At 71.7% G+C, this 57671-nt stretch carries 48 protein-coding genes and 6 pseudogenes; 41 read left to right on the forward strand and 13 right to left on the reverse strand.

The window, feature by feature from the left end:
• The first annotated feature begins 169 nt into the window (after positions 1-169).
• The gene (locus ABD901_RS50355) at positions 170-688 is read left to right on the forward strand and encodes a transposase (protein ID WP_345140631.1); all 519 of its coding nucleotides are present in this window, start codon (positions 170-172) and stop codon (positions 686-688) included.
• A gap of 592 nt (positions 689-1280) precedes the next feature.
• Here ABD901_RS50355 and ABD901_RS50360 read toward each other — a convergent pair.
• A pseudogene (locus ABD901_RS50360) lies at positions 1281-1412 on the reverse strand (FAD-dependent oxidoreductase); the annotation flags it as partial.
• A 223-nt stretch (positions 1413-1635) separates the two neighbouring features.
• Between ABD901_RS50360 and ABD901_RS50365 the strand changes: the two are divergent.
• A complete protein-coding gene (locus ABD901_RS50365) occupies positions 1636-2514 on the forward strand; it encodes an alpha/beta fold hydrolase (RefSeq protein ID WP_345140634.1) in 879 nt (292 codons plus the stop codon).
• A 43-nt stretch (positions 2515-2557) separates the two neighbouring features.
• On the opposite strand, the gene ABD901_RS50370 is transcribed toward ABD901_RS50365, so the two are convergent.
• The 4 genes from ABD901_RS50370 to ABD901_RS50385 all read right to left on the reverse strand — a co-directional run bounded on the left by ABD901_RS50370 (position 2558) and on the right by ABD901_RS50385 (position 6257).
• On the reverse strand, positions 2558-3433 hold the full coding sequence (locus ABD901_RS50370) for a hypothetical protein (RefSeq protein ID WP_345140637.1): 876 nt from the start codon (positions 3431-3433) through the stop codon (positions 2558-2560).
• A gap of 1447 nt (positions 3434-4880) precedes the next feature.
• Positions 4881-5096 (reverse strand): hypothetical protein, encoded by a 216-nt coding sequence (locus ABD901_RS50375; protein ID WP_345140640.1) that lies wholly within the window; start codon positions 5094-5096, stop codon positions 4881-4883.
• Complete coding sequence (gene istB, locus ABD901_RS50380) at positions 5093-5848, reverse strand: IS21-like element helper ATPase IstB (RefSeq protein ID WP_345140643.1); 756 nt, start codon at positions 5846-5848, stop codon at positions 5093-5095. Before istB ends, ABD901_RS50375 begins: the two co-directional genes overlap by 4 nt.
• 70 nt (positions 5849-5918) lie before the next feature.
• Positions 5919-6257, reverse strand: a complete 339-nt coding sequence (locus tag ABD901_RS50385) for a hypothetical protein (protein ID WP_345140646.1) — start codon at positions 6255-6257, stop codon at positions 5919-5921.
• 595 nt (positions 6258-6852) lie between these two features.
• Between ABD901_RS50385 and ABD901_RS50390 the strand changes: the two genes are divergently transcribed.
• The 34 genes and pseudogenes from ABD901_RS50390 to ABD901_RS50555 all read left to right on the forward strand — a co-directional run.
• The gene (locus ABD901_RS50390) at positions 6853-7746 is read left to right on the forward strand and encodes a hypothetical protein (protein WP_345140649.1); all 894 of its coding nucleotides are present in this window, start codon (positions 6853-6855) and stop codon (positions 7744-7746) included.
• Entirely contained in the window at positions 7743-8312 is a 570-nt protein-coding gene (locus ABD901_RS50395; RefSeq protein WP_345140652.1) for a hypothetical protein, read from the forward strand. Before ABD901_RS50390 ends, ABD901_RS50395 begins: the two co-directional genes overlap by 4 nt.
• Positions 8313-8839: 527 nt before the next feature.
• A complete protein-coding gene (locus ABD901_RS50400) occupies positions 8840-9196 on the forward strand; it encodes a pilin (RefSeq protein WP_345140656.1) in 357 nt (118 codons plus the stop codon).
• A gap of 37 nt (positions 9197-9233) precedes the next feature.
• Positions 9234-10421 carry a conjugal transfer protein TrbL family protein gene (locus tag ABD901_RS50405; protein WP_345140660.1) on the forward strand — a complete coding sequence of 396 codons (1188 nt, stop codon included), beginning with the start codon at positions 9234-9236 and terminating at the stop codon, positions 10419-10421.
• A 248-nt stretch (positions 10422-10669) separates the two neighbouring features.
• Positions 10670-11617, forward strand: a complete 948-nt coding sequence (locus ABD901_RS50410; protein WP_345140663.1) for a PrgI family protein — start codon at positions 10670-10672, stop codon at positions 11615-11617.
• Entirely contained in the window at positions 11614-13443 is a 1830-nt protein-coding gene (locus ABD901_RS50415) for a VirB4 family type IV secretion system protein (RefSeq protein WP_345140665.1), read from the forward strand. Before ABD901_RS50410 ends, ABD901_RS50415 begins: the two co-directional genes overlap by 4 nt.
• Before the next feature lie 61 nt (positions 13444-13504).
• The gene (locus tag ABD901_RS50420; RefSeq protein WP_380138325.1) at positions 13505-16006 is read left to right on the forward strand and encodes a type IV secretory system conjugative DNA transfer family protein; all 2502 of its coding nucleotides are present in this window, start codon (positions 13505-13507) and stop codon (positions 16004-16006) included.
• Between the two features lie 232 nt (positions 16007-16238).
• On the forward strand, positions 16239-17198 hold the full coding sequence (locus ABD901_RS50425) for a replication-relaxation family protein (RefSeq protein ID WP_345140671.1): 960 nt from the start codon (positions 16239-16241) through the stop codon (positions 17196-17198).
• 853 nt (positions 17199-18051) lie between these two features.
• Positions 18052-18765, forward strand: coding sequence for a hypothetical protein (locus ABD901_RS50430; protein WP_345140674.1), 714 nt, complete (start codon positions 18052-18054; stop codon positions 18763-18765).
• A gap of 168 nt (positions 18766-18933) precedes the next feature.
• A complete protein-coding gene (locus tag ABD901_RS50435) occupies positions 18934-19119 on the forward strand; it encodes a hypothetical protein (RefSeq protein ID WP_345140677.1) in 186 nt (61 codons plus the stop codon).
• 187 nt (positions 19120-19306) lie between these two features.
• On the forward strand, positions 19307-20527 hold the full coding sequence (locus ABD901_RS50440; RefSeq protein WP_345140684.1) for an FAD-dependent monooxygenase: 1221 nt from the start codon (positions 19307-19309) through the stop codon (positions 20525-20527).
• A gap of 196 nt (positions 20528-20723) precedes the next feature.
• Entirely contained in the window at positions 20724-21107 is a 384-nt protein-coding gene (locus ABD901_RS50445; RefSeq protein ID WP_345140687.1) for a hypothetical protein, read from the forward strand.
• 306 nt (positions 21108-21413) lie between these two features.
• Positions 21414-22592 (forward strand): GGDEF domain-containing protein, encoded by a 1179-nt coding sequence (locus ABD901_RS50450; protein WP_345140788.1) that lies wholly within the window; start codon positions 21414-21416, stop codon positions 22590-22592.
• The gene (locus tag ABD901_RS50455; RefSeq protein ID WP_345140690.1) at positions 22589-23209 is read left to right on the forward strand and encodes a hypothetical protein; all 621 of its coding nucleotides are present in this window, start codon (positions 22589-22591) and stop codon (positions 23207-23209) included. The genes ABD901_RS50450 and ABD901_RS50455 overlap by 4 nt, the downstream gene beginning before the upstream one ends.
• A 171-nt stretch (positions 23210-23380) precedes the next feature.
• Positions 23381-23779: a hypothetical protein gene (locus ABD901_RS50460; protein ID WP_345140693.1), complete on the forward strand. Its 399-nt coding sequence runs from the start codon at positions 23381-23383 to the stop codon at positions 23777-23779.
• Between the two features lie 106 nt (positions 23780-23885).
• Positions 23886-24545 (forward strand): hypothetical protein, encoded by a 660-nt coding sequence (locus tag ABD901_RS50465; protein WP_345140696.1) that lies wholly within the window; start codon positions 23886-23888, stop codon positions 24543-24545.
• Positions 24542-25225 carry a hypothetical protein gene (locus tag ABD901_RS50470; protein WP_345140699.1) on the forward strand — a complete coding sequence of 228 codons (684 nt, stop codon included), beginning with the start codon at positions 24542-24544 and terminating at the stop codon, positions 25223-25225. The genes ABD901_RS50465 and ABD901_RS50470 overlap by 4 nt, the downstream gene beginning before the upstream one ends.
• Before the next feature lie 155 nt (positions 25226-25380).
• Positions 25381-25695 (forward strand): hypothetical protein, encoded by a 315-nt coding sequence (locus tag ABD901_RS50475; protein ID WP_345140702.1) that lies wholly within the window; start codon positions 25381-25383, stop codon positions 25693-25695.
• The gene (locus ABD901_RS50480; protein ID WP_345140706.1) at positions 25689-27014 is read left to right on the forward strand and encodes a hypothetical protein; all 1326 of its coding nucleotides are present in this window, start codon (positions 25689-25691) and stop codon (positions 27012-27014) included. The genes ABD901_RS50475 and ABD901_RS50480 overlap by 7 nt, the downstream gene beginning before the upstream one ends.
• A gap of 282 nt (positions 27015-27296) precedes the next feature.
• Positions 27297-27434, forward strand: a complete 138-nt coding sequence (locus ABD901_RS50485; RefSeq protein ID WP_345140709.1) for a hypothetical protein — start codon at positions 27297-27299, stop codon at positions 27432-27434.
• Positions 27435-27836: 402 nt separating this feature from the next.
• Positions 27837-29054, forward strand: coding sequence for a DUF932 domain-containing protein (locus ABD901_RS50490; RefSeq protein WP_345140712.1), 1218 nt, complete (start codon positions 27837-27839; stop codon positions 29052-29054).
• Positions 29055-29379: 325 nt separating this feature from the next.
• Positions 29380-29952 carry a hypothetical protein gene (locus tag ABD901_RS50495; RefSeq protein WP_345140714.1) on the forward strand — a complete coding sequence of 191 codons (573 nt, stop codon included), beginning with the start codon at positions 29380-29382 and terminating at the stop codon, positions 29950-29952.
• A 243-nt stretch (positions 29953-30195) separates the two neighbouring features.
• The gene (locus ABD901_RS50500) at positions 30196-31248 is read left to right on the forward strand and encodes a DUF4192 domain-containing protein (protein WP_345140717.1); all 1053 of its coding nucleotides are present in this window, start codon (positions 30196-30198) and stop codon (positions 31246-31248) included.
• Between the two features lie 2 nt (positions 31249-31250).
• The gene (locus ABD901_RS50505; RefSeq protein WP_345140720.1) at positions 31251-31991 is read left to right on the forward strand and encodes a hypothetical protein; all 741 of its coding nucleotides are present in this window, start codon (positions 31251-31253) and stop codon (positions 31989-31991) included.
• A gap of 186 nt (positions 31992-32177) precedes the next feature.
• Positions 32178-33056: a hypothetical protein gene (locus ABD901_RS50510; protein ID WP_345140722.1), complete on the forward strand. Its 879-nt coding sequence runs from the start codon at positions 32178-32180 to the stop codon at positions 33054-33056.
• A 596-nt stretch (positions 33057-33652) separates the two neighbouring features.
• A complete protein-coding gene (locus ABD901_RS50515; RefSeq protein WP_345140726.1) occupies positions 33653-34732 on the forward strand; it encodes a C40 family peptidase in 1080 nt (359 codons plus the stop codon).
• 335 nt (positions 34733-35067) lie between these two features.
• Positions 35068-35268, forward strand: coding sequence for a hypothetical protein (locus tag ABD901_RS50520; RefSeq protein WP_345140729.1), 201 nt, complete (start codon positions 35068-35070; stop codon positions 35266-35268).
• 106 nt (positions 35269-35374) lie between these two features.
• Positions 35375-35590 carry a hypothetical protein gene (locus ABD901_RS50525; RefSeq protein WP_345140733.1) on the forward strand — a complete coding sequence of 72 codons (216 nt, stop codon included), beginning with the start codon at positions 35375-35377 and terminating at the stop codon, positions 35588-35590.
• A gap of 695 nt (positions 35591-36285) precedes the next feature.
• Positions 36286-37056, forward strand: coding sequence for a sensor histidine kinase (locus tag ABD901_RS50530; RefSeq protein ID WP_345140735.1), 771 nt, complete (start codon positions 36286-36288; stop codon positions 37054-37056).
• Positions 37053-37775, forward strand: a complete 723-nt coding sequence (locus tag ABD901_RS50535) for a response regulator transcription factor (RefSeq protein WP_345140737.1) — start codon at positions 37053-37055, stop codon at positions 37773-37775. Before ABD901_RS50530 ends, ABD901_RS50535 begins: the two co-directional genes overlap by 4 nt.
• A 128-nt stretch (positions 37776-37903) precedes the next feature.
• Positions 37904-39013: an ABC transporter substrate-binding protein gene (locus ABD901_RS50540; protein WP_345140740.1), complete on the forward strand. Its 1110-nt coding sequence runs from the start codon at positions 37904-37906 to the stop codon at positions 39011-39013.
• Between the two features lie 56 nt (positions 39014-39069).
• Positions 39070-40827, forward strand: a complete 1758-nt coding sequence (locus ABD901_RS50545; RefSeq protein WP_345140745.1) for an ABC transporter permease — start codon at positions 39070-39072, stop codon at positions 40825-40827.
• Positions 40824-41960 carry an ABC transporter ATP-binding protein gene (locus ABD901_RS50550; protein WP_345140748.1) on the forward strand — a complete coding sequence of 379 codons (1137 nt, stop codon included), beginning with the start codon at positions 40824-40826 and terminating at the stop codon, positions 41958-41960. Before ABD901_RS50545 ends, ABD901_RS50550 begins: the two co-directional genes overlap by 4 nt.
• Positions 41961-42437: 477 nt before the next feature.
• Positions 42438-42869 (forward strand): annotated as a pseudogene (locus tag ABD901_RS50555) (IS5 family transposase); the annotation flags it as partial.
• A 478-nt stretch (positions 42870-43347) separates the two neighbouring features.
• Here ABD901_RS50555 and ABD901_RS59335 read toward each other — a convergent pair.
• Positions 43348-43582: pseudogene (locus ABD901_RS59335) on the reverse strand (IS110 family transposase); the annotation flags it as partial.
• A gap of 256 nt (positions 43583-43838) precedes the next feature.
• Here ABD901_RS59335 and ABD901_RS59340 point away from each other — a divergent pair.
• Positions 43839-44136: pseudogene (locus ABD901_RS59340) on the forward strand (3-keto-5-aminohexanoate cleavage protein); the annotation flags it as partial.
• A gap of 52 nt (positions 44137-44188) precedes the next feature.
• Here ABD901_RS59340 and ABD901_RS59345 read toward each other — a convergent pair.
• Positions 44189-44356 (reverse strand): annotated as a pseudogene (locus tag ABD901_RS59345) (3-keto-5-aminohexanoate cleavage protein); the annotation flags it as partial.
• Between ABD901_RS59345 and ABD901_RS50575 the strand changes: the two are divergent.
• From ABD901_RS50575 to ABD901_RS50590, 4 genes and pseudogenes are all read left to right on the forward strand, one after another.
• Positions 44322-44672 (forward strand): annotated as a pseudogene (locus ABD901_RS50575) (3-keto-5-aminohexanoate cleavage protein); the annotation flags it as partial. The pseudogenes ABD901_RS59345 and ABD901_RS50575 overlap by 35 nt on opposite strands.
• Positions 44665-45618 (forward strand): asparaginase, encoded by a 954-nt coding sequence (locus tag ABD901_RS50580; protein ID WP_345140757.1) that lies wholly within the window; start codon positions 44665-44667, stop codon positions 45616-45618. The pseudogene ABD901_RS50575 and the gene ABD901_RS50580, both read left to right, overlap by 8 nt.
• 88 nt (positions 45619-45706) lie before the next feature.
• On the forward strand, positions 45707-46060 hold the full coding sequence (locus ABD901_RS50585) for a hypothetical protein (RefSeq protein ID WP_345140760.1): 354 nt from the start codon (positions 45707-45709) through the stop codon (positions 46058-46060).
• A gap of 52 nt (positions 46061-46112) precedes the next feature.
• On the forward strand, positions 46113-47021 hold the full coding sequence (locus ABD901_RS50590; protein WP_345140763.1) for an enoyl-CoA hydratase/isomerase family protein: 909 nt from the start codon (positions 46113-46115) through the stop codon (positions 47019-47021).
• Between the two features lie 70 nt (positions 47022-47091).
• On the opposite strand, the gene ABD901_RS50595 is transcribed toward ABD901_RS50590, so the two are convergent.
• From ABD901_RS50595 to ABD901_RS50620, 6 genes are all read right to left on the reverse strand, one after another.
• Positions 47092-47262 carry a hypothetical protein gene (locus ABD901_RS50595; protein WP_345140766.1) on the reverse strand — a complete coding sequence of 57 codons (171 nt, stop codon included), beginning with the start codon at positions 47260-47262 and terminating at the stop codon, positions 47092-47094.
• A 58-nt stretch (positions 47263-47320) separates the two neighbouring features.
• Positions 47321-48541: a hypothetical protein gene (locus tag ABD901_RS50600; protein WP_345140769.1), complete on the reverse strand. Its 1221-nt coding sequence runs from the start codon at positions 48539-48541 to the stop codon at positions 47321-47323.
• A 210-nt stretch (positions 48542-48751) separates the two neighbouring features.
• Positions 48752-51763, reverse strand: coding sequence for an AfsR/SARP family transcriptional regulator (locus tag ABD901_RS50605; protein ID WP_345140771.1), 3012 nt, complete (start codon positions 51761-51763; stop codon positions 48752-48754).
• A 192-nt stretch (positions 51764-51955) separates the two neighbouring features.
• Positions 51956-53221 (reverse strand): hypothetical protein, encoded by a 1266-nt coding sequence (locus ABD901_RS50610; RefSeq protein ID WP_345140773.1) that lies wholly within the window; start codon positions 53219-53221, stop codon positions 51956-51958.
• Positions 53218-55419, reverse strand: a complete 2202-nt coding sequence (locus ABD901_RS50615) for an AfsR/SARP family transcriptional regulator (RefSeq protein WP_345140775.1) — start codon at positions 55417-55419, stop codon at positions 53218-53220. Before ABD901_RS50615 ends, ABD901_RS50610 begins: the two co-directional genes overlap by 4 nt.
• Positions 55416-57227 carry a hypothetical protein gene (locus ABD901_RS50620; protein WP_345140778.1) on the reverse strand — a complete coding sequence of 604 codons (1812 nt, stop codon included), beginning with the start codon at positions 57225-57227 and terminating at the stop codon, positions 55416-55418. The genes ABD901_RS50615 and ABD901_RS50620 overlap by 4 nt, the downstream gene beginning before the upstream one ends.
• Positions 57228-57671: the final 444 nt, after the last annotated feature.

Genomic DNA, 57671 nt, shown 5'->3' on the forward strand with positions numbered 1-57671 from the left:
GGCCGCACCGACACCACCACAACACCCATGCCTTCGTCGAAGACGACACGCTCAACGACCGCCTTCTCGACTCCCACCAGCCGAGCCCATAACCTTGCCCTACGCACGCCGTTCTCCCGCCCACACAGTTCTGACCTTCGACAAGCCAGAACCTAGGCAGGACAACGGCGTGCGCTATCCACGACGCGCCGCACCACCCACGGAAGCGTCAGGAGAGCCCCAAAAAGGGGCTCGACGACGCGGCGCCTGGGTCTGCTTCGCCGACGAAAGCGGATTCTCGCTCCTGCCGGCGGTGAGGGGCACCTGGGCACCGCGCGGCCAGACACCGGTACTGCGGCACCGATTCTCCTGGACCCGCATGTCCATGGCCGGCGTCCTCGCGTACCGGCCCGACCGCAGCCGGGCCAAGCTGGTATTCCAGACCAAACCCGGCAGCTACAACACCGAAAGCCTCATCGCGTTCCTCACCGAACTGCGCCGGCACCTGCGCGGACCGGTCACCCTGATCTGGGACGGGCTGTCGGCGCACCGATCCAAGGACATGCAGCAGTGGCTGGCCACCCAACAACACTGGCTGGTGGTAGAAGCAGCTGCCCGGCTACGCCCACGACCTCAACCCCATCGAACTGCTCTGGGGCAACCTCAAAGCCACCGAACTGGCCAACCTCTGCCCCGAACACATCGATGAAGCCGACACCGCCGCACACACCGGACTGCACCGCATCGGCAGTAACTACGACCTCTGCTTCAACTTTCTGGCCCATACCGGCCGACGCCTCTAATGCCATCACTCAAATCCCGAAAGATCTTTAATTGCACCCGGCCGTTGTTGCTGCCTCGTCGTGCGAGGGAGCGGTCCGAAGATCCTGTGCTAACCCTGCCCGATGCCATCGCGCGACGCGCGAACTGCGGCTACCAGATCAGCGCGCCTGGCTGCGTGTCGTGATTCGGCGCGTGACGGTGGACGAGGGCGCTGCGATTCGCGGTGCTCGGCCAGGTCCGGCCGAGCACTCGCCGAGGCGTTGTGGAGCGGCCTGCATTGGCTCGTGACCCTCGCCCTCGGCAAGCAGCTTCCCACGAGCATCGTCGCGAGCGGCTGGCGCTGCGGATCAGCCGGTTCTCGCGTTGAGCGGATCGGTCCCGCCCGGCGTACCGTCATCCGACACGCGCGCTCGTTCCCGGCCCACCGTGGCGGGCTGGCTTGCTTCGCCGGTCGGGGCGGGCACGCGCTTGCCGAGGTCGACGAAGAGCAGGACCAGGCCGACGGTCAGGGCCACATGGGTCATCAGCGCGCCGCCGGACTGGACGCCCTCGATGAGCAGCGGGCTGAGGTTGGCCCGCGCGGCGTACAGGGCCGCGGTGTATCCGGCAGGCCCGGAGCCGACGATGATCAGGTTGCGGACCAGGCTCACGGCGTGACCGCCGCGATCCGCCCGGCGCGCACCGTTCCTGCGCCAGGTTCACGCTGACCTGCCCCCGGAAGAGCGCCGTCCGGGCACGCGGTCGCCGGTCGAGCAGCCCACCGACCCAACCCCCCACGGACACGCCCAGCAGCCACCCGCCGGGGGACCAGCCCAGCCAACTCGGTAGGCCGCGGTCGGACCAGTCACCATACTGCCGGCCCTGAATCCGGCTGTGTCCAGCGATGACGGCTGCCGGCTGTGGACGGACCAGATCGGGCACGGACCTGCGCTGGTGCTCTGCCACGGCGGCCCAGGTCTGTGGGACTATCTCGACGACGTGGCCGGCCTGCTCGCCGCCGCCGCCCGCACCATCCGATGGGACCAACGCGGCTGCGGGCGATCGCAACGGCATGGGCCGTATACCGTCGGCCGCTTCGTCGCGGACCTCGACGCGGTGCGAGACCGGGCGGCCGGGCCGCGAATGGCCATGCTGGGCCACTCGTGGGGTGCGCACCTTGCGTTGCAGTACGCGATCGAACACCCTGATCGGGTCAGCCGCCTGGTCTACGTCTCCGGAACCGGCATCGATCCCGAACGCGGCTGGCACCCGGACTACAAGCGAAATCTGCGGCTGAGGCTCGGGAATCACCTGGAGCTGTGGGAGGCACTCAGCAACCGCGCCCGCACACCGGCGGAGGACCGCGAATGGGCGGTACTGCAATGGTCGGCCGACTTCGCCGACCACAGCACCGCGCTGCGGTACGCCCAACGCATGGCCACGCCATGGCTGGGCATCAACTACGACTGCAACCGGGCCATCACCACTGAGGTCAATCAGAAGCTCAGCACGAACGACTTCGTGACGCGGTGTCAGAGCCTCGACGTTCCCGTACTCATCGTCGACGGCACTGAGGACATCCGTCCCCGCTGGGCGGTCGACTCGCTGGAACAGGCGCTGCCCAACGTGCAACGGGCCACCCTCGCCGGAGCTGGCCACCTGCCCTGGGTCGAGGACCCCGACGGCTTCCGCCAGGCAGTAGTGGGCTTCCTGACGGCGGACGACGGCGCCACGCCTGATCGGGTTCACCGGGAACTCCCGGATCCGCGATAGCGTGACGGTGCTGACGAACCCTTAGGTTCCCGCCGAGAACCCGTCAGTTGTCCGAACTCGCGGAGGACTCGCGCATCACGAACACGAACAGGTCCAGGTGGACCGTGAGGTGGGCGGCGGCGCGCAGCATCGCCGGATCGGTCGGCTGGGCCTGCCAGGTGATGTGCTGCCCGACGATCGGGGCGGTGATCGCGATGATGTGCTGCAGCCAGTCCAGGCCGGCTTGCTGCGCCGCTGGGATCAGCGTGCTGCTGTGCTGGACGAAGGTCTGCTGCGGTGGCAGCCCGGCCAGGGCGATGATGGTGCAGCCGCCCGGGCTCATGAGCCGCCGGCAGGCACTCAACATGGTGATCAGGCCGTCGCGGTGCATCCCGTTCGGCCGGTTGGCGGGGGGCCAGGGCAGCACGATCAACGCGACGGTGCCGGCGGCGTGGTCGAGGTCGGCGAGCTGGTCCGGGTGCGGCACGCTGCGATAGATGCGTCCGCCGGCGCCGGCGGCGCCGGCCAGCGCCGGGTCGTCGCCGATCGACACGATCGTGTCACCGGGACGGGTGCGGACGCCGACGAGCAGGGCGGCCAGCCGCGGGCTCAGCGCGTCGGCGTGGTGGCCCCAGCCCGCGTCGACGTCCGCGACGCGCCACACTGTGATCGGCACCGGCGGGTCGCCGGGGACGACGTCGATGTCCGCGCTCGCGATCAGTTCGGACAAGGCGAGGGGGTCATCTGCACCGCCCGGGTCGTGCGGGTCAGCGTCGTGCGGGTCAGCGTCGTGCGGGTCAGCGTCGTGCGGGTCAGGGTTGGGCGGCGTGGCGGGGCGGGGCGGAGTGTTGGGGGCAGGACCTTCGGGGTCGTGGTCGGCGTGGTCGTGGACGTCGGTGATGGGCGGGTGCGGTTCCCGCGCCGGGCGGCTCGTGTTCACGCCCACCCATGGCCCAACTGGACCCCTGCCCGCAGCCCTCGGCCGGCAAGCCCGCCCAACCGGTACCCAACTGGCGCTTCGGGGTGCCCAACTGCGTTGGGTTGTACCACCCAACCAGGCTGGCGGCCGGACACCACGGACCCAACCATCCGGCGCGCCGCAGACCTCCCCAACTGGCGTCGGTCCAGTTGGGTCGCCGTGCTCGTGGTGACGTGACCCGTCAGGGACTGGGTCAACGGCGCGGGCCGCCTTGCACGCGGCGGACGTCGACCCTGCCCGGCAGCCGGCTCCGTGACGGGCGTCTTGAGCGCAGCGTGGTATCGGGGCGGGCACATGAGGAGCGGTGCGAACGCAGACCCGGTACCGGGCGGTGCGGGCCGGTGCCGGTACGGCGCGCCGGTGGCGTCGATCTCCGATGCCAGCGCCCGGACCGGTACCGGTCGCGTGCCCGGTCGCCGGTCACAGCGCCCGGACCGGTGCGAGCGATCACCACCCGGTACGGTGCCCGGTACCGGGTGCCGCCCGGTGACCGGGCATGCCGCCCGTACCGGTGCCGGGCGTCGGCCCGTTCGCGTCAGCCGGTACTGAACCGGTTGGCGATTGAACGGGCGGCCCGATGGAGGCCGCCCCAGCAGGAGGGGACCACTTCAGTAACCGGCAACTGGTCCAGCACCTGCCGCTGGCCCGGTGGGCTGCCACCTGACCCGCCGCAGCGAGCGGGTCGGTCACGGCGCTGCCATGGGGATCCGTGCCCCGCATTGAAAAGGGCAGACGTTGCGCCCCGCGCCGGTGGGTCCGCTCTCGGCATCGACGTGCTGCCCGGCGTCGGTCACTGCTTGTCGCGGCCCAGCGGCCGTTGCTGCTGCCGGTCGGGCCGCGCGCGTGGGGGTTTGCGGCGCGGTCGGCCGGGGACCGGTACGCGCCGGCCGGATCGGTGACCGCTGCGGGCCGGGTACCGGTGCCACCGGGCCCGGTGGTGCCCGCCGTACCGCACCGGTTGCTGGGCCACCGGGCACCGGTGAGCGGGCACCACCGGTACTGTCCGGTTGCGCCAGCCCGCTGCGCCGGTACGGGCCCCGGATTACCCGGTGACCGGGCGCTGCACCTCACGCTGTACCGCGGTGACCGGTGGCCGCGCCGTCGCGCCGGGATGCAGTGCCGCTGGCTCTTGCTGCCCGGCGTGATTTCGTTCGCGAGTAAGTGGATCCTGCTGGCCAATTGTTGGGTTCATGCGGCTTGGGCGAGTCGGGCGAGGTGGCTGGTGCGGGTCCGTTCGAGGGGTTGTCGTTCCAGTAGGCGCTCAGCCGTATCAGGTTGATCGCGACAGCGCTGAAGACGTTTGCAGGTGGGTTTTGTGCAGGCCTCGGTAGCGGGCGTGGCGTGTGCCGGTGACGTTGACGGCTTGGCTGATGGGTGTGGACGCTCACCGAATTGACCCGGGGTCGGCTCACGGTATTGGTCCGGTCTCCTGGTCATGTTTCGGGGTGTGGCGCTGTGGGTTGGCGGTGAAGGGTTGCCATTCGTCGATGTCGTCGGGCCAGGGTGCGGGGCGGCCGTTGTCGTCCCAGAAGCCGGTTTCGGCGCTGGTGGCGCGCAGTGCGGCGTTGCGTGTCTCTCGGTTGGCGCGGGTGGGGATGTCGGGGCGCGTTGCCGGGTCGGTCATTTGGTCGGTGCTTTGGGTCGCTTGTTCGGCCGGTAGGAGGGTCCGTTCATGAAGACCTGGTGGCTGGTGTTGATGAGCCGGTCGAGCAGTGATTCGGCGACGACGGGGTTCGGGAACAGCGGATACCAGTCCTGGGGCGCCCGGTTGGCGGTGATCGCGTTGGAGCGGCCTTCGGCGATGCGTTGGGAGATCAGTTCGTAGAGGTCGTCGGCTTGGCCGGGGGTGAACTCGCGCATGGCGAAGTCGTCGAGGATGAGCAGGTCGGCTTTGACGTGTGCGGCGAGGCGTTTGTCGAAGGTGCGGTCGGCGTGGCCGCCGGCGAGGTCGGCGAGGATGCGGCTGGTTTTGTGGAAACGGACCTCGGCGCCGGCGCGGATGGCGAGGTGTCCCATGGCCTGGGCGACGTGGGTTTTGCCGACGCCGACAGCGCCGTAGAGGATGATCGATTCTCCGGCTTGCAGCCAGCGCAGCGCGGCGAGGTCGCGGATCTGGGCGGCGGGGAGTTTCGTGTTGGCGGCGAAGTCGAAGCCTTCGAGGGTGGTCTCCGTGTCGAAACGGGCGCGGCGCAGCCGGCGGCCCATGGCGGTCTGTTCGCGGCGGGTGATCTCGTCGTCGCAGAGGATCTGCAGGAACTCCAGATAGCCGAGGTCGCCGCCTTGTGCCTGGGCGAGACGGGCGTCGAGGGTCTCGAGCATCCCGGACAGTTTCAGAGCGCGGAGGCTGTCGGCGAGCGCGGGGCGCAGGATTGTCATCGTGTCGTCTCGGCCTTCATCGGTTCGGCGTTCGTCGTCTCGGTGTCCGTCGGAGCGGGCGGGGTGCGGGTCATGATGCGGCGTCACGCTCGTCGTCACCGGCGTGGTGACGACGGTCGGATGCCGTCGCGCTCGTCGTGTCGGCCGTCGTCGCGGCGGCCGCGGCCGTGGGGAACGGGATGACGTCGGCGAACAGGCCGGCGGGGCCGTGCAGGAACGCGGGCGCGCCGGCGTCGCCGGTGGGCCGGTCGGCATCGATGTCCTCGAGGCCGGCGGCCAGGATGTTGCGGATGGTGCGGTAGGACGGGTCACCGGCCGTGGATGCCTTGCGGCAGGCCGCCTCGAGGCGGGCGTCGGAGTACTTGCCCGCCAGGGCGAGGATCGCCTGCGCCGAGCGCAGCCGGTGCAACGCCGACCCGTCGAGGAGTTCGGCGATGACCGCAGCGGTCGCGGGCCCTGTCTGCTCAGCCCGTTCACGGCACCACTGCGGGGTGCGCAGGTGGAAGGCGATCTTCTCCGGTGGGTAGTCCGCGACGTCCGTGGCCCGATGTCCGAGGCGCGGACCCGAGGCGAGGCTGAGCGTCGCCGAGGACTGTTGCCGATCGTGACGATGACGATGCGGCGGTGCCGATGTCCCTGCTGCCCCGTCGCTGGAGGCATCACGAGCGGCGTCCGCCGCGCGGGGTTGACCCAGTTGTGTTGGGGCTGCCCAACGGACCCAACATGCCCCCGCTGGGCTGCGTGAACGTCAAACACTGAGCACTCGGGGCGGGCGCTGGTCCGAGTGCCAACCGGGCGGCGGCGATCGGCTTGGGAAACCAGGCGCTGAGCTGGGCCCAACCGCCCAACTGGTGGCCGGAGAGGCCCGCATCGTCATGATCCGGTTGGGTGTTCGCCGGTTGGCCAACGCGTTGGGTTGACGTGCGCCCATGGACGGCGTCCCGCGCCCGACACGGCCGTTGCCCGGCCGGGGCGGGCGTCTCGCCTGACACGGGAGCATCCGAATGCCCACGCACACGTCCCGGCCGCGGTCTCGTCCGAGCCGTCGGCCGCAGCGCCGGTCCTGGCCGAACACGCCTCTCGACGCCGCGCAGCGCGCGTTCGACCTGCTGGTCTGCCCGCCCGCGCCGCTCGCCTTCGACGGGCGGGGCTTCACGGGTCTACCCGACAGAATCCTGCCGCTGGATGCGTTGAAGAAGCTGCTCATCGACGATGCGACCCCCCGCTCGGTACGCGACGCGGTGTGGCGGGAACTGGTCGTGCGAGCCCGCCGCGACGGCCCGGCATGGGTGATCGCCGCGGTCGGCATCGCCATGCCCGGGCTGCGCCGCACGGCCGGTAGGCTCGGCAGGGGCTGGCCCGGGGACTCCAGCGACCGCGACAGCGAGCTGCTGACCGGGTTCGTGGACCGGTTGCGCAGCATCGACCTGCGCGACACCCGCATCGTCGGGAAGCTTCTCGACGCCGGCGCCCGGGCGGTCAAGGCCGCCCGGGAACGGGAAGCGGCGTCCGACGCGATCCGGGTGCGGAGCATCTGGTCGATGCCCCCGCAACAGCCGTGGGACCACCCGGACTGGGTGCTGACCCGGGCGGTGGCCCAGGCGGTCATCGACCCGGACGAGTACCTGCTGATCGCCGCCACTCGCCTGGATCAGGTCGCCCTCGCCACAGTGGCGGACAAACTCGGCATCAGCGTCGCCCTGGCCGCGGCGTGGCGGCGCAAGGCCGAACGCCGCCTGGCCGCCGCGATCCGGGCCGGGGAGCTTGACTGGGTGCCGCTGGTGCCGTTGATGCAGGGCAGTCCGGACCCGCACGCCTTCGACGGCCTGCCCGTGGACCACGCGCGCGACGGCAGTGCTCCGGTCGTCGCCGAGCCGGTGCACGGGGGTGGGTCATGACCTCGACGTCCGCCGAGCCGGCTGTCCCGGCCACGCCCGGTGGCGGGGCGTCGCGGTCCGGGCAGCCAGGGCCGTTCCCGGTCGTCGTCGTGCGGGCGGCCGCGGTCACCTTGCCCAGCTACCTGCGTCGGCAGCGGGGTCGCCAACGCGGCGCCAACGAGCTGGCCGCCGCGCTGACCGACCGGTCCCGCGCTGCCTGCGTGCCCGGGCACGCCCTCGACCAGGGCTTCTGGATCAACCTCGACGACCCGCACGACTACCTGCTCTACCTCCCCGACCGGCAGGTGGTGGACGACCTCATCCGGCAGGCCCGCGTGTTGGCCGCCGCACCGCCGCCGGGTGCCGTGCGGATCGGCCGGGACCGGCGGGGCCGCCCGGTCGTGGTGGTGCTGCACGGCCCGTGCTGGAGTCTGGTCGTGTGCCGCGCGCATCCGGACCTGGCGGCGTGGGCGTTCCTCGACGCCAACCAGTACAGCTTCCGGTTCCACGGCGTGCGCGAGCTCAGCGTCGACTGGGACGAGATGATCGCCGACGTGTACCGCACCCTGACTGGCGGCACCGGCTGACGCCGACCACCGGCGCCGTTGCTGCGGTCGCGCACGTGCCGCGGGGCGATGACTCCTCCACGAGTCGTCGCCCCGTTGGTGGTTCCGGCCCCGGGCTGGGCACGCGGACCGGCCGATGGTGCCACCGCCACGGCCTGCCGCGCATCGGCAGCACCCCGGCATCACTGTTGGTCGGCGCTGAGCGGGCGCCGCGCACCGGCTGGTGAAGGTTCGGTTGGGCCGGTTGGGTGCCGGTTGGGTGTCCCCGCCGGGGCGGGTGCTGCGTTGGGTACCCAATCGCAGCCCTTGGTGGCAAGGAATCGCCACCGACCCTCGATCAGCTTCGACCGGGTCCGGCGGTTTCCGGCGCCACCACAGGGCGCGCGCGGGGCTGGCCGGCCGGGACGGTCGTGTTCACTACCGGTTCCGGTCACGCCCGTGCAGGAGCGAGGCTCCCACGGTCCGTCCCCTGCCGCTGCTGCGGTGACGCCTCCCATCCGCTCGTCGTGAACGCCCCAGACAGCTGGGGCGGGAGGTGTGAGGCACCCATGTTCGGCAAACCCAACGCCCGCAACACCATCCGGCGCGCCGCGACCATCGCCGCGGCCACCATCCCGGCGCTCGCGGTCGCGGCCACCCCCGCGTGGGCCGCCGACAGCATCCCCCTTGCGGTCTACGACCTGCCCACGGTGATCGGCAACCTGACCTCCTGGATCACCGGCATCATCGCCGCGGTCGCCACCCTGTTCCTGACCATCGGCGGCGCGCAGTATCTGATGGCGGGTGGCGACCCCGCCCAGGTCGAGCGGGCCAAGGGCGCACTCAAGAGCGCGGGGATCGGCTACGCGCTGGCTGTGCTGGCTCCGATCATCCTGGCCGTGCTGCAGAAGATCCTGGGCGGCTGACATGGCCGCCTGGTGGATCAACGGAGGGATCGCCTGGATGGCCGAGGCGGTCCAGGCGATCCTCAAGACGTTGTGGGGGCTGCTGGCCAGCACTGCGTTCACCACGCCGGACGTCAGCACGCTGCCGCAGGTCACCGCCATCACCGCCAAGTCGATGATGGTCGTCAACGCCTGCTTCATCCTGGCGATCATCACCGCCGGGATCGTGGTGATGACTCACGGCACCGTGCAGTCCCGCTACGGCGTCGGGGAACTGCTGCCCCGGCTGGTGGTCGGCTGGATCGCGGCGAACTTCGCCATCCCGATCTGCCGGAACCTCGTGCAGGGTGCCAACGCGCTGACCGTGGCGCTCACGGGCGACGGCGTGACCTCCCAGGGCTCGCTGGCCCGGCTGCAGCAGGTCATCTTCGACTCGCTGAACAACCCGTCCAGCGCGTTCCTCGCCGTCATCATCGGCCTGATCATCGCGGTGCTGACCGGGATGCTGCTGATCACCTGGATCGTGCGCCTGGGCGTGCTGATCGTCCTGGTCGGCGTCAGCCCAATCGCTCTGGCCTGCCACGCCACCCCGTTCACCGACGGCGCCGCGAAGCTGTGGTGGCGCTCGATCCTGGCCACCGTCGCCACGGTCGTGCTGCAGGCCCTCGCGCTGCACACCGCGTTGTCGGTGTTCCTCAACCCGGACGCCAACGCGCCGCAGGTGGGCCTGCCGCGCGACCCGACGGGCACCACCAACCTGTTCATCGTCATGTGTCTGCTGTGGGCCGTCGTCAAGATCCCCGGCCTGATGCGCCGGTTCGTGACCGGGGGCAGCGGCCGGAACGCGGCCGGGATGATCTTGCGGATGGTGCTGATCCAGCAGCTGACCAGTGTGCTGCGGCTGCCGCTGCGCCGCACCGGCGGCGGACGGGCCGCAGCCGGCGCCGGGGGTGGCGGCCGACCCGGCGGTGGCTTCGGCCGTGGCAGGCCCCGCGGTGGCGGCGGGCCCCGCGGTGGCGGCGGCGGCCGGACGCGGATGCCCTTCACCCTCGGCGGTGGCGGGGCACCGTCCGGCGGCGGCGCTAGTAGCGGCGGCGCTGGTAGCCGTTCGTTGCCACCGTCGGCGGGCGCGGCGCCGGGCCGCGTGGGTGCGGCGTGGCCGACCGGCCGGGCGGGCCCGACACCACGCAGGAAGTCGCCTCCGGCGTCGATGCGCCCCCGCCCCCGGTGGGCCCGCGGCCGGTGATCCCGTGCGGCCGCGGCCGGTGATCCCGGCCAGGGCAACCCGGCCACGGCGATGCTGCAGACGCAGCCGGTGCGTCAGCCGGTCCGGCCGGTGCCCTACCGCCGGGTCCGTAGCCAGTGGCACCGCCCAACCCGCATCTCACCGCCGGCCGCAACCCCGGTGGGCACCGGCCGGACGCCGGTGTCCACCGGGGCGAGCCAGCCGCCACGAGCGGCGCCAACCACATCCTCTACCACTAGGAGTCCACTATGGACACTGATGAAGTCCATGCCCGAATCCCGGCTGACATCGAGGCACCCGATCGGATCGTCTGGGGTCTGACCGCCCGGCAGGTCGCCATCATCGGCGCCGCCGCGGCGCTGGGCTACCTGATCCTGCGCACCGTCGGCCGCTTCCTGCCCCCGCCCGCGGTGGCGATCATGCTCATCCCCCTCGCCGGTGTCGCGGTCGCGGTCGCGTTGGGCCGCCGCGACGGCCTGCCCCTCGATGCGTGGCTGTGGGCCGCCATCCTCAACCGGCGCACGCCCCGCCGAGCCGCGCCGGCCCCCGAAGGCGCGGCCCAGGTCCCGGCATGGGCACCGGCCGTGGCGCCGGACGAGGCTCCGCCGGCGGTGCTGCGGCTGCCTGCGCACGGCATCCGCGACGACGGGGTCATCGACCTCGGCGACGGCACAGCGGCCGTGCTGGTCGCCGCGACCACCGTCAACGTGGGCCTGCGCACCGGAGCCGAGCAGGCCGCGCTGGTCGCCTCCTATGCCCGCTGGCTCAACGCCCTGACCGGGCCGGTGCAGGTGGTGGTCTCCGCCCAACGCGTCGACCTGACCAGCCACGCGGTGCGGGTCGCCGACGCCGCCGAGACGCTACCCCACCCCGCGTTGGCCGACGCCGCACTGGACTACAGCGACTTCCTGCTCGACGTGGCCGCCCGGCGGGACCCGCTGTGGCGCACCGTCACCATCGCGCACACCGCCACCGGTGAGCGTGGCGCCGCCACCGAGGCGATGCGCCGCGCCGAGCACACCGCCGCCACCCTGGCCACCCTCGGCGCCCAGACCCGGGTCCTGGACGGCGGCACCGCCACGGCGGTGCTGACCGCCGCGGTCGACCCCTACCAGGACACCGACGCGTCCTGGCCGCGCACACCCGCCCACACCGCCGTCACCGCCCCCGGCCTCGACGAGGAGCTCCGCGCATGAAACGCCAACAACACATCAGATCCGCCACCTCGAACGGCGCCCCCGGAAGGGGGCGCCGTGCTTCGTTGCCCGGCGACGACGCCGCCGTCCTGGCCGCGACCATCGGCCCGGCCGCGTTGGAGTCCACCCCACGGTGGCTGCGGGTCGGCGACGGCTACACCGCCGTCCTGATCATCACCGGGTATCCGCCCGAGGTCGGCCTGGCCTGGCTGGACGCCCTCCTGGCCTGGCCGGGCCGGATCGACGTGGTCCAGCACATCGAACCCATCCCGGCCGCCACCGCTGCGACGCGGTTGCGGCGGCAGCGGGCCCGGCTGGAGTCCAACCGGCGCCTCGACTTCGACAACGGCAGGCTGGGTGACCCGGTCACCGACGCTGCCGCCGAGGACGCCGCCGACCTCGCCGACCGCCTCGCGCGCGGCGCCGCCCGGCTGTTCCGGGTCGGGCACTACCTGTGCGTCCACGCCCCCACCGAAGCAGACCTGGTGGAGGCGGTCGCTGAAGTCCGCGCCGCCGCTGCCTCGGTGTTGCTGGACACGCAGCCGGCGACCTGGCGGCAGCTGCAAGGCTGGACCAGCACCCTGCCGCTCGGCGTGGACTCGCTGCGGATGCGGCGGGTGTTCGACACCGACGCCCTCGCCGCGGCCTTCCCCCTGGCCAGCGCGGACCTGCCCGCCCCGCTGCCGGGGGAGCAGACCCCCTCCGGAGGAGTGCTGTACGGGCTCAACAGCGCCTCCAACGGCGTCGTGTGGTGGGACCGCTGGTCCTGCGACAACCACAACTCGGTCGTCCTCGCCCGCTCCGGTGCGGGCAAGTCCTACCTGGTGAAACTGGAGACCCTGCGCTCGCTCTACGACGGCGTCCAGGTCGCCATCATCGACCCGGAGGACGAGTACCTGCGGCTGTGCGACGCCGTGGGCGGGACCGCCATCCAGCTCGGCGCCCCGGGCATCCGCGTCAACCCGCTCGACATCCCAGCCGCAGACCGCCGCCCGGACGCGCTCACCCGGCGGGCGCTGTTCCTGCACACGCTCGTCGCCGTGCTGCTGAACCAGCAGCCGCCACCGCAGGAACGGGCAGCCCTCGACAAGGCCATCACGGCAACCTACGCGCAGGCTGGGATCAGCAACGACCCGAATACCTGGACCCGTCCGGCGCCACTGCTGCGCGACCTGGCCACCACCCTGCAGGCCGCCGATGTCCCGGGAGCGCAGACCCTCGCCGCCCGGCTCTCACCGTGGACCGAGGGCAGCTTCAAAGCGCTGTTCGACGGCCCGACAACCTTCCACCCGCGCGGCCACCTCGTCGTCTGGTCAACCCGGCAGCTCGCCGACGAACTCCGCGCCCCCGGCATGCTCCTCGCCCTGGACGCGATCTGGCGCGACGTCGACGTCCCCACCTCGAGCCGCACCGACGGGCTCGGCTCCCGCCGCCTCGTCGTCGTCGACGAAGCCTGGACCCTGCTGCGCGACGGTGAAGGCGCGAAGTTCCTGTACCGCCTCGCAAAGGCGGCCCGCAAGCGCCGGGCCGGGGTCGCGGTCGTCACCCAGGACGCCGCCGACCTCCTCGGCAGCGACCTGGGACAGGCGGTCATCGCCAACGCCGCCACCCAGATTCTGATGCGCCAAGCCCCGCAGGCAATCGACCTGATCGCCGAGACGTTCGCGTTGACCGGCGGCGAGGCCCGCATGCTCCTCGCGGCCGGCCGCGGCGAGGCCCTGCTGCTGGCGGGCTCGCACCGGGTCGCGTTCCAGACCGTCGCCTCCGCCCGCGAACACCAGCTGTGCGCCGGGCTGGCCGACCTGATCGACGACCCCGACCTGTAGCCGCTCCCGCCGCTACCTGATCCACGTATGTCCACATTGGATCTCTCCCTTGGAGTGGTGTATGCCTCCCACACCCGCACCATCACCGTCGCGGCCGGTGGACCCCACCTTGGTCCCTGCCGCGCCGCACTCCCACCTCCTCGACCTCATCCAGGGCGCCGCCGGGTGGGCCGCGCACCGGCCGTGGCTGGCTGTCGTGGCCGCCGTCCTCGTCGTGGCCGCCACCATCACCACCGCGCGGGTGCGTACCCTGCGGCACCGGCGGCTCACCCGCCACGGGCAGCAAGTGCTGATCACCCCGCCGCCCGAGGTCGACCCGGCCGGCGCCACCGCCTGGTGGGCCAATCTGTACGGACTGCTGGCCCGCTCCGGGTGGCGGCGTCTGCTGTACGGCTCGCCGCACATGGCGATGGAGTACCGGTGGGCCGGCCGGGCCCTGACCATCCACGTGTGGCTGCCAGGCACCGTCCCGGCCGGGCCGGTCGCCGCCGCGGTCCGCGGCGCCTGGCCCGGCGCGTCGGCCACCATCGCCGACGCCACCGACCCGGTCCCCGTACCCACGAGCGACAACCGAGTCCTCGACGTGGGCGGCGCCCTCGCGCCGGCGCTGCCGACCTGGTACCCCCTCGAGACCGACCACGACACCGACCCCACCCGGGCCCTCGTCGCAGCCGGCGCGGGCCTTGCCGGCGGGGAACGAGCCTGCGTGCAGATCCTGGCCCGCCCCGCCGCACCCCGACGCGTCCAGCAGGCCCGCCGGTCCGCCGCCGCACTGCGCACCGGCCGGCCACCCAGCGGCGTCCTGGACCCGGCCACGTGGCTGCGCGGCGGACTGCACCTGCTCACCGAACTCACCACGTCGACCCGCGGCCCACGCACCGGCGGGTACGGGCGGGCGGTACCTGCGGACCCGATCCGTGACCGCGACGCCCGCCCAGCCCTCGACAAGACCCTCGCCCCGCAGTGGGAGGTCGCCATCCGCTACGCGGTCGCCGTCCAACCCGGCCGCGACACCCACCCTGACACCAACGCGCAGGCGGCGGCGATCCGCCGCCGGCTGGGCACCGTCGCCCACGCCATCGCAGCCGCGTACGGGATCTACGCCGGCCGCAACCGGCTGCGGCGGCGCAAGCTGGCCCACCCGGCCGCGACCCTGGCGCAGCGGCGCTTCACCCGCGGCTTTCTGCTGTCCGCCGACGAGCTCGCCGTCCTCGCCGCGCTGCCGATCGACGTCGCTGTCGCCGGGCTGGACCGGGCGCGCGCCAAGGCCGTCCCCGCCCCGGTCGCGGTGCCCGCCGGCGGGCGGGGCACGAAAGTGCTCGGCCGGGCCGAGGTCGGCGGGCACTCGGTGGCGCTGCGTGTGGCCGACGCGCGGGAACACATCCACATGCTCGGCGCCACCGGCTCCGGCAAGTCCACGGAGATGACCCACATGGTCATCGACGACGTCAAAGCCCGCCGCGGCGTCGTCGTCATCGACCCCAAAGGCGACCTCGCCCTCGACATCCTGGACCGGCTGCCCGCCTCGGTCGCCGACCGGCTCGTGCTCATTGACCCGGACCAGGAACGCGGCGCGACACTCAACCCGCTGGCCGGGCTGGACGACGACCTGGTCGTCGACAACATCGTGTCGATCTTCTCCAAGATCTTCCAGCGGCATTGGGGCCCGAGGATCGACGACGTGCTGCGCGTGGCATGCCTGACGCTGATGCGCAAAGCCAACGCCACCCTGACCCTGGTGCCGCCGCTGCTCAACGACAAGCAGTTCCGGGCCGCGTTCACCGTCGACCTCGACGATCCCGAAGGCTTGAAGGGCTTCTGGGAGTGGTACGAGGCCACCCCGCCACCGCTACGTGCGCAGGTCATCGGCCCGGTCCTCGCGAGGCTGCGGGCGTTTCTGTTGCGCGAGTTCGTCCGCGACACCCTCGGCGTCGCGACATCCAGCTTCGACATGGGTCGCGTGCTTGACGGCGGTATCCTCATCGCCCGCCTGCCCAAAGGTCAGATCGGTGAGGAGACCGCACGGCTGATGGGCAGCTTCGTCCTCGCCTCGGTGTGGCAGGCGGCCACCGCCCGCGCCCGCATCCCAGAAGACCAGCGCCGCGACGCATCCGTCTACATCGACGAAGCCCACAACGTGCTGAATCTTGCCGGCTCGGTGGGCGACATGCTCGCCGAGGCCCGCGGCTACCACCTGTCCTTGGTCCTGGCGCATCAGAACCTGACCCAGCTGCCCCGCGAAACCCAACTGGCCCTGTCGGCGAACGCCCGCAACAAGGTGTATTTCAACTGCAGCCCCGAGGACGCGCATCAGCTGGCCCGGCACACACTGCCCGAGCTCGACGAGCACGACCTGTCCCACCTCGACGCGTACACCACCGCGAGCCGTCTCGTCGTGGCCAACCGGGAAACCGCGGCGTTCACCATGCTGACCCGGCCGCCGCTGCCGATCCTCGGCGAGACCACCGCCCTGCGGCAGGCCGTCACCCGCCCCGACAACGACGAACCGACCGGCGTGGAACAACTCGCCCGCCGGCCGCGGACGCGCAGCCCTCGGCGATGACCGGGCATGACCGGACGCCACCGTCCGGGGCGCGCCGGTTCCGCTGGACGTCGGCCGTAGGAGGCAGGCGGCAAGACCGGCGGACCGGCGGGTGGACCCCCGGGCGAACCCTGCACCGCCACAGCCGTGATCAACCGTGCCCACCGGCACCCAACCACCCAGGTAGGACCCCATGACCAATGACCAGCACCAACCCCGAAATATCCCTACGGGGGATATCCCCCGATCGGGGGTGACCCGAACCCGGCCGGCAACTACCCCCCGCCGGTCCGCCACCACCGACGACCTCCTCGCCGTGTCCTGGCGTTTCGAACCCCGCGACTACGTCCTGGCCCACCTCCTCGACCAGCACCGGTTTCTCACCACCGACCAGATCGCTGCGGTCCTGTTCACCTCACCACGCACCTGCCGCAACCGGCTCAACGTGCTGCGCCAGCTCGGGTTCATCGACTGGTTCATGCCGGTGCACCCGGTCACCGGGCGGCTGCCGGTGCACTGGGTGCCCGGCCGGCTGTCCGCCCGGTACGTGGCGCTCTACCACGGTCGGCCGGCGCCCAGCAGCCGGGCACTGCGCGAGGCACGCGACGGGTACCCGTCCGCCGCCACCCGCGTCGGGCACCTGGCGCACGCCGACGGCGTCAACCAGTTCTTCATCGACCTGCTCGCCTACAGCCGCCACCACCCGCAGGCGCGGCTGACCCGCTGGTGGTCGGCCGGGCGCACCTACGCCAAGGTGGATCACAACACCCGCCCGGACGCGCACGGCGTGTGGACCGACGATGACCGCGAGGTCGCGTTCTTCCTCGAGCACGACACGGGCAGCGAGTCCCATCCGGCCCGGGCCGCGAAGCTGACCGGCTACCGCACCCTGCAGGACAAGGGCCCCGCCTGGCCGGTGCTGTTCTGGCTGCCGAGCGCGACGATCGAGACGAACCTGCACCGGCACTTCGCCAGCCTGGCAGGCGGCACCCTGGGGGTCCTCATCGCCACGGCGGCCCGGGACCACGCCGAAGCGCACGGCGGGCCGGCCGGGCCGGTGTGGACGGTGGTCGGCAACGGCCGCCGCCGGCTGCGGCTGGCCGAGCTGCCTGGGCCGCCCGGCCCGGAGGGACCCTTCCATCCGGGCCCGCCGGAGCCGGACGAGGACCCGCTGTACCTGCTGCGCGACGACGCGCCGCCCACGCCAGCGTGAGCCGCACCGTACGGCGCGAATGACGGGCAACCGTACCCAACTGGGCGCGCCACCGCTACCCAACCGACCCAACCGGCCCCCACGCCGGACGCCGCACCCGGCGCCGGCGTGGGGGCGTTTTTGCGTTGCCAGCCCGGACTGCCGCCAGTGCTCAAGCACTGCCGACGCCTCGACGCCGCGCGGGCCATGCGCCGTCACCGCCACAGGACGCTTGCCTCGCCGGCCCGGCGGCCCCCGGCAGCCGCCCGCGCCTGAGCACCGCCGGAGGCCGGGCGCAGGCGCGGGCAACCCAACTGGGCCGATTGACCCAACTGGCCGGGTGCCGGCCGGCACCCAACTGAACCCCGGCAGGCACCCAACCGCCCAGTTCAGCGCCCTGAGCCCGGCCCCGGCCACACGATCAGGACCAGTTGGGTCGCCGCTCTACGGTGAGTGCTTCTTTTCAAAGAAACCCCCAAGCGCCACCGCACCACCCGGGCGCACGCTCGCCACGGCAGGGACACCGCACCCGCCCACCCGCCACGTTGGCCGGTCGGCCGCGACCACCCCCGCCGGGCCCCACGCCCACCCGCGCACCACCGCACCACCAACCGGCCCCAGGCCGGCAAACACCGCCCTTGGCCCTCGACTGAACAGCAGCGCTGTCGGCCCGCTGGCCAACCTGAATCACCTGCGGCATTGCGCCGCGATCCGACCGCATCCCGCGGTTGACCGGGTCGCCACGACCCGAAGACCGACCCGAGGACGGGTCATCCCGGCGCGTACCGCGCATCCCAGCCCGACCCCACACACCGGGGGTTCCGGTTCCGCGTGCCCGCGCGCCACATACCCGCCAGGACAAGGAGGAACAGTCATGCGTGTCTCGCGTCCCACGTCCACCGACACCAGACGGCTGCATCTGCCCACCCGCACCGTGGGCACCGCCGTTGTCTGCCTACCCGCACGCACCCCACCCGCCGCCCTCGCGGCGCAGGCCACCGCCACCCTGGCGGCCCGGGGTCTGGCCACCAACGGCGTGCTGCCGCACTTCCACACCCACACCCGCCGCACCGGCAAACTGGTCGACCGGTGGAACGGCCTGACCTCCGGCGGCCCGATCAACCTCCTCGACCTCGACAGCATGCGCACCCGCGCCGCCGCCGGCGCCGCCGCCGAGTGGCTGCTGTGGCAGCAGGTCGTCGCCGGCACCCGACCGGCCCAACCGCTGTGGGCGTTCGCCGACCGGTCCGCGGCCGACCCGCACCGCTACCCCCTTGCCAAGGCCCACGCCGACTATCTGTCGCAACCGCGGGTCCTGGCGATGGGGGCCCACAACGCCATCCCCGGCCAGTCGTGGCCGCTGCCGACCTCGGCGCTGGAAGCCTTCCAAGCCGGCTACGGCACCTACGTCAACCTGGCCTGGCTGGCCGCAGTCCCCGGCGACGGGCTCGCCCCGCACGCCGGCGGCTGGCTGACCACCCGCAGCCAACGCCTGGCCGACCTCCTGGACTACCTCGCCACGGCCAACACCCACCTGGCCCGGCTGCCCCGCGACGCCCACCTCGTCGCCGTGGCCAGCCCAGCCTGACGACCCACCCAATCCGCGGACGCGCGCCACGCCGGGCCCGCGCCGCCGCGCACCGATCCCAGCGCGAGGCCTGCACGAGGCGCACCACCACGACCCGCCCGGCTGACGTTCGACCTCGACGCCGTCGGCCAACTCGCCGAGCACGCCGCCGCGGCCACTGCGGCGTTCGTGCGCGTCGGCGACCTCGTGCGAGCGCGCTGGCAGTCCGTCAACCCCACCGACCAGCTGACCGCCCGCGGACTGCACCGCGACGACCTGTACCTCGAGATCCCGCCGGGGCGCGCAGGTGTGGACGTTCCTGCTCGACGTGTCCGCCCGCCCGCCGCCCGCATGGTCACCGCCGCACACCGGTAGCCGCACGGCGCGGCACCACCCGTCACGGCTCACCACCGCGACCATCGCACATCGGAAGCAGCACGACAGCGCCGATTGGCGCTGCCCGGCCGTTGCCCGGCCACCTCTCGCACCCACCGCGAACCCGGGCACGGCCGTCAACGGCTGTGCCCGGGTCTTCGCGCATCCACGCGAACGGAGCCCTGTCATGAGCGAGCCGCAATCCAGTACCACGCCCGACCCTGACATCTCGAGCACGCCGCGGATCAGCCGGTCGGCCGGTACGCCGATCAGGTCGGCGAGGCGACCCGGCACGCGCCTGCGGGTCGCGGTCGTTGGAGGGTCGCTGAGCGGCCCCACCGCAGCGCTGTTGCTCCTGGACGCCGGATTCGACGACGTCACCGTCTACGAGGCCGTCCCGGCCGGCGCCCCGCAAGGCGGCGGACTGATCGGCCTGGAGCACTCGTCCCTGGACATCCTCGACCACCTCGGCGTGCCCCAGGACGAGTTCGTCCGCTACGACTCCGAGGCCGTCATGCACATCACCGTCTGCCAGCGCCGGCCCGGACAGGTCCGGCGCCACCTCTACGCCGGCCGCAACACCACCTGGACGCTGCTGCACACGGCCCTGTCCCGCCGCCTGCCCACCGAGGTGCTGCAGACCGGCGTCCGGGTCACCGGCCTGTCCGCCGAGCACGACCGGCCGCTGCTGCACTTCGCCGGCGGCGACGCCGCCCCGGCCGACCTGGTCGTCTTCGCCGACGGCCGCTCCTCGATCGGGCGCCGGCTGCTGGACCCGCAGCGGCGGCTGCACTACGCCGGCTACGTCGCCCACCGCGGCCAGACGAACACCACCCAGCCGGACCTGCGCGACTTCCTGCGCTTCGAACCCTCCCCGCACCGCGGGATGCAGTTCAACGTCGCGCCCATCCCCGGCGGCGCGGACTGGACGTTCTACCTCAGCGCCACACCCGCCCAATACACCGACTTCTTCGGCGCCCCACCGACCCGACGGGTCTTCGCCCTGCCGCAGCACGTCACCGCAGCGGCCCGCACCGAGGTCGACGCCAGCGCCCGCCGATACCTGCCCGACGAACAGGCCGCCCTGGTCCACGCCACCACCACACGGATGGCCGCCCCGGTCATGGACATCGAACCCCCGACCCGCATGGTGTGGCCCATCGGCGGCGGACACGCCGTCCTGCTCGGCGACGCCCTCGCCCCGGTCCGGCCGCACACCGCCCGCGGCGCCAACAACGGCATCGAACAAGCCTGGGGCCTCACCGCCGCGCTCACCCAGCACCGCAAGTACCACGCCGACCTGACCGCCGCCCTCGACGGATGGCAGCGCCGCCACCTGCCCGCCGCGGTCGCCGCCGTCCAGCTCGGCCCCGCGCTCGGCCGGCAGTTCGGCCTCGGTGCGGCCTGAGCCACGCCCGGAACCGGTCAGCCCGATGGCCACGCCCGACGGTGACACCCGCGCCCGCCCCGGCAGGCGCCGCAGGCCAACCCGGACCGGTTCCCATCGCAGCCAACCGCTGCACACCAACCGCCGCGAGCCGAACCACGGTCTGTGCGCCGGCCCGGACGGCATCGATCGCATCGCATCGAACCCTGGAGGAACCGTGACCAACGCCGGCTACATCCGCCTCTCGCAGCCTGTCCGCGAGCAGACGCTTGCCGCAGCCCGCCAGCAGGCGCAGCGGGCCGCGGCACGCTATGCCGAGCTCCTCGCCGCCGAGGCCGGCATCGCCGCCCGCGCCGTGCTGCCCACCGTGGCGCAGCTGCTGTTCCGGCGCACCAGCGACGTGCTCGGCCCATCGGCCAGCCTCGTCGCCGGGTACGGCAGGACCGGCCGGCTGCAATGGCACGTCGACCTCGACGGCGAGTGGCCCGACGAGTCACTGGTCACCGACCACCTCGCCGCCGCAGCGCACTGGTGCGGCGACGCCTTGGAGCACATCGACGCCGACGGCGAGGAGCTGTACATCCTCAACCTCGACGACTAGATCCCGGACACGACCGCCGCGTGGACCGGCGAACCGTCGCCACCTATTCCGGCACACAGCCGAGCAGAACCCCGGCACGCACCCCGCGGGGCGCGCCGCAGTCCTCCCTGAAATCAGGATCCGCCGGCAGCGCACGTCCAGCACTCCTGCGGCGGCCTGAGCTCCCGATTCCTGTCGCGCTGCACGCCGAGGCTCTGCCTGCCCTGCGGCGTGCGCCGCAGCAGACAGGCGCGGCATGCAGCGCACCCCTGCCCGCACGATGCGGGCCCTGCCCACACCAAGGTAGAGGAGATTCTCGTGCCCACCATGTTCCACGACCGCACACAGCGGCATCCGACGGCCGCTCGGCACGGCCTGATGCTGGCCGCGTTCGTCCTTGCCAACGCCACAGTCCTCGCCGCGTTCACCGGCCACACCTTCCTGACCGCGGTCGGCGTCATCGCCCTCGGCTGCGCCTACCTGGCCGGTCACGCCACCGCCGCGCGGCGGTACCAGCAGCGGCTCGTCCACGAGGTCGCCGAGGCGCGTAAAGATCCTCTGACCGGGCTGCCCAACCGCGCCCTCGCCGACGAGATGCTCGCCGCGGCCAGCCGCGGCGGCGCGCCGATCACGGTCGCGCTCATCGACGTCAACGGCCTGCACAGCATCAACGGCAACCTCGGCCACGCCGCCGGGGACCAGTACCTGACCATCATCGCCCGGCGGCTGGCCCAGGCCGTGCCGCCGCACGGGGTCCTGGTCCGCCAGGGCGGCGACGAGTTCACCCTCCTGGCCTGGAACACCGAACCGCAGGACCTCGCCGACCGGATCGGGGTGGCCCTCGCCGGGCGGGCGGTCATCGGCGGCTACCGCATCCAGCCCCGTGCCAGCGTCGGCATCGCCGCCACCGAGACCGCGGCAGACGGCACGGTCGACGCCCAGCGGGCCCGGGCTCGCGCTGATTCGGCCATGTACACCGCGAAACGCGACGGCGGCAACCAGATCCGCATCTTCGACCCGGACCGCGACACGGAACCGTCCCGGGACGGGACCCGGCCGCCGGTCCGCCGCCGCGACATCAACCCGATCGTCGAGGCCGGGATGGCGTGGCTGCCGACACCCGGCGACGAGCTGATCCCGCTGCTGCTGGCCCCCGACGAGCTACATACCGTGGCGCAGGCCCTGGCCACCGCAGCCGAGGGCTGGCGCCGGGCCGGCGCCGAAGCCGCCGCCGGCGCCAGCCGGACCGCATCGGCGCCGAGCAGCGAACCCGGGCGGATGAAGCCCACCCCTGCCGGCTACGCGGGCATCGCCCGGCTGGCCGCCCAGCAACAGGCCCGCTACACCGAGCTGCTGCAGCGGCTGCAGCCGATCATCGCCACGGTCGACGCCCTCGACGAGGCCGGCCACACCGACACCGCGCCGTACACCGCCGCGGACGCGACACGCGCCGGCGACCACGCCGGTGCGCAGACGCAACAGCAGACCCGGCAGGGCGAGGCGTGACCCGGCTGGACCTGCACGACGCGCAACCCGAATTCGCGGTGCACCGCCACCCAGACGGCGACGTGCAACTGCAGGTCCGCGCCGTCGGCGTCGATGTGCACATCACCATCGGCGACCTGTACGACGACGTGTCGCTCCTCGCAGCGAGCCTGCACCACCTGGCCGACGACGTCGACGAGGACATCCTCGACGGCTGGCAGGACACCCCGGACGAGTTCGACGGCTACATCACCGTCGACCGAGGCCGCTACCACGTCAACCTGGACGACACCCACGTCGGCGACTACCCCAGCCGGGAAGTGGCCGACATCGAACTGGCCCGCGCGATGGCCGACGGTGGAGTGTTCCCCAACGCCTGGTGCATCACCGACCACGGCACAACCGTCGCCATCGACGACGACATCCGCCGCTGGCACGACGACGGCGGCGACCAGCTGGCCCCGCTGCCGGGTGTGCAGTACCGGCCCGGCGATCGGCTGTGGTACGCCGCCGTCGATTGGCCCTACCGGGTCGTCGGCGACTGGGGCCCGGCCGGGGTGGAAATCCACACCGACGGCGACCCGAGCATCTGGGCGCATGTCACCGACCGCAGCGAGCTCCGCCCCGACACCGACTGACCTCACCACACCCAACCCCGCGCGGCCGGCACCCCGCCGGCCGACGTTTGTGTGCATTCCCTGCCGGTGGCCGCCGAGCGCGCAACCCCGTGCGTCACGACACCGCGGGGGATACCCCGCGGCGCCGCTCGGCGGCGCGCCGGCAGGGGTGCGGAAAGGCGGACACCGCCCATGGCTTCCACCCCACCACTCCCGGCCCAGGACGACCGCGGGACGTTCATTGTCATCGGCGGGTCGCCGTATGTCGCCTACGCCACCCACAGCGGACCGGCGTACCTGACCCGCGCCACCTACGACCCGGACGGGACCATCACGCTGCACGCGGTGGGCGCGCCGCACGCCCGCCTCGACCTGGCCGCCGACGCCGGCCGGTGGCGCGCTGAACGTGACGCGTACGCGGCCACCGCCGGGCACGCATGCGCCCGGTGCGGCACTCCACTCGCACAGATCGACGGCGCGTGGGTGTCCATCGACGACACCACCACGGCGGGCGGCTTGAGCTTCTGCCCGCCCGATCCGGACACCTCCCGCCCGCGGCAGCACCGGCCGCGCCGGCGCACGCCCGGCTGAAGCCGACCGTCCGCCGCCAGCTGCCATCACGGTGACCGTCCGTCCGACGGCAGCTTCCTATCCACTGCCCGCCATCGGCGGGCGCACTTTCATCAAGGAGCCACGCATGCACCACGATGCAGTGCGCATCGAACACGGCTACCACCTCATCGACACCAGGGCGTGGGTTCGCCAGCGCACCGGCGACCCGCTGCCGGAGCTGACCGACGCCGTGGCCGAGTTCACCCGGCACCCCGTCTTCGCCGACTACCACCGGCAGCTGGACACCAGCGACCGGATGCAGCTGTGGTGTGCCGCCCGGGGCTGGACCACCAGTGCGGAAACCAGCTACTACCACGACCACACCGCACTGACCGAGCCGGTGCGCATCGTCCTGGCCGTCGACGCGGACCGGGCCGCGTACGCGCTCGTCCAGATCGGCGACGACGCACCCGCGGTGTTCCTGGACGTGACCACCGACGACGCCTCCTGGCTGCAGGTCGAGCCGGTGGACATCGCCTGCCCGGGCGGGCACCGGTGGACCTGGCTGAACCACACCGCCCTGCTCGACCAGGACGGCACCCACATCCGGTTCAGGGACCTGTTCAGCCGCCGGCCCGGCGCACCGTACGCCGAATGCCGCGGCTGCCTCGCCTACGACAACGGCGACCGCGACGATCCATGCCCGTGCCAGAGCCGGTACACCATCTCCTGCCCGACCTGCGAGCAGCGGTGCCGGCTGGAACTGACCGACGTGCCCACCTTCCCCGCGCGGGTGCGGTCGTGAGCGCCGCGACCCGCCGGGCCCTGACCGGCGAGCAGATGCGGACCATCCTGGCCGCGATCCGGGCGGTCGACGAGCCGGCCGCGCTGCTGCCGACGGTCCTGGCGCACGTCTACGACGCGCTGCTGCACACCGACGGCCGCCGCCTCGCCGACCTGCAGCACGGTGGGCGGATCGGCCCCGACGACTGGCAGATCCCGGCAACTCAATGGGACGCGATCGCGCAGGCGGCCAGCGACCGGGCCGAGGCGTGGGGGAGCGGGCCGCAGCTGCGCGCCGGCCTGCTCGAGCGGATGCCCGGTTGCTTCGACGAGCTCACCGCCCCGACCGGCAGCCAACCTGTCGTGGCGGGTCACGGGCTGCGGCTGCTGTGCGTCTCGATCCGCGGCAACCACGGCTACCTGGTCGGCAACCCCAACGCGCACCCCATCGACCTGGACCCGGCCGCGGTGCCTGCCGGGATCGGCACCCGGTTCACCGACCTCGCCGAGATCAAACGCTACGTCCGCACCGAGCTGCGCGGCATGAGCGTGTTCTGGCAGGTCCGTGTCATCGACGACGCGGGTGCGGTGTTGCTGTACGGGTTCCGGGCCGGCCCCGGCGGCACCGGCGAACGCTGGACCTGGCGACCGCGGACGACCTCGGCCCCAGAAACCGCCACCCGGACGCCGGCCGGGCCGTAGCACCGGCCTGCCACGCCACGGGCCAGCCGCCCGCGGCCGTTTTCCCCATGACCCTAAGTCGGGACCTCGACGCCTGCGCGGCGGCCCCGGCCTCGGCCCGGGGCCACGTGCAGGCGCCGGGTTCCCGCGATCACCCGTGATTGCGAGGACTGCACATGAGCCTGCACAGCGACTGGCCGCATCCCGGCCGGCACATCACCACCGCGCGGGACGCCACCTTCGCCCCGCTGCACGACCCGGCCGGCCGCGTCGGAATCCGCGCCACCCGCGGCGGCCGCACCGACCTGGTGTACCTGGACGCGCCGACCGATCCCGGCAACGGCCGCCCGCTGATCATCACCGCATCCAGTCGGCCCGGCACCGCGGACGAACACGACCCGGACGGCATCACGGCCACCGCCATCCTCGGCCCTGCCCCGGCCGCTGACCGCGAGCAGGCGCCGCACCCCGCTCGGCGGCCGGGATGGTGACGAACCCCGACACCGCCGCGCGGTTGGCCTGCCGGATCTGCGGGGTACCGCTGAACCGGTACGTCGACCTGGACACCGGGCAGGTGCGCTACCTGCACCCGGCCGGCGTCGTGGCGGAACCAGCCGGCCACCGGCCCGACCCGGCGCCCGTCGATGAGGTCGACGCCCGGCACGTGTGTGACTTCTGCAGCGACGAACGCGTCGCCTACACCTTCCACACCACGCCGATCAGCGCGGTCACCGACACCCCGCATGGCCAGCTGATCGAGCACTACGGCACCGACTGGTCGGCGTGCTTCCCCTGCGCCGCTCTGCTGCAGGCCCGGGATCTGCCCGGCCTGCACCAGCGGCTGCGGCGGGCCGGGCCACCGCTGGACCCCATCGCCGCCAGCGCGGTGCAGGTCATGCAGCAGGCGGTGCTGCAAAGCCTGCTGCCCGGTGTGACGGTGGCCAATCTCGGTCGCTGGCCGGCCGTGCCGCTGCCGGCTCCCATATTGCCCAAGGTCCGGGACCGGCTGGCGAGCCTGCTCGCAGGCCCGCTCGGTCTGCCGCTGGGTCTCGACGTTCCGGCCGTGCGCGGCGCGGTCGCGGACAGCGTCACGGCCGCGCGGCTGTTCTGGATCGACCCGCAGTTCACCGAACTCGCCGAGTACGCCGCCGGGTCGCTGCCGGCCACGCACCTCACGGCGGCGGACCTGCCCGCCCCGCACGGCCTGCTCGCCTGGGCCCAACCAGTCGGCCCCCGCGCCGACCTGGTCGCCGCATCGTGGACCAGCGGCCCGCACGGGATGCGCGTGGTCGGCTACCGCAGCGTCGGCGCCGGCCTACCCGCCGGCGACCTGCAGCGCTTCCGCGAACAGCTCGGCTGGCTCGGCCCCCGCACCCACGCACTGCTGCCGCCCGGCGAACCCCTCGACGCCGGCAGCCCCGTCGCGGTCCTGGTGGCGACCTGGCTGCTGATCGCCCAACGCCTCACCGAAACCATCCCCGTGCCGGTGGACAAGGCCATCCGCAAGGCGTACCAGCGCAGCGGCCGGCCTGCCCCTGAGGTGCGCCTGGTCCGCATCCGCGGCGCCAACACCGCCCGGTCAACCGGCGAAGCTGGCCCACCCAACCTGTCGGAAGGCGACGGGCCGGCGAGGCAGCGCGACTACCGGTGGTGGGTGAAGGCCCACTGGCGCCGGCAGCCGTATGGTCCCGGCCGGGCCCTGCGCCGGCCGTTGCTGGTGCTGCCACAACTGCGCGGCCCGGACGACAAGCCGATCAAGGCGAGCACCGTCGTGCGGATGCTGGCCGCCGCACCACCACCGCCGGACTAACCACGGCACGGCCCGGCCAGGAGCCGACCACATACCAACTGCCACGTCCCTATAACGGTTCCACAGTGGACGGCTTCGGTTGGCGGATGCCGACCCGGGGCAGCAGTCGCTGCTCGACGCGGGACGACACCGACCGAGAGCAACCGCCGCCGGCGCGGCCCGTCCGCCATCGCCTGCACGGACAGGAGGACCATCGCATGCCGCCAACCACACCGATCCACGGCGAACACCACCGATCGGTGCACGTACACGCTCACCACGACGGTCACTGTCGACGCCGACGTGGACCTGACCGACCCGTTCGCCCGCTTCGCGGTCCTGCGCGCCCTGGCTGACCAGCTCACCGCGGCGCAGCTGGACCTGGACACACCGTTCGGCACCGCCACCGCCCGGATCGGACTGGTCACCGCTGTGGCCTGAACCAAGGCTTGCGGTCCCATCGGCAGCCGGCATGTGGCCCAACCCGCACCGTGGCGCGGATCGCCTGCCGGACGCCCGGAGCACCGCTGCACTGGTACGCCGACCCGGGGCACCGGCGGGTACGGCACCACCACCGATCGGCATCGTCGCCGAACCAGCCCGACCGGCGTGAGCCGCCTGCGCCAGAGGCGAAACGCGCCACTGTATGCGGCACCACCGCCAGGCCCCTGCGCGCGCTGCTGCGCCGCCGGGGCCGGCATCGCGATAACCACCCGACCGCGCACCAGCGCCCGCACCCGGGTGGGTCGCGGGCCGTGCGGCCATCACACCGGGAAGCCCCGGGCGTGACACCGCCCGGGCTCCCTGCACGGGTCACCAACCCTTGGAAGGAGCCAAGACCCGATGACCAACACGCTCCCCGCCGCCGACCGCAACGCGGCCTTCACCGCCGAACGGCGCGGCCAGCTCGACGCTGCCGCTGACCGGCGCGCCGACATCGAGGCCCGCATCGCCGCCGGCACCCTGGTACCGGTCGGCAACGGCCGCTACCAGGTCAACGACCCGAACAGCTGGGACAACGGCGAAGTCTGGACCTTGACCGACGGTGAGGTCCTGCCGGAACACGGCCTGGACACCACCACCGGCACGGTGGCCCTGTACTCCCGAGTCCCCGGCTGGCACGAGCTGGGCACCGTGATCCCCGAGGGCACCAGCGACATCGACACCGTCCTGGACGCCGGCGGCATCGGCTTCGAAGTCATCCGCCGGCCGGTGCTCTACCAGAACATCCTGGCCGGGCCGGTCAGGGTCCTCCCGGACCAGTTCGTCACCGTCCGGCAGGACACTGAGGCTGGCCTCGGTGTCGTCGGCGCCCGCTACGAGGTGTTCCAGAACCGCGACATCTTCGAGTTCCTGCAGGACCTCGTGGCCGACCACGAAGTGATCTGGGAGTCGGCCGGCGCGCTGCGCGACGGGCGGCGGGTGTTCGTGTGCCTGCGGCTGCCCGAGACCGTCACCATCGATGCGGCCGGCATCAGCGACCAGATCGTGCCCTACATCGCCGCGATCAACTCCCACGACGGGTCCAGCCTGGCCCAGGTGGTGGTCACGCCGTGGCGGATCGAGTGCGGCAACACCGAACGGTTCGCGGTCCGCGACGCGTTCACCCGGTGGGGGGTGCGGCACACCCGCAACGCCCGCGACCGCGTCGCCGAGGCCCGCCGCACCCTGGGCCTGTCGGTCAAGTACTTCGACGCGTTCGCCGCGGAGGAAGAAACCCTGGCCCGCACCGAGCTGACCATCGCCGAATTCCACCAGGTGCTGCAGCAGCTGTGGCCGGCGCCCGAGGAAGGCGCACCGAAGCGGACCGTCACCCACCACACCAACCGCCGCGACACCCTCGCCGCTTTGTGGACGGCCAACAGCGACCGGCTGGGCTGCACCGCATACGCGGCGGAGCGGGCCATCACCGAATACACCGACTGGAAACAGCCCATCCGGCCCACCGGGTCGCTCCGCGGCCGGGACCTCGCCGCCAGAGCGACCGCGGTCCTGGAAGGCAGCAACGACGACATCAAGTCCCGGGCCCACCGGCAGCTGCTGACCATGACCCGCCGCTAACCCGGCCCGCCGCCCCGACACGGCCCGCCCCGAGCCGCTCGGCCGGGGCGTCGTCGCGTGTCGGGGCGGCACCGGCGGCAGGCCGCCGAACAGGCGTGGCGCGCGATGCGCCAGCCGGGCAGCTGGGCGTGGGTCTTCCTGCTCGGTGCTCGAGCGGCCACCGCACCGAAGTCTTCCACCCAGCCACGACGTAGGCATCCCAGCCGCCCGGCCGCGCTGGCAGCCGGCTCAACCGTCGTCCGACCGTCCCGCACATCAATGCCGTCGCCGTCGACAACCGACCGCCACGGCATGGTGCGCCCTGGATACCGAAAGGCATCACGCTGTGCCCGCGAACCGCGTCACCACTGCAGACCAAGCACCGAACGCCGCGGACTCTCCGCTGCCGCCGATCCCAATGTGGCTGGCCCACCGGCCGGTCGTGGCCGGCCTGGCCGTGCCCTGGATCACCGCCCGCGGCCTCGACGGCCGCTACCTGTTCGGCGGCCTCGACCCGCAACGCCAGCACCAGGCCATCACCGAACACCGCTGCCAAGTCTGCGGCCGAGAGCTCGACTGGCGCAGCATCCTGCTCCTACGGCGCAGCGACCTGCCCCGCCACCGCACCCCCGAACCGGCGCTCGACCCGGTCTGCGCCGCCTACACCGCCGCCGCCTGCCCCATGGTCGCCGGCCGCATGACCCGCCACCGCAGCACCCCGATCACCCTCGGCCACGGCATCAGCAGCGCCGTCGACCAGCCCGCGCGGCTCGGCGCCCCGGCCGAACCCTGGTTCGCCGTGTGGCTCGACCGCTACACCACCGCCACCGACGACAACCGGCTGCTGATCGCCTCCTACGACGGCATCCGCCCCCGCCGCATCCGGCCGATCACCTGGCGGCTTCCGCCGACCTGGTAACCCGCACGGCAGCCTCGAGCTGGTTCGCCGCGACCGCCACGACGGCGCTGCGTCAGCGCCCGGTCCCGGCGTCGCCGGGGATACCCGCGACGCGGTCACGCCGTACCGCGCTGCACCCAACAACCCGATGACGAGTACCACACCGCCTCGCCGGGAGCCGGCTCCGCCAGCCTCCGCGACCGGCGGAGGCGCATGCGCGCCGGCTCCCGGGATAGCCATGCCAATCCTTGGAGGAAACACCGCATGTCTGACACCCAACGCCCCACCCTCCGCATAGACAGCACCGCGGACCTGGTAGCCCTGATCCCGTTCCTGCTGGGCTTCCACCCAGCGGACAGCCTCGTCCTCCTCGCCGTCGACGACACCACCAACCAGATCCGCACCGCCGCCCGGCTCGACCTGCCCCCCGCCGGCGCGCCGCGCGCCGCAGTCGACGCCGCCCTACACCGGGCCGTCACCGCCCTGGGCAGTGGCATCAGCGTCGTCCTCGCCGGCTACGGTCCTACCGCACAGGTCGAGCCGATGCTGACCGTCGCCCGCGAGGCGCTGCACGCCGCCGGCATCGGCATCCGAACGGCGCTGCGGATCGCCGACGGCCGGTTCTGGCACCTGCTGTGCACCGACCCGATGACCTGCCCACCGGACGGCACCCCGTTCGACGCGGCCAGCAGCCCGGCCGCCGCCGCAGCCGTCTACGCCGGCCTCGTCGCCCTACCCGACCGCGATGCGCTTGCCGCCACCCTGACCCCGGTCACCGGCCCGGCCCGACAGCGCATGATCGCAGCCACCGCCGCCGCCTGCGCGTCCCTTGCCGAGGCCCTCAACGCCGCCCACACCGACACCGACACGGCCGACGCCAACCCCGACGCGGCGCTGGACACCCGGCTCGGCCATGCGCTCCAGGCGGCCGCCCGCACCTACCTCACCCAGGTCCAGGAACAATACCGGGCCGGGCGGCCCGTCGACGACGAACACGCCGCGATGCTGACCGTCCTGCTGGAACTGCCATCGCTGTGGGACGTCGCCGCCCGCGCCACCAACGGCGAGGCATGGCAGATCCAGATGTGGAGCGACCTGGTCCGCCGAGCCGAACCGGCCTTCACCGCACCCGCGGCCACCCTGCTCGCCCTCAGCGCGCTCCAAGCCGGCCACGGCCCCCTCGCAGGCATGGCCGTCGACCGGGCGCTGGCCGCCGACCCCCAGGACCGCTTCGCGCAGCTGCTCGACCTGGCGATCGCCGCCGGCATCGACCCGGACACCGTCACCGCACTGCTGTCCCCGGCGCCCGGGGAGTAACGATGACCCAGCAACCCGAACCGCGTCGCAGCACCTCGCCGTGCTTCCCGGTGACCGACGACCTCGTGGTGGAGGCGCTGCACGAGCTGCAGCCGTGGCGGGCCGCTGGCGACAGCGTCGACTGGGAACTCGCCCTGATCGCCTACGATGTGCCCGCCGACACCACCATCAGCGGTGTGCTGGTGCCGGCCGGCCGCTACACCCGCGAGGTCACCGGCGGCGGCTACCACGTCGTCGCCCACCGCTGGACCGACCGTGAGGCGCTGGCCGACCGGCTGGACGACGTCGAGCGGCGCCACCACCGGTTCATGCACATCGCGCACGCCCAGGCCCGGTTCGTCGCCGCACACGCGGCGGCGATCCACGCCTACGCCCACGGGGTCCTCGCGTTGATCCAGCGCGACGAACACGCCGGCGGAGCACTGTACGACGCGCCGGTGCGCTGCTGGCACGACCTCAGCCATCACATCGACGAACACCGGTACTTCGACGAGCTGCGCATGAGCGGGAACCTCGACGCGGACCCTGACGAGGACGAGTTCGTGACCGCCGTGGTGGACCGCACGGACACGCTACTGCACGAACGCGACCGCCTGCTCAGCTTCGACGAAGCAGAAGCGGCCGGGTTCGACGGCACGCTGCGCGACGGCAGCCAACCCCACACCTGGTCCAGTCTCACCCCGCGCCAGCGGGCCGCATTCAGGCTCGATCGTCGCGAGCCGCACGCTGGCGAACCATCCTGATCAACGTCCTCGGACGGCATCCGCAGCTGCGACGGCGAACAGCAGCCCGGACACCGTCCCGGCGCACCGGCAGGTCGCCACGCATTACGCGGTCCGGCATAGCGCCAAGGGCCGTCGGCGCGCGGGACTACGCGGGCCGCCGCAAGACGCCACGCACGATTCCCTAAGCGACAAGGAAAGGACATCATGCTGTACGTCCTACCGGCCACACCAACCGTCACCCTCGTCGGACCCGACGACACGGCCTGGTGGGCTGCCCTCGGTGCAGACCCGGCCGGTCGATCCGCGCTGGTCATCGGTGACTCCGCCGATCCGGCTGCGGCCCTCGTCATCGCCGCGGCGCTGCCTGACCTCGGCGCGTACCTGCCGCTCTTCCACGCCGCGGTGCGACGCACTGTCGATGCTGGGTCCGGGCGTCATGTCACGGTGCCGCGCCCGCTGGCCGCCCCGGATGGCGCTGCGGAACCCGCCGCAGCGTCCGCCGCGACGTTGGTGACCCTGCCGCATACCGGTATCCGGGTCCCGGACGCCACGCTGCAGGTCACCGGCTACCAGGAACTGCCGACCCCGGCCGGCGTCGCGTACACCGCCACCCTGCGATGGGGACCCACCCGGGTCGGCACCATCCACAACGAAGGCAGCGGTGGCGCCACCATCTTCTGGCCGGCGGCCCGATCCGCCGTCGATCGCCGAGAGCTGGCCGAGTTCGTTGCCGCCAGCCGCAACGCCGACGGCCAGCCGCTGACCGAGGAGGCACTGCTCGAGGAACTCATCACCGAGTACGAGCACGCCGCCCACGTGGCGGCCGCCGCCCGGACCGCCGACAGCCCGGTCCGGCTGCGCGCGCCGCTTGGCGTCAATGGCGGCCTGGACAGGGTGTCCTACACCGCTGCACGCCGCACCGCGGCGAAGGTCACCACACCCGCCCAACGGGCCGCCCTCACCGCACAGCTGCAGCGCCTGGCCGTTCCTGACGGGGCGTGGTGGCAACTGTGGACCGGCCAGGCGTGGGAAGACCTCACCACGCGGTCGCAGCCCGATCCGGACCGGCAGGAGCCGCAGTGACAGCCAGATCCAGCCGCCGGACCGCCAGCAGACCGGACACCAACCTGGGCCGGCCCGCGCCCCGCCGTCCCGCGCTGCCCGCCGGACAGTTGGAACGCCATGGTGCTGGCGCACCTGTGCGTGCATCCGACGCTGGACTTCAGCCCGGCGGAGCTCGCCAACGCCCTGGACCGGCGCACGTCCCGCGCCGCGATCATCAAGGTCTGTCGGCGGCTCGTCGATGAGAGCCTCGCCAGCCCAACTGGCCCGCAGCAACGGCCACCTGTCCCACACCCCGATACCCGCGGCCTGACCACTGCACCGCGCCGGGCCACCAAATCGTGGCCCGGCGCACCGTTGCGCCGGCTGCTGGCATCACAAAACGCATCCGCACAGAGCACTCGTGTTAAGCCGGACCCGTGGTCCGCGTCGCTGTCCCGTCCACCCCGGCAACACGGCGCGCATATCGCGCCCTTGTTCCGTTTCTGGCTTTCACCCCCATGCCCGGGCCGCGCACAGCAGGCCCTTTTTGCGTTTCTGGAGGCTTCCATGCCCACACACCAACCGCACCAACCCGCACTACTGCACCGCCCGCGGCCCGTGGGGGAGGTGGCACCGTGACCTCCAAGGCAATTGCCGCGCTCGTCGCGGGCCTCCTCGGCGTCATTGTGGTCTGCGCGCTCGGTGGCGCCGCCCTGTTCGGCGGCGGCGCCACCGGATGCAGCCTGCCCATGCCCGCCAGCGGCCCGACCCTGAGCATGCCCACAGGCGGCTGGCCGCAGACGGGCACGTACCGCCCCGATCAGGTAGCCATGGCCGCCACCATCGTGTCGGTCGGCGCCCAGATGGGCGTCCCGGTCCGCGGCTCGGTCATCGCCGTGGCCACCGCGATCCAGGAGTCCAGCCTCAGCAACCCCGCCGGCGGCGACCAGGACTCGATCGGACTGTTCCAGCAGCGGCCCAGCCAAGGCTGGGGCACACCCGCACAACTCCACGACCCGGTGTACGCCAGCCAGCAGTTCTTCTCCAAGCTGCTGACCATCCCGAACTGGCAGAGCATGGCGCTGACCGACGCGGCGCAGGCAGTCCAGCACAGCGCGACGCCAGACGCATACGCCACATGGGAGCCAGACGCGAGCATGCTGGTCAACACGATCGGCGCCAGCGCGTTCTGGGACAGCGGCGCCGGCCCGGTCGACACCGCCGGGTTCGCCTGCGACGCAGACGGCGGCGACGGCCAGCCCAACGGCGACGCGACGTCGCTGCCGGCCGCCTACGCCCTACCGCCCACGACCCCCGCCACCGTGGTCACGGCGATCTTCTGGGCCCTCGGTCAGCTGGGAACCCCATACCACTTCGGCGGCGACTGCACCGCCGCGCACTCCGGAAACCCGGCACAGCAATGCGACTGCTCGTCCCTGGTGCAGCAGGCGTACCGGGCAGCGGGCATCAGCATTGCCCGCAGCACCTCCGAACAGATCTCGGCCGGCATCGCGGTCCCGGACGTCAGCCAGATCCAGCCCGGGGATCTGCTGTTCATCCCTGGCAGCAACGGCACCCCGGACCGTCCCGGCCACGTCGGGCTGTACCTCGGCGATGGCTTGCTGGTGCAGGCACCACACACCGGAGACGTTGTCAAGATCTCCAGATCTTCCGCCTGGACCAGCCGGATCTCGATCATTCGCCGCATCGTCTGAGCTTCGATGGGCCGGGCTCTAGGGAGTAGGTGGGTGATCTTCGGCTTGCGGTCCGCGACGTAGGCGCGGACCACCGCGTAGGACACGGCGAGCATGTCGTGCTCGGCGATGAGCCGGTCGTAGATCCGTTTCACGGTGTGCCGCTGCTTGCGGGGCGCGTGCGGGTCCGCACGCGGATGCCGTCGATGCCCGGCTTGAACCCGTCCAGTTTCGACGGTTGACAAGGCGGCCGAGCGCGGCTGCCAGCTTCTGCACCGAACCGCCCACGGAAGCGTCAGAAGCGCCTCAAAAATGATCATTCTGAAACCCGGAGGGCTTCACGATCGAATGTGGCGGTGGACCTGGTCGAGTGCAGGTGGAATGGCCGCTGGGGCAGTCTTGCGCGGATGGACGTTCAGATGTCCATCGTGGACGGTGGTTGGCGTACGGTACTGCTGGAACGTCACGTTGCCCGCGACCGGATCCACGTAGGAGCCTACGTTCAGCGAGTGCTCGACCTCGGAACGTTGCCGGACGCCAGCTTGTTCATCGATTGAACCGACCCGAATCTTGGCCGTTGTATGTCCACGCGGGGCCGGTCCCGCACCCGTACCTCGCTTCGATTCGAGGAGGGACATGAGGACCATTGTGAGGCGTGCTGCCATGGCAGTCGCCGTCAGCGTCGTCGCCAGTGCCGGCGTCGTGGGCGTCACGGCCGGTGCGGCGAGCGCGGCGATCGCGCCGTGGCGCATCCAGCTTTGTTCGCAGGGCAACTACAGGTCAAAGCTGTGGTACGACGGCACGCCCCCGCCGTCCGGCGGGGGCGTAATCTCCCAGCCGATATCCGTGCCGGAGGGTCAGTGCATGACGTTTGACTAGTTCCCCACGGTCTTCAACATCGAGATCGGCGGCAAGTACCACACCAACGACAACTGGTTCTACCCCGGGTCTGTCCAGCCGCACGGTGAGGGGATCAAGGTCCAGACCAAGGGCACCACAACCGCACCGTACTGGACGCGTACGCAGTAGCGTTGGCTCGTTGAGGTGTCGGTCATCGGGGCTCGTCGGCGATGACCGACATCGCACCGCCAGCGGATTCGGGCACTCGGGCAGCTTGCCGGCGCTGATGTGCGGGCCAGCCGCGACTGCGAGGGATGCGGGGCGGCCAGCCCCCGAAATTCCACAACGCGAGGTACAAGGACCGAATCAGGTCGAGCGCGCCTCCAACCGGCTCAAGCAGTTCCGGGCTGTCGCGACGCGGTACGACTCAAATCCCGTTACGAGGCAACGGTCAACGTCGCGTCGATCGTGATCTGGCTCCCCGCCCAACGCAATCGGGCAAGATCATGATCCATCAGATGGGCCCCGAACCGCCGTAACCTTGACCATTCAACGTCTGTGACTCTGCGCTGCATTTGCGCTCGTGGTAGCGGCCTCGAGCGGTGGCGCCCAATCCGTCAGTGAGGTGATTTCGGCTGCCGTATCTGGTCGTGCGGTTCACTCTCGCTACAGCAGTGTGTGTCGTTCTGTTCGTCCTCGTTGGGTGGGGGCCGGCCGCGCTGTGTGTGGCCGGGTTGGCCATCGGAGCGCTGGCCGCGCTGGCCGGCGTCCGCCGGGTGGCGGCCATGCAGGCTGCGGAGGTGGCTCGCCTGACGCGGCTGGCGGACCGGCGGGCGGATCAGGTCGCTGCGCTAAGTCACGAGTTGCGAACCCCGCTGAGCATGATCAATGGGGCGGCGGAGCTGCTGCTCGAGCGGACACCAGGCGACCTGACCGTCGCTCAAGAGCGCTTCCTACAGATCATCAACGATCAGTGCGCGACCCTGAACGGGTTGTGCGAAAGCCTCCTACTGCAGGCGAAGATCGAGGCCGGCTTGTTCACACCGCGACCGGAGCGGGTGGATGTGTCGACAGTGACACGTGATGTGGTGACCGCGATGCGGCCGGTGTGCGCCAAGAAAGAACAGTGGGTCACCCTCGATACGCCACAGGTAACCAGACGGATTCGGGCCGATCCGTTGCTAGTCGCCCAGGCGGTTTCGAACCTGGTCACGAACGCAAGTCGCTATACAACGGTAGGCGGCCGGATCGACGTGCGAGTCATGATGATCGATACCGGCATTGCCGTCTATATCAGCGATGATGGCGCCGGGATGACCCGTGATCAGCGCCGGCGACTGTTTCAACGGTTCGCCACGGATCGCCCGCTGGCCGACGGTACCGGGCTGGGGCTGGTTATCACCAAGACCATCGTCGAGCTGCACGGTGGGTCGATTTTCGTGGATACGGCGTCGAGGCGAGGCACCACGTTCGTGTTCACTCTGCCTTGGGCGGGTCCGGCGTGAACGTCGCGTTGGTCGTCGACGACGAGCCACAGATGACCATGATCGTCGGATACGCCTTGGATACGCAGGGCTTTTCGGTGCTCGTCGCCCACGATGGCGCCACTGCGCTGCATCTGCTGCGTTCGCACAAGGTAGACCTGGTCGTGCTGGACGTGCTCATGCCGACCCTTGACGGGTTGACATTGTGCGAGCGGATACGTGCCCGGTCTGATGTGCCGATCATGTTGCTTACCGCGCTTGCCCAGCAGGACGAGGTCATCGCGGGCCTCGAGAGGGGCGCCGACGACTACGTCACCAAGCCGTTCCATCCACGCGAGGTGGCGCTGCGCGCCATGGCACTCGTGCGCCGTCGGACCGATCGAAGCGCCGTATTGCGAGTGGGGAAGCTGATCATCGACCCGAAGACCCAGACTGCGCTATTGGGCGGCCGCCCCGTCCAGCTTCCATACACCGAGTTCAAGTTGTTGGCTCACCTGGCCGAGCGGGCGGGTAAACCTCAGTCGTGGCAGGCCCTGCTGCGCGGGGTCTGGGGAAGCGACGAGATCATCGGCGGGCGTGACGTCGTGAAATCAACTGTGTACCGTTTGCGGTCTCGGTTGGCCGCGGCCGGTGAGGGCACCAGTTACGTGCGAACAATTCGTGGCGTCGGGTATCTCATGCCCGACCTTCCGCCGGCCGACGGCGATGACCAGGACGCGCCACGTGGACTTCCCAGGTAACGCCACTGTCACCAACACTCACGTGGCTGTTACTCCCGGCGGGTGCGGCGGTGCATAGATTTTCGCCGACGGCTTCACCGGCACCTGTGGCCGGCCCGGTGCCGGCACACCCCAAGGAGGTCCTGTTCATGCGACCGCTGCACAACCTCAGCGATGGAGATCTCGACGTGCGGGGTGTCCCCTGGCGCGCCAGGTACCGCCTGATCCCGACGGTCACAGTGCTGACCGCAGTGCTTCTGGCCGCCGCTGGATGCGCCCGCACCAGTCCCGCCTCTGCGGCCACAGACTCCGGCTCAGTAACCGTAGCCTGCGGCGCCACCGAGGATTGGTGCGCGAAAATGACCACCGAGTTCACCAAGGCGACTGGCATCAAGGCCGGGTTCGTCCGGCTGTCCAGTGGCGAGTTGGTGTCTCGGCTGCAGGCTGGCCGGGCCAACCCGGAGTTCGATGTGATGGTTGCCGGGCCGGCCGATGGCTTCCAGGCTGCCGCAGACCAGAACTTGCTGGAGAACTACATTTCCCCCAACGCTGCTGCGATCCCAGATCGCTACAAGGACCCGAACGGCGCCTGGACCGGAATCTACGTCGGTGCGCTGGGCTTCTGCAGCAACACGAAAATTCTCGCGGAGAAGAACGTTGCTGTGCCGAAATCCTGGCAGGACTTGTTGAACCCGGCACTGAAAAAGCAGATCGGCATCGCACACCCGTCGACGTCGGGGACGGCGTACACCGCATTGTGGACCCAGGTGACCCTGCATAACGGCGACCAGAGTGCCGCACTGGACTTCATGCGGCAGTTGCACCCCAACGTCCTGCAGTACAGCAAGTCCGGAGCGGCGCCCGGACAGCAGGCAGCGCGCGGCGAGATCGCCGTCGGCGTGATTTTCTCGCACGACTGCAAGGCGCTGCAGGAACAGGGGTTCAAGGACTTGACGATCTCGTTCCCGTCCGAGGGGACCGGCTACGAGACCGGTGGCGTCGGGCTGGTCAAGGGTGCGCACAACCCGGTCAGCGCGAAGAAGTTCATCGACTGGACCCTGACCGCGCCAGCGCAGGAGATCGGGCCCACGGTCAAGGCGTACCAGGCACCGACCAACCCGAATGCGAAGGTGTCTGACAAGACTGTCGACTTCAAGCAACTGACGCTCGTGACGTACGACGTGGTCGCGTCTGGAAAAGCCAAGCCGGATCTCACCAAGCGCTTCGACGCGGAAGTCGCGCAGGCGCCCAAGTCCTGACCAACGGCGGGTGGCCGGCACGGCCGGCCACCCGCTCGTCCTCTTGGAGCACCAACATGGCCGCCCTGTTGCAGTCACCTGCTCGACCGCTGGCCGAGCCGCCGCCCGCGTCCGAAAAACCACGCCGCCGACGCAAGACCATCACCGTCCGAGCGGCGACCGCGATCTGTGTGGTAATCGTCACTCTCGGCGCTGTTTACCCTGTCGTCGCGGTTCTTTCCGAAGCCCTGACCCCGAACGCACTTCCTCGATACGCTGAGTTCTTCACGTCCATGGTCGACCTGAAGATTCTGCAGAACACCGTCATCCTCGGCATCCTTGTCGGTACGGTCGGCACCGCGTTGGGCTTCCTGTTCGCCTTCGTCCAGGCCCGCCTGGCCGTGCCCGGCAAATGGTTGCTGCACATCCTGGCGCTGGTCCCTATGGTCAGCCCCCCGTTCGCGGTCGCCACCGCGGCGATCGTCCTCTATGGCAGGCGGGGCGCGATCACCTATGGGCTCTTCGGCCAGCAGTACGACATCTACGGGTTGGACGGCCTAGTGCTGGTGCAGTCCCTGTCGCTGTTTCCGGTCGCCTACCTGGGCTTGCTCGGCATGATGCGCGCCCTCGACCCGGCCATGGAGGAGGCGGCGATGAACCTGGGCGCCTCGCGTTGGCAGATCTTCCGTACTGTGATGCTGCCACTGCTGGCCCCCGGCCTGGCCGCGCCGTTTCTGCTGCTGTTCGTGGAGGCTATCGCCGACCTGGCCAATCCGCTCGCACTCGGTGGCGACTACACCGTATTGGCCAGTCGGGCGTATCTGGCGGTCACCGGCGACTACGACACGACGGGCGCGGCCGTGTACAGCGTGATTCTCCTCCTGTTGGCGGTCGGGCTCTACTTTGCGCAGCGCTACTGGCTGGGCGGCAAGGCGCGCACTACGGTCTCCGGCAAACCCTCGGGCAGCGTGCACCTCATCACCGGCTGGGCCCGCTGGCCGATCTTCGGCCTGGCAGTCTTGATTTCCCTAGTCGTCGTTAGTCTGTACGGCACCGTGATCCTCGGCTCGGCCACCAAGGTGTTCGGGGTTGACAATGCATTGACGTTCGACCATTTCCGCGAAGTCCTGTTCGGTGCCGGCCAGGAGGCGGTGCAGGACACAACAATGCTGGCCGCGATCGCCACCCCGATCGCCGGCCTGGTTGGCCTGGTCATGGCGTGGCTCGTCGTGCGGCAGCTACGCCGCGCCGGCGCCTGGTTGGATTTCGCGGGGACGTTGGGTATCGCCGTGCCAGGTACGGTGCTGGGTATTGGCTACATCCTGGCGTTCCGGCCGGACCGGTACATCGGAAACGTCCCGGTGCTGCCGAGTCTGGTCGGCGGAACGGCGGTCGCCGGCGGTGCCCTCGCCATCGTGCTCGTGTTCGTCATTCGCAGCGTGCCCGCAGCCCTACGCACCGGCAGCGCCGCGATCACTCAGCTGCATCCAAGCCTGGAGGAAGCCTCCGCCAATCTGGGCGGCGGACCGCTACGGACCTTCCGCTCGGTAACCCTGCCGCTGATCCGGCCTGCGCTGCTCACCGGGCTCAGCTACAGCTTCGCGCATAGCATGACGTCCCTGTCGGCCATCATCTTCCTGGTCACGCCGAATACCAAGATCATAACCTCGCAGATCCTCAGCGCCGCGAACACCGGTCGGTACGGCGTCGCCTTCGCCTACTGCACGGTGCTGACCGTCATCGTCCTGGCCTGTTTCGGGCTCATCCGGCTACTGGTCGGTGGAGCCGCCAATCTGCAGCGCAATGCCATTCCTGCTGGAAGGAAACCACGATGACCAGATCGAACGCCGCGCTGCACGTCGCGGGGGATCCAGCGGACGGCAAGGTCGACCGTACCGGCCAACTGCACCTCGATCAGCTCACCAAGACCTTCCCCTCAGGAGATTCGACTGTCACCGCGGTCGACTCGGTCAACCTTGACATCAAACCGGGGGAGTTCATCACCCTGCTCGGCCCGTCCGGGTGCGGCAAGACCACCACGCTGCGGATCGTGGCCGGCTTCGAGACCGCCACCAGGGGCCAGGTGCGGCTGGACGGCCGCCCGATCGATGCGATGCCACCGCAGCGACGCGAGATGGCCATGGTGTTCCAGAGCTATGCGCTGTTCCCGCATCTGACGGTCGCCGACAATATCGCCTACGGCCTCAAACTACAGCGGCGCAGCCGAGCGGAAGTCGCCAGCGCGATGCACCTAGCGCTGACAAGCATGAATCTGGTTGGTTTGGAAGACCGCAGCCCACACGAGCTGTCCGGCGGCCAGCAGCAGCGAGTCGCGCTCGCCAGGGCGCTGGTCGTCCAGCCGAAAGTGCTGTTGTTCGACGAGCCTCTGTCCAATTTGGACGCAAAGCTGCGTGGCGCGATGCGGGCCGAGATTCGACGCATCCAACGGATGATGGGGATCACCAGCCTCTACGTGACCCACGACCAGGATGAGGCGATGAGCATGTCCGACCGGGTGGTAGTGATGCACAAAGGCCGCATTGAACAAGCCGCTCCACCGGCCGAGATCTACTTTCGTCCGGCGAGCGTCTTTGTCGCCGACTTCATCGGCCGTGCCAATTTCATCGAGGTGATCCCGGAGCATGTTGAAGACAACACTGCGGCGGTCATGGCGCTGGGCCGACGGCTCACCGTCGCGTGTGACGCGAAGGTGCTGCCCGGCAGGTCGGCATACATGATGGTGCGGCCAGAGACGGTCGAGCTGGCTCCGGCCGAGGCCGGAGGAGCGGGCACCGTCCTGCGTTCCACGTTCCATGGGCACACTGTCGACTACGAGGTCGAAACGAATACCGGAACGTTGAGCGTCACGCAGCTTGGCCCCGATCCCCGCAAGGTGCTCAGCGAAGGGACGAACGTCAGCATCTCCATTGATCCCGGCCGGGCATACCTGCTGACGAAGACCGACTGACGCACCGACGGGCGTTGCGGACTCGCCGAGGTTGTCGGGTTGAGGCATGTCTGTGCCGAGATCCTCTACGAGGCGGTCCACCGCGGCCTCGTCCTCTCCGCCGGGCCCGGCAAATCTGCGCACCAGCCGAACCTACTGGCATCGCCGCGGGCCGGGGCCGGTCTCTTGAGGGCGCGCTGAAGCAGTCCATCAACATGAGGTCGATCCGGCAACGCCCGGCCGGTGTCGAAACCCGACGGCAGGTTGGGCATTGGGAATCTCAATGTTTTTGTCAAGCGGCCTGAGTTGTCGCGGGTGGTGTCGCGGTCCAGGTTCGGTTCTCGCGCAGCAGCGCCCATAGGACGTCGAGTCGCCAACGCGGCTAGGCAGTGTTTCGTAAGGGCGGCCGGTTGCGGCGTGGCGGTGTTCGATAACTGAAGAGGTCTCCGGTAGGTGGTTTAGCGACCAAGCAAAACCGAATACCAGACCGGAGACCTCGTGCCGAGTGTAGCGGCAGCGAGGCGTCATGACCTGACCGACGCGCAGTGGGCGGTGCTGGAGCCGTTGCTGCCAGCGGAAACGGGTCGTGGGCGTCCGCGGAGATGGGCCAGCAGAGACATCGTGGACGGGATCCGGTGGCGGGTCCGGGCTGGGGTGCCGTGGCGGGATGTGCCGGCTGCGTATGCGCCGTGGCAGACGTTGTACCGCTGGTTCCGGCGCTGGCAGCGTGATGGGACCTGCGCGCAGGTCCTGGCGGCGCTGCAGGCCACCGCCGATGCGGTCGGGAAGATCGATTGGACGGTGAGTGTCGACTCCACGGTCAGTCGGGCTCACCACCATGCGGCGGGTGCCCGCCGAGACGGTCACCTGCAGCAGGAGCCGCCGGGCGGGGTGCAGGACGAGCCCGCCGATCATGGGCTGGGGCGTTCGTGCTTTGTTGGGCGTTCCGTTTACCGTTGAGCATGCCATCCCTCGATGGGCAACGCTGGCCGCGGGACCTGGGTGTTCTCGTCGGGGTGAACGTCTCTGGGGCGTCGCGTAGGGCCGCGCGTGAGGTGCTGCCGAGCTTGGAGTACAGCCGGTGCAGGTGGGCGCCGACGGTGCGGTGAGACAGGATCAGCTGTTCGCCATCTGTTTGTTGGTCAGGCCGGTGGCGGCCAGTTCGGCGATCTGCCTTTCCTGAGCGGTCAGGGTGGCCGTCCGGGTGCCGGGCCTGGTGGTGACGGCAACGCCGGCGGCACGCAGCGGGACTGTACATAGCTCCTCTGTCAACCGGTGAGGGCGCAGTCCATCCGCAGGGCTTGGTAGACAACGTCAGAGAGGCGTCGTTTCAGCACGCGGACGGCTTCGAGGCCGCCGTCGCCGCCGGCCTTGCGGCGGGCAATGAGTTCCTTGGCTGGCGGGTGCCAGCGGGCCTGGGTCATGGCGATGCGGTGCAGCGCGGCGTTGAGTTGGCGGTTGCCGGTGCGGCTGAGTCGGTGGCGGGCCCGGTTGGATGACCATACGGGCAGTGGTGCGGTGCCGTTGTGCCGGGCGTAGGCGGCCGCGGAGCGGAATCGTGTGACGCCAGCGGTCTCGCCGAGGATCTCCGCTGCGGTCAGCGCGCCGCAGCCGGGCAGGGCGATCAGTGCTGGCACCAGCTGCTCAGCCAGTCACAGATCTCAGCTTCGATCCTGTTGATTTCCCGCACACCCGGTCCTGCTCGACGGCGGCGAACGGCCCGTCGACTTCGTGGGGACCGCGGTGCGCCACTACGAGCTGGGGATGATCGCGCTGGCGGTCGTGAAGCAGAACCTACCCCGGATACGGTACTGCGCGTAGGCCCCCCGACGGCGGCGATCGACCCCACGCCGTAGGCCGCGGCCGGTCCGGCTGCGGCATGGCAGGATCGGCGGGGTGATGACAACAACGTTGATCACGGTGGCCCCGGCCGGCGCGGAATCGCGCAAATCGGACGTGCCCGCGCTGCCCGTGACGCTCGAGGAGTTGGTGAGCACCGCGCGGGACTGCGAGGCGGTCGGTGCGAGTGTGATCCACGTCCACCTCCGCGACGACGCCGCGGAGCCCACGCTCGACCTGGGCCGGCTCACGGAGGCGGTCGCCGCGCTGCGCGCCGCCACCGGGCTGATCGTGCAGCTGTCCAGCGGGGGCACGGTCGCCGATCCCGAGGCGGACCGGCTGCACGTGCTGGAGGCCGGCAGCCCGTGCCGGTCCAGCAGACGGCGCAGGGTGGCGAGCTGCCCGAGGTCGAAGATCTCGAACTCGGGGACGATGCCGCGCTCCTGCATGCGGGTGCGCAGCTCGACGATGAAGCCCCAGCGGTTGAGGAACACGTCGTCGCCGAAGTCGACCGCACCCATGGTGCAGGACGCCATGTCCGGCCCAGCCGACAGGCACGTCCACGTCGACCTCGTCATAGGCGTGCCGGGCGGCCTGCCGGGCACCGTCGGGGCGCTCGCCGCCTGCGAGGCCGCGCTGCGCGACCTGCCCGAGGACACCACCTCCTCCGCGACCGGGATCGGGCGCGCCTCGCTGCCGGTCCTGCTGGCCTCCCTCGCCGCCGGCGGGCACCTGCGGGTCGGCATCGAGGACACCGTCACGTACGCCAAGGGTCAGCCGGTGCACAGCAACGCCCAGCTCGTGGCGCGGGCCAGCGGGTTCGCCCGGCTCGCCCAGCGCCCGCCGATGAGCGCCGCCGACGCCCGGGCGCTGCTGGGGGTGCGCGATGTCTGATCTGTACTCCGGTGGAGAGATGCTCACCGAGGTCGTGCGCAACGGGGTGGTCGAGAGCCGCCACCTCGGGTCCGTGGTCGTGCTCGACGCGCAGGGCGAGGTCGCGGCGTGGGCCGGCGACGTGCTCGGTGCGGTCTTCCCGCGCTCGTCGGCCAAGCCGCTGCAGGCGGTCGGCCTGCTGCGCGCCGGGCTCGTCGCCACCGAGGCCGAGCTGGCGCTCGTCGCGGCCAGCCACCGCGGCCAGGCGGTCCACCTGGCGGCGGTACGGCGGATGCTCGAGGAGTCCGGCATCGGCGTCGAGGCGCTGGGCTGCCCACCGGACTACCCGCTGTCCGAGGACGCCCGCGACGCGGTGGTGCGCGCCGGGCACGGCCGGGAGCCGCTGTTCATGAACTGCTCGGGCAAGCACGCCGGCATGCTGCGCACCGCGAAGGCCAACGGCTGGCCGCTGGCGACGTACCTCGACCCGGACCACCCGCTGCAGCGGCGCCTGACCGCCACGGTCGAGGAGCTGGCCGGCGAGCCGGCCGGCGCGACCGGGGTCGACGGCTGCGGCGCGCCGCTGCTCGCCTTGTCCCTGCGCGGCCTGGCCGGCGCGTTCCTGCGGCTGGTCGGCGCACCGGCCGGCAGCCAGGAGCGGGCCGTGGCCGACGCGATGCGGGCGCACCCGGTGCTGGTCTCCGGCGACGACGAAGCCGAGGACGACACCCGGCTCATGCGCGCGGTCCCGGGTCTGCTGCTCAAGAGCGGCGCCGAGGGGGTCGCCGCGGCGGCGCTGCCGGGCGTGGGCGCGGTGGCGCTGAAGATCGACGACGGCGGGATGCGGGCTCGGCTGCCCGTGCTCGGCGCCGCGCTCGCCCGGCTCGGCGTGGCGCTGCCGGGCCGGGTAGAGGTTACGGTTTTCGGCGGCGGCCGCGAGGTCGGTGTGGTTCGCTCGGTGTGGTGACTGTGCTGCCGCTTGCTCCCGCTAGCGTTCTCCCCGACAGCTCCCTGCCGGACAGATGGATATAGCGCATCGTCGAGTCGGTACTGCGATGCCCAGCAAACGTCACGATCGGGCGCAGCTCCCAACCCATGCGGGCCAGGTCGGTCAGGCACAGACGCCGCACGACTACGTCAGCTTCACCGCGCTCAAGGCCACCCCGGCGGGCGGGCGCGTCGCGGTGCGTGTGGTGACCTCACCGTCGCCGACGATCGAGCTCCGCCAGCCCGCCGGGTCGGGCCCGCCGATGTGGTGCGCCGACCTGAGCGGCACGCGGACATCGGACGAACCGGTGCCGCACGCGGTCGCCGAGATCCTGCGGGCACACGGCGCCACCACGGCCATCACCTCGGACATCCGGGGTTCGACCGACGTCCGGATCGCCTTGCAGTTCCCGGCGGCCTGAGTTCTTCGACCGACCTGCCGGCGCGAGCTGCACGACCGTAGAGGTCACAGGGATGGGAGTGGAGGACTCGGTGATGACCCAGGCGTACCGCACGCTGCGCGTCGGCCGGAGCGACAAGGGTGTGCTGAGTGTCGTGATCGACGCGCCGCCGATGAACCTGATCGGACCGGAGCTGGTGCGCGACCTGGTGGTGCTGCTCGGCAGGCTGGAGTCCGACGAAGATATCCGGGTCGTGGTGCTGGAGAGCGCCGACCCGGAGTACTTCGTGCCGCACGTCGATCTCATCAAGGTCGCGGAGTACACGGCCGAGGCGGCCAAGGCGGGCGGCCCGGATGACGCGTCGTTGGGCATGTTGTGGCGCAAGCTCGGTGAGTTGCCGGTCGTTACGCTTGCGAAACTCCGCGGTCGGGCCCGCGGTGCGGGCAGCGAACTGGCGCTGGCGTGCCACATGCGGTTCGCGCGGGAGAATGCTGTGCTGGGGCAGTCCGAGGTCGGTTTCGGTGCGCCTCCGGGCGCGGGTGCAGTGCAACACCTCGGACGGCTGCTGGGGCGCGGCCGGGCCATGGAGGTGACACGTCGACTTCGCGTTCGCGTGGATCGGTATGCAGCCGACGCTCGGCCAGATCCACCGCGGCAAGCCCGGCACCAACGGCGCGGTCGTCGTGCCGCTATTGACCACCGCGGTTCCGGCCACGGTCGTGGCGGTGGCCGGCACCGTCGACCACGTCGACACCGCGTTGATGAAGGAGATCGGCCAAGCCGGCGCAGTTCTACGCCAACCTGCACAGCGCGCAGTTCCCCGGCGGCGGCGTTCGCGGTCAGCTGTTCAAGCGTCACTGACGCGGCGCGGCGCGCCGCGCCGCCAGCCGAACGGACACGGACCAGCCGAATAGAGACCCGCGAGGGCAAACGGCCGGCCTGGGTCAACGGCGTTCTTCGCGGATCCGCTCGGGCGCGGTGAAGTTCTCGGACCCGAGCACGGCGGTCAGCAGTGCCATGCCCACCGGTACGCCGTTGGCCGACTGCTGGAACTACCGGGCGTGTGTGGTGTCGTCGACGTCGACGACGATTTCATCGAGGCGGGGCAGCGGGTGCAGTGTGGAGATCCGCCCGCCGCGCGCCGATCGCGCCTTGGCAAGCGCAAGGATGTGGTCCTGGCGCTCGCCGCCGCCGAGCGCGCCCGGGCACAGGCCGACGCGCACGGTGTCGGCCGGATGCCCGTCGCCTCCAGCAGGTTCAACACCCCCATCGAACTGGCGATCACGGGTGACTGCTCCCGGTGTGGCGGTGGTTGGTGTGGGCATTGCGGTATCGGCGTGCGGCGCGACGGCCGAAACCGGTGGTGTCGTTGACGCGGCCCGCGGCTCGGGCCAGGTCGGCGCCGGTAGGTTCCTGGCCGGTGGCGACGCCGCGCCGCCACGCCTGGTACATGGCCGCGTCCTCGTGGCCGATCGGCTCGTACGGCCGCGGATCAGCGGGCGGCGGCACGCTGGCCGGCGATGGCGGCTCAAGGGCGGGAACTGGCGTGGCAGGCAGGGTTGTGGCCGAGAGCCCAGGGGCGGCCGCGGCCGCGACGCTGGGGGCGTCGTCAGTCAGTGACCCGTCCGGATCTGGGAGACCGCCGCTGGCCGTGCTGGCCGCGGCGATGGCTGGATGGTCGACCTGCGTGCTCATGTCGTTGGTCAGCCGGACGGGCGCCAGATCCGCGGCGATGAGCGCGGTGAGCCCGTCGTAGTCGGCGCTGTCGGCGAGGCGCAGCGCGATCTCGTCGAGGTCGTAGACGTTGATCGCGATCTCGGCCGCGGTCGGGTCGACCGCGGCCCGGATCTTGCGGCGCAGCACCTTGGCGATCGCGCTGGTGCGCAGCTCCCTGCGCTGCTCAGCCCTGGCCGCGGCGAGCGAGGTGTAGAGCCCGAGCCGCGGGTCTGCCTTGGCGAGGTTCTTCGCCCGCACCGTCAGCCAGGGGTGGCGCATCCAGTGCCCGACTACTTCGTAGGCGGGGGTGGTCGGCGGCAGGTTGCCTGTGGCGCGTAGCCGGTCGCGGCGTTGGTTCTCGGTGTGCATCAGCCAGACGAGATAGCCCAGCGCGGACATGCCGGCGAAGAAGCCGGCGAGTAGCGTGTTGGTGTGGGCCGTCCAGTTGAACGCGACGGCGGACGCGGCGATGACCGCGGACAGCACCCGCGAGGCGGTCGCCCGTTCGCCGAGGCGTCGGCGCACGTCGGCGTTGGCCAGCACGACGATGCCGCCCAGCTCCAGCGCGCCGACTGCGGGGATGGCCCAGATGAGCGGGATGCCGAGTGCCTCGACCGCGCCGGATACCTGCCCGGCGAGGGCGACGAGCAGCACGACGATGTAGAAGAGCTGGCGCATGTAGGCGGTGTGCCTGACCGTGCGTTGCAGGTCGGCATCGAGGTCGACGATGGTGTTGGTACGACGGGCACGCGGATAGGCCAGTTCGTCTGCTGGTGCGCTCGTCATGGCATCCTCCGGATGGCGCGGCGCCGGCCGGCACCTTCGGCTCGGGTGTGCGGCGCAGCGTGGCGATGACCGCCGCAAAGTGGTCGGCGGGGCGGGTGCAGGCTGTCGGCGAGCAGGGCGAGCCTGAGCGGGGGACCCGCATCGGCCGACAGGTTGCGCCTCAGGCTGCCGCAGGCATGCCAGGCACCGCAGGTGACGACGACCTGGTGGTCACCGTGGTTCATGGGTTGGGGCCTTGGTGTTGGCTTCGTTGTCGGGACCGTTGCTGGTGGTGGCGACGTCGCGTTGCAGCTGGGTGGCGAGGGCGATGGTGTCGGGGGAGGGTTGCTCGTCGATGTCGTCGAGTGCGGCACGGAGGTGTTGCAGCACGTCGCGTACGGCTTCGGCGTCGCCGAGGCGGGCGATGGCGCGCATGGCGTGCCGGGCCAGGTCCTCGTTGATCGGGTCCAGGGCTGCTGCGGCGTGGATGAGGTCGGCGGCGCCGCGGGGGTCGTCGGCGGTGATGAGTTCGGCGAGGTTGAGTCGGGCGCGGATGCCGTGCCGGCGGAGTTGCTCGCGGGGTGGTTCGATCCAGTCGTAGTCGTGGCCTTGGGCGAGTGGACCGGTGTGCGCGTCGATGGCCTGGCGCAGCAGGGTGGCTCGGGTACCAGGTTCGGTGGTGGTGCTGGCCTGGCGTAGTGCGTCGATGAGCTGCCATACGTCGAGGTCGAGGTGGTTGGGGTCGAGGTGGTAGCGGCCGCCGGTGTTGATGACGGGTTGGATGGTGGTGTCGGCGGCGGCGTGGCGGATCCGGCGGCGTAGGTCGCCGACTTCGGTGGAGAGTCGTTCGCCGGCGCGGCGGACGGTGGCGGTGGGCCAGAACGCTTCCATGATGTCGGAGAGGTCGGCGCCGCTGCGGTGTACGGCCAGGTAGACGAGCAGCTCCCGGGCGTGGTGGCGCAGTCCGGATACCGGGCGGCCGTCGCGGTCGAGGATGGTCGGCTCGCCGAGCAGCCGGATGCGAACCGCACGCCGCGGCTTGGGGGCGGCTGGGGTGGTGCCGGTGGTGGGTGCCGCGGGGGCAGGGATCGGTGCGCGGTTGGGGGTTGGGCGGGTGTCGGCGCCGTGCTGGGCCGTGGCGGGCACGTCGGGCGATGCACTGTGGGGGCGGGGTTCGGGAGGGGCGGGTGCCGTCGTCGCCGCGCTGGGCGCGGCCTGCGGCGGGCTGTCCGGGTTGTCCGGGTCTGTGGTGGCAGGCGCGGGTGTGGTCAGGTCGATGCCGCTGGCCGTGGGTGCTGGTGGTGGTGCGGGGCTGGGTTGGCCGGTGTGCGCCTCGCGGAGGACGTCGAGGAGTTGCCGGGTGGTGGGGATGTCGAGCACGGCGAGCCGGTCGTCATCGTTGCCGCTGGTGTGCCCGTTGGTGTCGACGGTGAGGGTGTCCCCGGGGGGCCATGCGCCGAGTAGGACCGCGCTGATCCGTAGCGGGGCGCCGAGGTGCAGGGTGGTGCTCAGCCGGGCCTGCAGCTGGGTGGGCGGGGTTTCGGCGAGCAGCAGGACCGGTGGCATGGGTGGGTGGTAGGGGTCGGCGGCGCGTAGTTCGGTCAGGTCGGCGGCGTCGTACTCCTCCAGGAGCCGCCGCCGCTCGAGCAGCAGCTCGTCGGCGCGGTTCAGTGCTTCGGACAGGTTTGTGGTGATGTGCAGCCGTGGGATCTCCCGGGCGTGGATGGTGTCGGCGCCCAGCAGGGTGGTCAGTGTGTCGGCGGGTGTGATGATCTGGCCTTTGGCGTCCGGGTCGGCTGGTGTGCCGGAGGCCAGGGCGGCCACGAGGAGGGCGCGGACGGCCGGTTCGGCGCCGGCTCCGACCAGGCCCAGCCCGCCTGCGGGTATCCGGTCGCCGACACCGGCCAGGTGCGGGCCGCTGGGTCCGACGGGTGGCAGTGGTGGGCGTTGGTCGGCGCTGGCAGCGGTGTATTCGGCGACGGTCGGCTGCGGTGGGGCCGGCGGGTTGAGTAGTTCGGGGCGCTGCTGGCGGACTGTGCGGTGGATGCGGTTCATGATTGGCGGCAAGGAGCGCAGGTGCGGGTCGTCGGGGTGGTCGCTGGTTGTGGTGGTGCGGGGTGTGGTGCCGTAGTGGTGGCGGCGGCGCAGCCATACCGTGGCGGCGGTACCGGCCAATGCCGCGGCGAGGGGCAGCGTGATCCAACCGCCGGGTACCGTGACGCCGTCGCCGTGGCGATGGTCGGCGGGTCCGGGCGGGTCGCTGCTGGGTGTGGGGGAGGCGCTGGCCCCGGCCGCGGCGGCATGGCTCCCGGCCGGCGGCGTTGGGGTAGCTGCGGCGCCTGGCGGACTCGTGGTGGGCGCCGCAGTTGTGGAGCCGGTTAGGGCGGCGGCGTCCGTGTCGGTCGATGTGGTGGTGCCGGTGGCGTGCCGGCGCGGCCCACGGTCGTGGGCGTCGGCGGGCAGGACGAGCCGCCAGCCAGCTTCGATGTGGTCCGGGCCGTGCCGGCCTGCGCGGTCGGGGATGAGGCCTGGGTTGAGGCGTTGCAGCTCCGGGTAGCGGTCGAAGGCGCCGAGGTACCGGTCGCTGATCGCGCCCAGCCAGTCACCACGGTGCACCAGGTAGGAGGCCTGCGGGTTGCTGAGCGTCGGCGCGGCCGCGTGCCCGGCGTCGGCGGCATCGGTCGTGGTCGGATGGCTCCAGGTGGTGGGGTCGGGACCGGCGGCCGCCGGCGGCGCTGCGGTCGTGGCGCCGGCGGCTGCGGCGGGGGCGTGGACGGCGGCGGCCGGTGCCGCCGCGTGTGCTGTGCCAGGTCCGGTTGCGGTGATGAGGATGCCGGCCATCGACGCCACTGCCGCGTGCAGCGGGGCGGGCAGCAGCCTGGGTGCGCCGTGTCGGCGGACGGCACGGGCGATGTCGAGCACGGTCGCGGTGACCAGCCACAGCCACAGCAGCCACCCGCCGGCCACGCCGAGGACGGCCAGCAATGCGGCACTCATCGGCTGGGCCACCACCGCCGCCAGGTCGAACCCGTCCAGGACCGGCCGCTGGATCAGCAGTAATCCGACCGGCAGCCCGGTCACCGCCGCCAGCAGCAGGAGCGTGCCCGCCGCCGCGCGGGCAGCGGCCCGCGCCCTCGCAATGCGGTAGCGGCGCCAGAGGCCGCCATTGCTGTACAGGTCGGACGCTGCCCGGCGTCCGACCGACACCCCCTGCATGATCACCACCAGCCTTTCGCCGGTCATCGACATCGGTGACGGTAAAGGCGGATCGGTCGCAGTGACCCTGATCGTGGCGTCACAGCGCAGCACACCGGATCACACGAGGTAACACCGCAGCCCAGCAACGATATGGCGGTATGCCGCCAGCACCGAACGGCGGCGGTCACGCGGCCCATCGGGGGTGGCTTGGGTTGCGGCCGGGCGTGGCCTATCAGCTCAGGCCGGCTGCCATTCGGGGGTGCCGTTCGGCGCGGTGACCTGTCCGGTGACGGTGAGGTCAATGGTGTCGGTGGCGTCGGTCCAGGTGCGTGGTTCGACGACGCTGGTGGTCCACCGGTAGCCGATGACGGCCCGGCCGGGGCTGGCGGTGGTGACGGTGATCGCGCCGTCGGCGGCCGGGTCCAGGTGCAGAGTCGGGTAGCGCTGCACCGTCCAGGCCGGGTCATCGGTGATGGCGTACCGCTCGAGGTAGGACATGGGGCAGCTGTGCCACCCGCGGGCGGTCGCATCCAACGTGGGGGAGAAGCTGTGCTTGGCGGCGCAGGCGTCGATGCGGTCGCGGACCAACCGCTCGACAGTCTCGGTGATGCCCGGCGCGAGGGTGGTGCCAGGGTTGATGGTGATCGGCGGGCCGCTGGTGACCGTGAGCTGCTGCTGCACCGCGAGGAGGAGCGTGGTGGCCGGACGGGTCAGCGTGTACAGCCCGGGCGGCGCCCACAGCGTGGCGGCGCGCGGTCCGGGCTGTTTGGTCGGCAGCTGCGCGGCGGCGAGGGTGATCGGGGCCGGTGTCTGGTCGGGCAGTGTCAGCGTGGCGCCGGGCCAGCTGGTCATGAACCAGTCCCGACCGCCGAAGGTGCCGCGCCGGGTGCTGCGCAGGTCGACGCGGTCGGTGAACCGGCGGCCGCCGAGGGTGTAGGTGACGGCAACGTTCCGGTCGGTGCTGGTCCCGGTGTCGGTGCCGATGGTGACGTCCTGCGGTGCCTGGTAGCCCGCGCGTAGCGCGTCCGGCGCACACAGCGGGTTGTGCTGGCACGGATCGGCCAGGAGCCGGGTCGGGTCGTGCGCGGACAACGCCGCGAAGAACTCCCGCACCACGTCGTCCGGGCCGGGCCCGGACGATGCGCGCACGACGAAGGCCGCGGCGATGGCCAGGACGGCGACCGCTGCAACGGTGGCGCTGAGCACGACCCGCCGCCGCGTCCCGCGCGGCCCGTCCGCTCCTGACGGTGCGGTCGTGGCAGCCGGCGGACGAAGGTGCGCCGGCACGAGCGGAATGGGGACGCGGCGGCCGGTGGGCAGCGGCGGCTGGTGCCCGGCCGAGAACGGCACGAGGACCGTGCGCCGCCACCCGCCGGCGGTCGGCGCGCCGCCGGTGCCGGGGCCGGCCGTGAGCGCCGCCGCGGGCCCTCGGATGTCGGGACCAGCAGTTGGCCCGGTCGTGTCGGGCGGCCGCGGGGGAGGGGGTGGCGTGGGCGTGCTCATCGGCTGGTCCGTTCGGTCGCGGCCGGCTGGTCGGCCTGGGCTGAGCCGGTGTGCGGGCTCGACGGCTGCGGCCACGTGGGGAGGGCGACGGTGGACGGTGCGGGCGGCCGGCCCGCGGTGCGGCGGTGCTCGGTCAGCGTCGCGGTGGCCCGGCGGACGCCGTCGGGGTCGCCGGCCTGCGCCCGCCGCTGCAGAATCCGGTGGTAGACGGCCTCGTTGCCTGGCGCCAGCAGCAGCGCCCGGTGCAGCAGGCGCAGCGCGGCGGTGTGGTCCGGCTCGGCGTCGGCGAGGTCGGCGTAGACGTCGAGCATCCGCCGGGCCAGGCGTTCCCGGTCGGGCAGCAGCCAGGCGTGGTCCCATCCGGCGGCGAGCTCACCCCCGTCCAGCGCCGCAGCCTCGCGAAGCAGCCCCTGCCGGGCGGCCGGATCGGCGCAAGTCACCGCGGCGACGAGCACGTCCTGCAGCTGCCAGATGTCAACCTGAGCGGCGGCCGGGTCGAGCCGGTACCGGGCCGGCCCGAGGCTGGCGGCCGGGTCGTCGTGGCGCAGCACCGGTTGGCCGGCCGCGTCGTGCAGGACGCGGCCCAGCTCGGACATCGTGGTAAGGAACCGGCGGTGCGCGGTGCTGGACGGCACGTCGGGCCAGATCGCCTCCTTCAACACGTCGGCGGCGACGCCGTCGCGGTGCAGCGCGAGCAGCACCAGCAACTGCCGGCCGGCGCTGCGCCGAATCTGGACTGGGCTGTCGATGCCGTCCGGGTGCGGGCACAGGACCTGCGGCTCGCCCAGCACCCGGATCTGCAGCCGTCGCGGCTGCCCCGCCCCGCCCGGCGGCTGATCGGGCCAGGCGACCGGCTCCCCGGCGGCCACGGCAGGATCGCGGGCGGCAGCGGCAGTGCGCGCCGGACCACTGCCATCCGCGATACTCGGGCGTGCGAGCAGGCCGAGGCTGGTCAGGATGGTCGTTGTCGCGGTCTGGTCGAGGACTGGCAGGCGCCGCATGCGCGGTGCGGCACCGGTGATGGCGCGCGTTGCACCGTCGTCGTCAACGTGCCAGGTGCTGCCGTGGCCGCTCGCCGTGACCTGGATCGTGGAATCGGCGCGCACGGCGGTCACCGGATCGAGGTCGACCGCGCTGCCCGCATCGCCGGTTGGCGCGGTCAGCGCGGCCGTGTCAGCCAGCTCCGGGCCGACGGCGAACAGCACCGTGCCAGAACCCCCGTGCAGGTCGGGATCGTTGGTCGACGGCACGTCGATCGTTTGCTGGCCTGTCTCGAGGACGGTCGCAGCGAACAGGGAGCTGCACACGATCCGCGGCCGAAGGTCCGAGGGCTGGACCAGCAACGCGATCAGCAACCCCCGGGCTGCGTCGTAGCGGCCCGGGCCGGCCAAGCCGAGCACCCCGCCGGGCAGCCACGCCGCGACCAGTTCCCGCGGCCCTCCTGCGCCAGTCGTCTCGCCCATTGGCGGCCCGTGATCGGCGTCGGCGGAACCGTCGGCCGGCCACGATGATATGGGCGTCGTATCGGCGGGCTCCGGGCCGCGGTCGGCGGCCTGGTGCGTGACGCTGAGCAGCTGGAGCTCGGCGTCGCCGGGCGCGGGCAGATCGGGGTCATGATCCTGCCAGCCGGTCGGCGGGCGCGGCGTATACCAGCGTCGGCGATGGACCCAGACCAGCGTGAGCGCCGCGCTGAGCGCCGCTGTGACCGGCCACGGCAGCCAACCGCCCGGCACGAACACCCCGGCGTCGGCCCAGACGGTGCCCGGCCGGACACCATCCGCCGGTACTGGTGTTGGGGTCGTGGTGGGAGCCGCGGTCGGCGCTGCCGCGGGCGGCGCCACCGCCGCCGTCGCGGTGCCGCCACGCGCGGCGTGTAGCGCCAGCAGCACACCACCGACCGCCGCGGTCACCGCGGTGTGCAACGGCACCGGCAACCGCGCCACCCGGCTCGGACCGGCGCGCAGCGCGGCAACCACATCCGCCGCCACCGCCCAGACCGCCGCCAGCCACACCAGCCACCCCGCACCGACCAGCACCGCGACCACGCTCAGCGCCGACATCGGCTCCGCGACCAGCGCACGCCAATCCCAGTCGACAGCCCGCACGATCACGACCAGCAGCGCCGGCAGGGCGGCCAACACCGCGAGTAACAGCGTCCCGCCCACGACCGCGGCCAGCAGCCGCCGCAGCCACCTCACCGGGGCCCAGCCCCGTCACCGTCCCACCCGCCGCGGTCCGCATCCGGCCGCGCCCCCGCCGGGAAACCGGCCGGGCTCCCCGCGTACGGGCCACGCTGCGGGTCGTCGCCGGCAACCGCCGGCGCGACCCGGCCGTCGGCGGCTGGTGCCGGCCGCAGCAGCAGCGGCCGCAGCACCGGCACCACCGCCCGCACGGCCCACCACACCGCGACCGCGAAGGCGAACCCGACCGCCACCGTCCCCGTAACCCGCCACGACAGCACCACCGCGACCAGCACCGCCAACGGCAGACCCAGCACCAGGCGCAGCAGCGGCCGCCGCACCACCAGCAGCGCCACCGCCACACCAACCAACCCGCCGCCGAGCCGCCCAACCGGACCGATGACCGTGAGCGGCCCGCCCGGCATCCACTGATACAGCTGCCACGCCAACGGCTGCACCAGCGACGGCACCCCGGTCTCGTCCCAACCGATCAGCGCCGCCCCGACACCCGCCGTCACCACTGCGAAGAGGGGAAACCGCAACCAGTCCACCCACGACCCAGCGGGCGGCACCGCCTGCCGCCACATCACCACCGCCACCGCGGCCAGCGCTACCGCAGCCGGCAGCACCGGCAGTACTGACCAGCGCAACAACCCACCGATATCCAGATCGAAAAAGCTGGCCGCCATCAGCGCATACACCGCCGCCAGCACCGCCGCACCAGCCGCCGCCCCGACCAAGGCCACGGCCTCCAACCGGCCCCGCACCCATCTCAGCCCACCGGCGCCGGGCTCATCGGCCAGGCGATAGCGGTCCGCCGCCAGCAGCAGCCCCCCAGCGAGCGCTACCAGGCCGAACACCGCGGCGAACGCCAACACGCCCCACGGCGCCAGCAAGAACCCCGACTCCAGCTTCTCCCGCGGCCCGTACCGCTGCCCACCAGCCACGAACTGCGCGAACAACCCCAACGACGCCAGCGCAGGCAGCACCACCCCGGCCATGTCCCGCCACCCGACCCCGCCACCCGCCGGCCGACCACGCCACCCAGCGGCCGGCCCGCGCTGCACCGCCCCCAGCACCGGCGCCAGCTCCGGCTCCGCCACCAGCATCGGCTCCACCCCACACACCTGCGCCAGCTGCCGCCCCACCCCTGCACCCACATCGGGGCCGACAGCGCACACCAGGTCGAACATCCCCGACGGCACCTGTGCACCCACCATCGCCCGCCGCGCAACCTCCCGCACCAGCACGTCCCCCGACGCCGCTACGCCGTCGGCCAGTTCCGCTGCGACGGTGCCCGCGTCCACCGACGCCACCACCTCGAACCCCTCCGCCGTGCGCCGCAACACCGTCGCGGCACAACCGCCGTCCATCGTCAACACCAGCACCGACGCCCCAACCGCCAACCACACCCCACCAGCCAGCAGATGCCAGCCGACCGCCACCGGCACCGACAGCACATCCACGACACCCAGCCCGGCGACGGACGCCGCGTGCCGCAGCATCGGCAACTGCCGAGGCCCCTGCCCCGGCGACACCACCACCGTCACCGACGCGGGCACCCCGCCAGCCACCCCTACCGCAGCCCGCCGTACCCGACGGAACCGCTCCACCAGTTCCGGCCCAGCCAGCGGCACGTCACGCCGAACCTCGTCCCGGCCGGCATCCGACATCACCCCAGCAGCGCCCAACCCGGCATCCGCCCATCCGGCACCGCCCAGCGCATCCAGCGGCAGCACCACCACGGTCGCGTCGGACCAGCTCACTACGGCGCGGACACCACCGCCGTGGACCTCAATCCCAAGGCATGCGGCTTCCATCAACACATTGACATTCTGCACTGTCAGATCACCGACAGATAGCCCTGCCGTTGCATACCGTGACAAATGCCGGAGCTGATCGCACCGGCCGTTGAGCGCGCTTGCCAGCGCTGGGCTACGGCCGCGTCGTGTCGCAACCGGCGGCCTCGGTACGGGCTGCACGGACGTGCGCAAGCCGATGCATCACCACGACACGCAACATCTCGACCGACTCGGCCAGCGCTCCAGCCGCGCCAGCTGACGTCGGCCAGAACCGGTTCAAGACCGGAGCGGCCAGGACGGCAAGCCGGGTACGCACCGACCGCCCGACCTGGCCAGCGCCGTCCGCGTCAGCATTGACGGTCTCGTATCCGGCAGCGCGACGTGTTGCCACGCGTTCGTCGGAGGAGCCGAGGGAATCCGGTATGAGGGCAACGAGCGGGTGGCTCGGCGGTGGGGTGGGTGAGCAAC

This window comes from Dactylosporangium darangshiense, assembly GCF_039537565.1.
GTDB lineage: Bacteria > Actinomycetota > Actinomycetes > Mycobacteriales > Micromonosporaceae > Dactylosporangium > Dactylosporangium darangshiense.

Bases quoted from the DNA above. Each gene is read 5' to 3' on its own strand.
- ABD901_RS50375 (WP_345140640.1), bottom strand. From the start codon at position 5,096: ATGACCGACCCGGCAACGCGCCCCGACATCCCCACCCGCGCCAACCGA.
- istB (WP_345140643.1), bottom strand. From the start codon at position 5,848: ATGACAATCCTGCGCCCCGCGCTCGCCGACAGCCTCCGCGCTCTGAAA.
- ABD901_RS50390 (WP_345140649.1), top strand. From the start codon at position 6,853: ATGCCCACGCACACGTCCCGGCCGCGGTCTCGTCCGAGCCGTCGGCCG.
- ABD901_RS50395 (WP_345140652.1), top strand. From the start codon at position 7,743: ATGACCTCGACGTCCGCCGAGCCGGCTGTCCCGGCCACGCCCGGTGGC.
- ABD901_RS50400 (WP_345140656.1), top strand. From the start codon at position 8,840: ATGTTCGGCAAACCCAACGCCCGCAACACCATCCGGCGCGCCGCGACC.
- ABD901_RS50405 (WP_345140660.1), top strand. From the start codon at position 9,234: ATGGCCGAGGCGGTCCAGGCGATCCTCAAGACGTTGTGGGGGCTGCTG.
- ABD901_RS50410 (WP_345140663.1), top strand. From the start codon at position 10,670: ATGGACACTGATGAAGTCCATGCCCGAATCCCGGCTGACATCGAGGCA.
- ABD901_RS50415 (WP_345140665.1), top strand. From the start codon at position 11,614: ATGAAACGCCAACAACACATCAGATCCGCCACCTCGAACGGCGCCCCC.
- ABD901_RS50420 (WP_380138325.1), top strand. From the start codon at position 13,505: ATGCCTCCCACACCCGCACCATCACCGTCGCGGCCGGTGGACCCCACC.
- ABD901_RS50430 (WP_345140674.1), top strand. From the start codon at position 18,052: ATGCGTGTCTCGCGTCCCACGTCCACCGACACCAGACGGCTGCATCTG.
- ABD901_RS50440 (WP_345140684.1), top strand. From the start codon at position 19,307: ATGAGCGAGCCGCAATCCAGTACCACGCCCGACCCTGACATCTCGAGC.
- ABD901_RS50450 (WP_345140788.1), top strand. From the start codon at position 21,414: ATGTTCCACGACCGCACACAGCGGCATCCGACGGCCGCTCGGCACGGC.
- ABD901_RS50460 (WP_345140693.1), top strand. From the start codon at position 23,381: ATGGCTTCCACCCCACCACTCCCGGCCCAGGACGACCGCGGGACGTTC.
- ABD901_RS50465 (WP_345140696.1), top strand. From the start codon at position 23,886: ATGCACCACGATGCAGTGCGCATCGAACACGGCTACCACCTCATCGAC.
- ABD901_RS50475 (WP_345140702.1), top strand. From the start codon at position 25,381: ATGAGCCTGCACAGCGACTGGCCGCATCCCGGCCGGCACATCACCACC.
- ABD901_RS50480 (WP_345140706.1), top strand. From the start codon at position 25,689: ATGGTGACGAACCCCGACACCGCCGCGCGGTTGGCCTGCCGGATCTGC.
- ABD901_RS50490 (WP_345140712.1), top strand. From the start codon at position 27,837: ATGACCAACACGCTCCCCGCCGCCGACCGCAACGCGGCCTTCACCGCC.
- ABD901_RS50500 (WP_345140717.1), top strand. From the start codon at position 30,196: ATGTCTGACACCCAACGCCCCACCCTCCGCATAGACAGCACCGCGGAC.
- ABD901_RS50505 (WP_345140720.1), top strand. From the start codon at position 31,251: ATGACCCAGCAACCCGAACCGCGTCGCAGCACCTCGCCGTGCTTCCCG.
- ABD901_RS50510 (WP_345140722.1), top strand. From the start codon at position 32,178: ATGCTGTACGTCCTACCGGCCACACCAACCGTCACCCTCGTCGGACCC.
- ABD901_RS50525 (WP_345140733.1), top strand. From the start codon at position 35,375: ATGGCAGTCGCCGTCAGCGTCGTCGCCAGTGCCGGCGTCGTGGGCGTC.
- ABD901_RS50540 (WP_345140740.1), top strand. From the start codon at position 37,904: ATGCGACCGCTGCACAACCTCAGCGATGGAGATCTCGACGTGCGGGGT.
- ABD901_RS50545 (WP_345140745.1), top strand. From the start codon at position 39,070: ATGGCCGCCCTGTTGCAGTCACCTGCTCGACCGCTGGCCGAGCCGCCG.
- ABD901_RS50550 (WP_345140748.1), top strand. From the start codon at position 40,824: ATGACCAGATCGAACGCCGCGCTGCACGTCGCGGGGGATCCAGCGGAC.
- ABD901_RS50580 (WP_345140757.1), top strand. From the start codon at position 44,665: ATGTCTGATCTGTACTCCGGTGGAGAGATGCTCACCGAGGTCGTGCGC.
- ABD901_RS50585 (WP_345140760.1), top strand. From the start codon at position 45,707: ATGCCCAGCAAACGTCACGATCGGGCGCAGCTCCCAACCCATGCGGGC.
- ABD901_RS50590 (WP_345140763.1), top strand. From the start codon at position 46,113: ATGGGAGTGGAGGACTCGGTGATGACCCAGGCGTACCGCACGCTGCGC.
- ABD901_RS50600 (WP_345140769.1), bottom strand. From the start codon at position 48,541: ATGACGAGCGCACCAGCAGACGAACTGGCCTATCCGCGTGCCCGTCGT.
- ABD901_RS50605 (WP_345140771.1), bottom strand. From the start codon at position 51,763: ATGACCGGCGAAAGGCTGGTGGTGATCATGCAGGGGGTGTCGGTCGGA.
- ABD901_RS50610 (WP_345140773.1), bottom strand. From the start codon at position 53,221: ATGAGCACGCCCACGCCACCCCCTCCCCCGCGGCCGCCCGACACGACC.